General features: G+C 60.1%; 56 protein-coding genes (1 of these 56 only partly in view). 30 read left to right on the top strand and 26 right to left on the bottom strand.

Features of this window, described 5'->3' with window-relative positions; translation table 11 throughout:
- Positions 1 to 223 precede the first annotated feature (223 nt).
- From EM858_RS18690 to EM858_RS18705, 4 genes are all read left to right on the top strand, one after another.
- The gene (locus EM858_RS18690; RefSeq protein WP_020811533.1) at positions 224 to 1,018 is read left to right on the top strand and encodes a class I SAM-dependent methyltransferase; all 795 of its coding nucleotides are present in this window, start codon (positions 224 to 226) and stop codon (positions 1,016 to 1,018) included.
- 123 nt (positions 1,019 to 1,141) lie between these two features.
- Entirely contained in the window at positions 1,142 to 2,215 is a 1,074-nt protein-coding gene (gene purM / locus EM858_RS18695) for a phosphoribosylformylglycinamidine cyclo-ligase (protein ID WP_127757586.1), read from the top strand.
- Positions 2,212 to 2,886 carry a phosphoribosylglycinamide formyltransferase gene (purN, locus tag EM858_RS18700; protein WP_127757587.1) on the top strand — a complete coding sequence of 225 codons (675 nt, stop codon included), beginning with the start codon at positions 2,212 to 2,214 and terminating at the stop codon, positions 2,884 to 2,886. Before purM ends, purN begins: the two co-directional genes overlap by 4 nt.
- Before the next feature lie 132 nt (positions 2,887 to 3,018).
- Positions 3,019 to 3,954 (top strand): omptin family outer membrane protease, encoded by a 936-nt coding sequence (locus tag EM858_RS18705; RefSeq protein WP_127757588.1) that lies wholly within the window; start codon positions 3,019 to 3,021, stop codon positions 3,952 to 3,954.
- A 276-nt stretch (positions 3,955 to 4,230) separates the two neighbouring features.
- Here EM858_RS18705 and EM858_RS18710 read toward each other — a convergent pair whose 3' ends face one another.
- Positions 4,231 to 4,854, bottom strand: a complete 624-nt coding sequence (locus tag EM858_RS18710) for an NUDIX domain-containing protein (RefSeq protein ID WP_127757589.1) — start codon at positions 4,852 to 4,854, stop codon at positions 4,231 to 4,233.
- Positions 4,855 to 4,909: 55 nt separating this feature from the next.
- On the bottom strand, positions 4,910 to 7,132 hold the full coding sequence (locus EM858_RS18715) for a molybdopterin oxidoreductase family protein (RefSeq protein ID WP_164865479.1): 2,223 nt from the start codon (positions 7,130 to 7,132) through the stop codon (positions 4,910 to 4,912).
- 41 nt (positions 7,133 to 7,173) lie between these two features.
- On the opposite strand from EM858_RS18715, the gene EM858_RS18720 reads away from it, so the two are divergent.
- Positions 7,174 to 8,037 carry a 23S rRNA (adenine(2030)-N(6))-methyltransferase RlmJ gene (locus tag EM858_RS18720; RefSeq protein WP_127757590.1) on the top strand — a complete coding sequence of 288 codons (864 nt, stop codon included), beginning with the start codon at positions 7,174 to 7,176 and terminating at the stop codon, positions 8,035 to 8,037.
- 5 nt (positions 8,038 to 8,042) lie between these two features.
- Here the strand turns inward: EM858_RS18720 and EM858_RS18725 are convergent, their stop codons facing one another.
- Positions 8,043 to 8,990 carry a lysylphosphatidylglycerol synthase domain-containing protein gene (locus EM858_RS18725; RefSeq protein WP_003520764.1) on the bottom strand — a complete coding sequence of 316 codons (948 nt, stop codon included), beginning with the start codon at positions 8,988 to 8,990 and terminating at the stop codon, positions 8,043 to 8,045.
- Between the two features lie 208 nt (positions 8,991 to 9,198).
- Here EM858_RS18725 and EM858_RS18730 point away from each other — a divergent pair, with 208 nt between their 5' ends.
- The gene (locus EM858_RS18730; protein ID WP_127757591.1) at positions 9,199 to 9,972 is read left to right on the top strand and encodes a ribonuclease; all 774 of its coding nucleotides are present in this window, start codon (positions 9,199 to 9,201) and stop codon (positions 9,970 to 9,972) included.
- A gap of 112 nt (positions 9,973 to 10,084) precedes the next feature.
- Positions 10,085 to 10,681, top strand: a complete 597-nt coding sequence (locus EM858_RS18735; protein WP_127757592.1) for a glutathione S-transferase — start codon at positions 10,085 to 10,087, stop codon at positions 10,679 to 10,681.
- A gap of 117 nt (positions 10,682 to 10,798) precedes the next feature.
- Here EM858_RS18735 and EM858_RS18740 read toward each other — a convergent pair whose 3' ends face one another.
- The gene (locus EM858_RS18740; RefSeq protein ID WP_035261664.1) at positions 10,799 to 11,455 is read right to left on the bottom strand and encodes an outer membrane protein; all 657 of its coding nucleotides are present in this window, start codon (positions 11,453 to 11,455) and stop codon (positions 10,799 to 10,801) included.
- Positions 11,456 to 11,805: 350 nt separating this feature from the next.
- Between EM858_RS18740 and EM858_RS18745 the strand changes: the two genes are divergently transcribed.
- The 5 genes from EM858_RS18745 (at position 11,806) to EM858_RS18765 (ending at position 16,047) form a co-directional block, all read left to right on the top strand.
- Complete coding sequence (locus EM858_RS18745; RefSeq protein WP_127757593.1) at positions 11,806 to 12,594, top strand: SDR family oxidoreductase; 789 nt, start codon at positions 11,806 to 11,808, stop codon at positions 12,592 to 12,594.
- Entirely contained in the window at positions 12,591 to 14,642 is a 2,052-nt protein-coding gene (gene uvrC, locus EM858_RS18750; protein ID WP_164865480.1) for an excinuclease ABC subunit UvrC, read from the top strand. Before EM858_RS18745 ends, uvrC begins: the two co-directional genes overlap by 4 nt.
- A 103-nt stretch (positions 14,643 to 14,745) precedes the next feature.
- Positions 14,746 to 15,333: a CDP-diacylglycerol--glycerol-3-phosphate 3-phosphatidyltransferase gene (gene pgsA / locus EM858_RS18755; RefSeq protein WP_003520759.1), complete on the top strand. Its 588-nt coding sequence runs from the start codon at positions 14,746 to 14,748 to the stop codon at positions 15,331 to 15,333.
- Entirely contained in the window at positions 15,333 to 15,587 is a 255-nt protein-coding gene (gene moaD, locus EM858_RS18760) for a molybdopterin converting factor subunit 1 (RefSeq protein WP_127757594.1), read from the top strand. The genes pgsA and moaD overlap by 1 nt, the downstream gene beginning before the upstream one ends.
- Positions 15,588 to 15,591: 4 nt before the next feature.
- Positions 15,592 to 16,047, top strand: coding sequence for a molybdenum cofactor biosynthesis protein MoaE (locus EM858_RS18765; RefSeq protein WP_127757595.1), 456 nt, complete (start codon positions 15,592 to 15,594; stop codon positions 16,045 to 16,047).
- A gap of 111 nt (positions 16,048 to 16,158) precedes the next feature.
- On the opposite strand, the gene EM858_RS18770 is transcribed toward EM858_RS18765, so the two are convergent.
- A complete protein-coding gene (locus tag EM858_RS18770; RefSeq protein ID WP_127757596.1) occupies positions 16,159 to 17,055 on the bottom strand; it encodes a branched-chain amino acid ABC transporter permease in 897 nt (298 codons plus the stop codon).
- A gap of 52 nt (positions 17,056 to 17,107) precedes the next feature.
- Here EM858_RS18770 and EM858_RS18775 point away from each other — a divergent pair, with 52 nt between their 5' ends.
- Together EM858_RS18775 and EM858_RS18780 are read left to right on the top strand one after the other, a co-directional pair.
- Positions 17,108 to 17,668, top strand: a complete 561-nt coding sequence (locus EM858_RS18775) for a CGNR zinc finger domain-containing protein (RefSeq protein ID WP_174023839.1) — start codon at positions 17,108 to 17,110, stop codon at positions 17,666 to 17,668.
- Positions 17,665 to 18,177 carry a lipoprotein gene (locus tag EM858_RS18780; RefSeq protein ID WP_127757598.1) on the top strand — a complete coding sequence of 171 codons (513 nt, stop codon included), beginning with the start codon at positions 17,665 to 17,667 and terminating at the stop codon, positions 18,175 to 18,177. Before EM858_RS18775 ends, EM858_RS18780 begins: the two co-directional genes overlap by 4 nt.
- Before the next feature lie 140 nt (positions 18,178 to 18,317).
- On the opposite strand, the gene ndk is transcribed toward EM858_RS18780, so the two are convergent.
- On the bottom strand, positions 18,318 to 18,740 hold the full coding sequence (gene ndk / locus EM858_RS18785; RefSeq protein ID WP_003496769.1) for a nucleoside-diphosphate kinase: 423 nt from the start codon (positions 18,738 to 18,740) through the stop codon (positions 18,318 to 18,320).
- A 103-nt stretch (positions 18,741 to 18,843) separates the two neighbouring features.
- Positions 18,844 to 19,539 (bottom strand): glutathione S-transferase family protein, encoded by a 696-nt coding sequence (locus tag EM858_RS18790; protein ID WP_020813408.1) that lies wholly within the window; start codon positions 19,537 to 19,539, stop codon positions 18,844 to 18,846.
- Positions 19,540 to 19,797: 258 nt separating this feature from the next.
- Here EM858_RS18790 and EM858_RS18795 point away from each other — a divergent pair, with 258 nt between their 5' ends.
- Positions 19,798 to 20,844 carry a GGDEF domain-containing protein gene (locus tag EM858_RS18795; protein ID WP_164865481.1) on the top strand — a complete coding sequence of 349 codons (1,047 nt, stop codon included), beginning with the start codon at positions 19,798 to 19,800 and terminating at the stop codon, positions 20,842 to 20,844.
- A gap of 69 nt (positions 20,845 to 20,913) precedes the next feature.
- The gene (gene abc-f, locus EM858_RS18800) at positions 20,914 to 22,797 is read left to right on the top strand and encodes a ribosomal protection-like ABC-F family protein (RefSeq protein WP_127757599.1); all 1,884 of its coding nucleotides are present in this window, start codon (positions 20,914 to 20,916) and stop codon (positions 22,795 to 22,797) included.
- Positions 22,798 to 22,938: 141 nt separating this feature from the next.
- On the opposite strand, the gene EM858_RS18805 is transcribed toward abc-f, so the two are convergent.
- The 5 genes from EM858_RS18805 to EM858_RS27325 all read right to left on the bottom strand — a co-directional run bounded on the left by EM858_RS18805 (position 22,939) and on the right by EM858_RS27325 (position 28,294).
- Positions 22,939 to 23,421: a heme-binding protein gene (locus EM858_RS18805; protein WP_127757600.1), complete on the bottom strand. Its 483-nt coding sequence runs from the start codon at positions 23,419 to 23,421 to the stop codon at positions 22,939 to 22,941.
- An 89-nt stretch (positions 23,422 to 23,510) separates the two neighbouring features.
- Positions 23,511 to 24,119: a response regulator transcription factor gene (locus EM858_RS18810; RefSeq protein ID WP_127757601.1), complete on the bottom strand. Its 609-nt coding sequence runs from the start codon at positions 24,117 to 24,119 to the stop codon at positions 23,511 to 23,513.
- Positions 24,116 to 25,822 (bottom strand): ATP-binding protein, encoded by a 1,707-nt coding sequence (locus tag EM858_RS18815; RefSeq protein ID WP_127757602.1) that lies wholly within the window; start codon positions 25,820 to 25,822, stop codon positions 24,116 to 24,118. The genes EM858_RS18810 and EM858_RS18815 overlap by 4 nt, the downstream gene beginning before the upstream one ends.
- Before the next feature lie 96 nt (positions 25,823 to 25,918).
- Positions 25,919 to 27,859 (bottom strand): GGDEF domain-containing phosphodiesterase, encoded by a 1,941-nt coding sequence (locus tag EM858_RS18820; RefSeq protein ID WP_127757603.1) that lies wholly within the window; start codon positions 27,857 to 27,859, stop codon positions 25,919 to 25,921.
- Between the two features lie 246 nt (positions 27,860 to 28,105).
- On the bottom strand, positions 28,106 to 28,294 hold the full coding sequence (locus EM858_RS27325; protein WP_127757604.1) for a hypothetical protein: 189 nt from the start codon (positions 28,292 to 28,294) through the stop codon (positions 28,106 to 28,108).
- Positions 28,295 to 28,604: 310 nt separating this feature from the next.
- Between EM858_RS27325 and EM858_RS18830 the strand changes: the two genes are divergently transcribed.
- Positions 28,605 to 29,531 (top strand): Gfo/Idh/MocA family oxidoreductase, encoded by a 927-nt coding sequence (locus tag EM858_RS18830; protein ID WP_080817274.1) that lies wholly within the window; start codon positions 28,605 to 28,607, stop codon positions 29,529 to 29,531.
- A 31-nt stretch (positions 29,532 to 29,562) separates the two neighbouring features.
- Here EM858_RS18830 and EM858_RS18835 read toward each other — a convergent pair whose 3' ends face one another.
- The 3 genes from EM858_RS18835 to EM858_RS18845 form a co-directional block, all read right to left on the bottom strand.
- Entirely contained in the window at positions 29,563 to 30,591 is a 1,029-nt protein-coding gene (locus EM858_RS18835; RefSeq protein ID WP_127757647.1) for a sensor domain-containing diguanylate cyclase, read from the bottom strand.
- 198 nt (positions 30,592 to 30,789) lie between these two features.
- A complete protein-coding gene (locus EM858_RS18840; protein WP_127757605.1) occupies positions 30,790 to 31,239 on the bottom strand; it encodes a DNA polymerase III subunit chi in 450 nt (149 codons plus the stop codon).
- 25 nt (positions 31,240 to 31,264) lie between these two features.
- On the bottom strand, positions 31,265 to 32,758 hold the full coding sequence (locus EM858_RS18845; protein ID WP_127757648.1) for a leucyl aminopeptidase: 1,494 nt from the start codon (positions 32,756 to 32,758) through the stop codon (positions 31,265 to 31,267).
- A 298-nt stretch (positions 32,759 to 33,056) separates the two neighbouring features.
- Here EM858_RS18845 and EM858_RS18850 point away from each other — a divergent pair, with 298 nt between their 5' ends.
- The 8 genes from EM858_RS18850 (at position 33,057) to EM858_RS18885 (ending at position 41,981) form a co-directional block, all read left to right on the top strand.
- Positions 33,057 to 34,226, top strand: coding sequence for an LptF/LptG family permease (locus tag EM858_RS18850; RefSeq protein WP_035263025.1), 1,170 nt, complete (start codon positions 33,057 to 33,059; stop codon positions 34,224 to 34,226).
- The gene (gene lptG / locus EM858_RS18855) at positions 34,223 to 35,311 is read left to right on the top strand and encodes an LPS export ABC transporter permease LptG (protein WP_003520741.1); all 1,089 of its coding nucleotides are present in this window, start codon (positions 34,223 to 34,225) and stop codon (positions 35,309 to 35,311) included. The genes EM858_RS18850 and lptG overlap by 4 nt, the downstream gene beginning before the upstream one ends.
- Positions 35,312 to 37,693, top strand: coding sequence for an LPS-assembly protein LptD (locus EM858_RS18860; RefSeq protein ID WP_127757606.1), 2,382 nt, complete (start codon positions 35,312 to 35,314; stop codon positions 37,691 to 37,693).
- 297 nt (positions 37,694 to 37,990) lie between these two features.
- Positions 37,991 to 38,938 carry a peptidylprolyl isomerase gene (locus EM858_RS18865; protein ID WP_003520739.1) on the top strand — a complete coding sequence of 316 codons (948 nt, stop codon included), beginning with the start codon at positions 37,991 to 37,993 and terminating at the stop codon, positions 38,936 to 38,938.
- A gap of 26 nt (positions 38,939 to 38,964) precedes the next feature.
- Positions 38,965 to 39,987, top strand: a complete 1,023-nt coding sequence (pdxA, locus tag EM858_RS18870; RefSeq protein ID WP_127757607.1) for a 4-hydroxythreonine-4-phosphate dehydrogenase PdxA — start codon at positions 38,965 to 38,967, stop codon at positions 39,985 to 39,987.
- The gene (gene rsmA, locus EM858_RS18875; RefSeq protein ID WP_080852331.1) at positions 39,987 to 40,817 is read left to right on the top strand and encodes a 16S rRNA (adenine(1518)-N(6)/adenine(1519)-N(6))-dimethyltransferase RsmA; all 831 of its coding nucleotides are present in this window, start codon (positions 39,987 to 39,989) and stop codon (positions 40,815 to 40,817) included. The genes pdxA and rsmA overlap by 1 nt, the downstream gene beginning before the upstream one ends.
- Before the next feature lie 350 nt (positions 40,818 to 41,167).
- Positions 41,168 to 41,602 carry a hypothetical protein gene (locus EM858_RS18880; RefSeq protein ID WP_233282920.1) on the top strand — a complete coding sequence of 145 codons (435 nt, stop codon included), beginning with the start codon at positions 41,168 to 41,170 and terminating at the stop codon, positions 41,600 to 41,602.
- Between the two features lie 7 nt (positions 41,603 to 41,609).
- The gene (locus EM858_RS18885) at positions 41,610 to 41,981 is read left to right on the top strand and encodes a hypothetical protein (RefSeq protein ID WP_080817280.1); all 372 of its coding nucleotides are present in this window, start codon (positions 41,610 to 41,612) and stop codon (positions 41,979 to 41,981) included.
- A gap of 112 nt (positions 41,982 to 42,093) precedes the next feature.
- On the opposite strand, the gene gmk is transcribed toward EM858_RS18885, so the two are convergent.
- The 8 genes from gmk to fabD all read right to left on the bottom strand — a co-directional run bounded on the left by gmk (position 42,094) and on the right by fabD (position 49,128).
- Entirely contained in the window at positions 42,094 to 42,756 is a 663-nt protein-coding gene (gmk, locus tag EM858_RS18890; protein ID WP_080817281.1) for a guanylate kinase, read from the bottom strand.
- A gap of 5 nt (positions 42,757 to 42,761) precedes the next feature.
- Positions 42,762 to 43,649 carry a YicC/YloC family endoribonuclease gene (locus EM858_RS18895; RefSeq protein ID WP_031233981.1) on the bottom strand — a complete coding sequence of 296 codons (888 nt, stop codon included), beginning with the start codon at positions 43,647 to 43,649 and terminating at the stop codon, positions 42,762 to 42,764.
- 66 nt (positions 43,650 to 43,715) lie between these two features.
- Entirely contained in the window at positions 43,716 to 44,936 is a 1,221-nt protein-coding gene (mltG, locus tag EM858_RS18900; protein ID WP_020810689.1) for an endolytic transglycosylase MltG, read from the bottom strand.
- A gap of 12 nt (positions 44,937 to 44,948) precedes the next feature.
- Positions 44,949 to 45,224 carry a hypothetical protein gene (locus EM858_RS18905; protein WP_164865482.1) on the bottom strand — a complete coding sequence of 92 codons (276 nt, stop codon included), beginning with the start codon at positions 45,222 to 45,224 and terminating at the stop codon, positions 44,949 to 44,951.
- A 41-nt stretch (positions 45,225 to 45,265) separates the two neighbouring features.
- On the bottom strand, positions 45,266 to 46,528 hold the full coding sequence (fabF, locus tag EM858_RS18910; RefSeq protein ID WP_003520727.1) for a beta-ketoacyl-ACP synthase II: 1,263 nt from the start codon (positions 46,526 to 46,528) through the stop codon (positions 45,266 to 45,268).
- A gap of 248 nt (positions 46,529 to 46,776) precedes the next feature.
- The gene (locus EM858_RS18915) at positions 46,777 to 47,013 is read right to left on the bottom strand and encodes an acyl carrier protein (RefSeq protein WP_003502080.1); all 237 of its coding nucleotides are present in this window, start codon (positions 47,011 to 47,013) and stop codon (positions 46,777 to 46,779) included.
- Positions 47,014 to 47,363: 350 nt separating this feature from the next.
- Positions 47,364 to 48,101 carry a 3-oxoacyl-[acyl-carrier-protein] reductase gene (gene fabG / locus EM858_RS18920; protein WP_127757608.1) on the bottom strand — a complete coding sequence of 246 codons (738 nt, stop codon included), beginning with the start codon at positions 48,099 to 48,101 and terminating at the stop codon, positions 47,364 to 47,366.
- Positions 48,102 to 48,183: 82 nt separating this feature from the next.
- Positions 48,184 to 49,128: an ACP S-malonyltransferase gene (fabD, locus tag EM858_RS18925; RefSeq protein WP_127757609.1), complete on the bottom strand. Its 945-nt coding sequence runs from the start codon at positions 49,126 to 49,128 to the stop codon at positions 48,184 to 48,186.
- Between the two features lie 224 nt (positions 49,129 to 49,352).
- Here fabD and EM858_RS18930 point away from each other — a divergent pair, with 224 nt between their 5' ends.
- The 5 genes from EM858_RS18930 (at position 49,353) to rplI (ending at position 53,168) form a co-directional block, all read left to right on the top strand.
- Positions 49,353 to 50,396, top strand: coding sequence for an aldo/keto reductase (locus EM858_RS18930; RefSeq protein ID WP_127757610.1), 1,044 nt, complete (start codon positions 49,353 to 49,355; stop codon positions 50,394 to 50,396).
- A gap of 293 nt (positions 50,397 to 50,689) precedes the next feature.
- Positions 50,690 to 51,151 carry a 30S ribosomal protein S6 gene (rpsF, locus tag EM858_RS18940; protein WP_003520723.1) on the top strand — a complete coding sequence of 154 codons (462 nt, stop codon included), beginning with the start codon at positions 50,690 to 50,692 and terminating at the stop codon, positions 51,149 to 51,151.
- A 16-nt stretch (positions 51,152 to 51,167) separates the two neighbouring features.
- Positions 51,168 to 51,416 (top strand): 30S ribosomal protein S18, encoded by a 249-nt coding sequence (gene rpsR, locus EM858_RS18945; RefSeq protein WP_003502063.1) that lies wholly within the window; start codon positions 51,168 to 51,170, stop codon positions 51,414 to 51,416.
- A 187-nt stretch (positions 51,417 to 51,603) separates the two neighbouring features.
- Positions 51,604 to 52,578 carry a DUF2232 domain-containing protein gene (locus EM858_RS18950; protein WP_127757611.1) on the top strand — a complete coding sequence of 325 codons (975 nt, stop codon included), beginning with the start codon at positions 51,604 to 51,606 and terminating at the stop codon, positions 52,576 to 52,578.
- 14 nt (positions 52,579 to 52,592) lie between these two features.
- Positions 52,593 to 53,168, top strand: a complete 576-nt coding sequence (rplI, locus tag EM858_RS18955; RefSeq protein ID WP_003520720.1) for a 50S ribosomal protein L9 — start codon at positions 52,593 to 52,595, stop codon at positions 53,166 to 53,168.
- A 268-nt stretch (positions 53,169 to 53,436) separates the two neighbouring features.
- On the opposite strand, the gene EM858_RS18965 is transcribed toward rplI, so the two are convergent.
- The 3 genes in view from EM858_RS18965 to EM858_RS18975 are tightly spaced (at most 19 nt apart) and all read right to left on the bottom strand, a layout consistent with a single transcriptional unit that may run on beyond the window.
- Entirely contained in the window at positions 53,437 to 54,504 is a 1,068-nt protein-coding gene (locus EM858_RS18965) for an HlyD family secretion protein (protein ID WP_127757612.1), read from the bottom strand.
- A gap of 19 nt (positions 54,505 to 54,523) precedes the next feature.
- Positions 54,524 to 56,272, bottom strand: a complete 1,749-nt coding sequence (locus EM858_RS18970; protein ID WP_164865483.1) for an MFS transporter — start codon at positions 56,270 to 56,272, stop codon at positions 54,524 to 54,526.
- Positions 56,269 to 56,702, bottom strand: partial view of a MarR family transcriptional regulator gene (locus EM858_RS18975; RefSeq protein WP_127757613.1) — the 3' portion only. 22 nt of this gene lie beyond the right edge of the window; the window shows 434 of its 456 coding nt (coding positions 23-456); its start codon lies off the right edge, out of view; it ends in the stop codon at positions 56,269 to 56,271. The genes EM858_RS18970 and EM858_RS18975 overlap by 4 nt, the downstream gene beginning before the upstream one ends.

Raw genomic sequence — 56,702 nt, forward strand, 5'->3', positions numbered from 1 at the left:
CACCGTCACCGCCCATGATGGAGATAGGATGCGCATATGCACATGGTCAAGACCGGCGCTTTCGCGCGTGGGCAGAAGGAGACTGCCCGCACAGCGGTAAAATCCCTCATTTCCGGCCAACCCCTCGCAACGGCAGGTTGACCGGCGGCAAATATTAGACAACTATCAAATATTGCCGGGCGGGCCAACGACGCTCCTTCATGTCCGGCGGCCGGGGGGCACGATGCAAAGCACCAGTGAAAATGGCATCGCGGAATATAATGCCGGTCTCTTCGATAATCCCGAAGTTGCCGAATGGTATGACAACCAGCAGCTTTACCCGGCCGAACGCATCATTCTCGACCAGTTCCGCCATGCCTATGCGGGCAAGCGGCTGCTTGACCTCGGCGTCGGCACCGGACGAACGACGAAGCCGCTTCTGCCGCTGGTGGGAGACTATATCGGCATTGACCGTTCGCAGCCGATGCTTGCGCTGGCGCGGCGCAATTTTCCAGCCGCCACGTTTCTCGACATGGATGTGCGGGCGATCGGCCAGTTCGGCGCGGAGCGTTTCGATTGCGTGCTCGGCGCGCTCGCGATTCTAAGCGCCTTCGACCACGAGGACCGGCTTGCCATCATCCATGCCGTGCGAAGCATCCTCGCACCTGGTGGATATTTCATCTTTTCGTTTCACAATCGCCAATGGAAGCGGGCCGGCGGCATGCCGCTGCACCGCCGCTCCTGGCACCCGCGCGAGGTGGTGAATTCGCTGCATCCGCAAAGCTGGATCAACTATCTGCGACTGCAACCTTCGACACGGCGGACACCGGAATATGCCATCCTCGCGGATCAGGCGCACCGCTGGAGCGGCCTGTTTTATTTCATCGACCTTGCCGCCCAGACCCGCCAGCTGGAAGCGGCGGGCTTCGAGATCGCCGCACGTTATGGCGAGAACGGACGGCCGATAGAGGAAAATTCCGATACTTCCAATGACGGCCTGCTCAATCTCGTCTGTCGCGCCGCGCCGCAGCCATCGTGAGCAGCCAATCCGGCAAGCCCCGCCAAAGCCGTTAAAAACCGGAGCTTTTGCCACTCAAACCCTTGCATCAGGCCCCGTCCCGTGCGAATGGCGACGCCAAAGGAACCAGCGGAGACGAGAGCCATGAGCCAGTCGGGCAAGAACGGTCTTACCTATAGTGATGCAGGTGTGGATATCGACGCCGGCAACCTGATGGTCGAAAAGATCAAACCGGCGGTGCGCTCCACGCGGCGTCCCGGCGCGGATGGCGAAATCGGCGGCTTCGGCGGCCTGTTCGATCTGAAAGCCGCGGGCTTCACCGATCCGGTTCTGGTGGCCGCCAATGACGGCGTCGGCACCAAGCTGAAGATCGCCATCGATGCTGACTATCACGACACCGTCGGTATCGATCTCGTCGCCATGTGCGTCAACGATCTCGTCGTCCAGGGCGCAGAACCGCTGTTCTTCCTCGATTATTTCGCCACCGGCAAGCTGGACCCGGACCAGGGTGCAGCCATCGTTTCCGGCATCGCCGCCGGCTGCCGCGAATCCGGCTGTGCGCTGATCGGCGGAGAAACCGCTGAAATGCCCGGCATGTATTCCGATGGCGATTACGATCTCGCGGGCTTTGCCGTGGGTGCGGCCGAACGCGGCCAGCTTCTGCCGGCCGGCGACATTTCCGAAGGCGACGTCATTCTCGGCCTCTCCTCTTCCGGTGTTCACTCCAACGGCTTTTCGCTGGTGCGCAAGATCGTGTCGATCTCCGGTCTCGACTGGAGCGCGCCTGCCCCCTTCGCGGACGGCAAGAAGCTCGGCGAAGCGCTGCTGACGCCGACCCGCATCTATGTGAAGCCGCTTTTGAAAGCGATCCGCGAGACCGGCGCGCTGAAGGCGCTGGCGCATATTACCGGCGGCGGTTTCCCGGAGAATATTCCGCGCGTTCTGCCCAAGCATCTCGCCGCCGAGATCGATCTCGATGCGATCAAGGTTCCCGCCGTCTTCTCGTGGCTGGCGAAAGCCGGCGGCGTTGAAGCGAAAGAAATGCTGCGCACCTTCAATTGCGGCGTCGGCATGATCGTCGTCGTTTCGGCTGAAAATGCCGAAAAGGTCACCGAGGTTCTGACTGCCGAAGGTGAAACCGTCTTCCCGCTCGGCCGCATGGTCGCCCGCGAAGAAGGCGCGCATGGCACCATCTACAAGGGCGCTCTCGGCCTATGATGAGCGCCGCCTTCCCGTCCGGCCGCAAACGCGTCGTCGTTTTCATTTCCGGCAGCGGCTCCAACATGGTGTCGCTGGCCAAGGCCTGTCAGGCGGCGGATTTTCCGGCGGAAATCGTCTGCGTCATCTCGGACAAGGCGTCTGCGGGCGGGCTGGAAAAGGCACGGAGCATGGGCATTCCCACGCTGGTCTTCGAACGCAAGACCTATGCCAGCAAGGCCGAGCATGAGGGCGCCATTCTGGCCGCACTTGGTGAAATCGCGCCCGATATCATTTGTCTTGCCGGCTACATGCGGCTGATATCGGGGGATTTCATTGCTCCCTATGAAGGGCGCATCATCAATATCCACCCTTCCCTGCTGCCGCTTTTCCCCGGCCTCAACACCCATCAGCGCGCCATCGACAGCGGCATGAAGATTTCCGGCTGCACCGTGCATTTCGTCACCGAAGGCATGGATGAAGGTCCGACCATCGCGCAGGGTGCGGTGCCGGTCATTTCCGGTGATACGGCCGAAACTCTGGCGGCGCGGATCCTGACTGTCGAGCATCAGCTCTACCCGCTTACCCTGAAGCGGCTTGCCGAAGGCAAGGTTCGGATGGAAGACGGCAAGGCGGTCTCCACGGATGGCGAAAGTAAAACTGAGTATTCCAACCTCATATCCGCCTTCTGATAAAGCTATAACTAAAGTACAAAATACACTCATAGTGGTATTTTTTGGAAAATAAACCGATCGTTTACCATAATCATCTTTAATGCCCGCAACGGCCCTTATTTCGGGCCCTCCGGTCATTCAGGAGCGATTATGCCATTTTCGAGATTTTCCCTGCCGCTTTCGGTTGTTCTGCTGGCGGGTGCCAGTCTGCCCGTCGCGGCTGAGCAAAGCGGCATTACAGCCTCAGTGGATGCCGGCGTTCTCAATCTTCGAGCGACCGAAACCGTCCATATCGGTGGGCGCAAGCTGAGCGAACTCGAATGGGAAACCAAAAACGCCGTGGCATTGCGCGGCTCGCTCGGGCTTGAACTTGCGCCCGGCTGGCGCGTCAAGGCGGAAGGCCGCGTCGGCTTCGAGGGCGACGGCTACATGACCGACTATGACTGGGTTTGGCCTTTTTCCAGAGATAGCTCCAAGGACAATTGGAGCCACCGTTCCCAGCATGACGATACGCGGCTCGACCATTATTTTTCGGGAAACCTCGAGCTCAATCGCATGTTACTGGACGATCCGCAGCAATATCTCAGCGCCGGCGTCGGTTTTCGTTATACGGATGTTCAATGGTCCGCTTATGGCGGCAACGCCGTTTACAGCGTTTTCTCCCCCCGCGATTTCTCCGGCAAATTCAAGGATGGCCTCAAGGGGATCACCTATCGCCAGCAAATCCCGGTTTTCTACGGCAACCTGACGGGCGGCCAGAGGTTCGGCAACTGGTCACTCAATCTGGGCCTCGAAGGCGGCGCCATGGTCTACGGCAAGGCGACCGACGATCACTGGCTGCGCGACATGCGCTTTACCGACAAATTCGACGTCGCCGGCATGTTCGGGGTGAAGGCCGGCGTCGCCTATGACCTGACCGAGAATGCCTCGATCTATCTCGACGGCGCATATGACTATACCAGCCTCGGGCGCGGAGACACCCACTACAGCGGCGCAGGCGCCGGAAACCTGTCATCGGAAAAGAATGCCGGCGGCGGTGACTTGCAGTCGATTTTCGTGGGGATGGGTGTGAAAGGCAGGTTTTGATTCGGCAGTGCCATTCGTGGTAATAAGCCCAGTGACCAAGCCAACTCCTCTCCTATTCTCGTAAAAATATAGGCGAGGCTGAGCTGCAATTATATCATACTTGGAAAGGAGGTCGCCGTGCGTGTTGTGAAGACAATTCATTCCCAAGCCCGGCGAAGTCTCATCGCCAAGATAAGGAAAGAGCGGGCACAACGAAAACAAGCAACCGCGGATCAGGTCACTAAATGGAAAAATGTAGGGCGCAAGTAACCGCGTCCACTACGAAGGCCTTGACCGTCACTTTCCGAGTCCGGCACGATTTAACATCGCCCATTGCAGCAGAATGATCGTCTTGGCATCGGTGATTTCACCCGATGCGATCATCGCGAAGGCTTCATCCAGCCGGTAGGTCAGAACCTCCAGATCCTCGCCTTCGTCCTCCAGTCCACCGCCGCTGCCGGCCTGCACGTCAAGATCGATGCGGGCGACGAAGAGGCTGACCTTTTCCGTCAGCGTACCGGGGCTGGCATACATATCGAACAGATAGTCGACCTTTTCGACGGCGTAGCCGGATTCTTCCATTGCCTCACGGCGAATGGCGACGGCCGCGTCGTCGTCGTCGAGAAGCCCCGCAGGCACCTCGATCATGAAGCTTTGATCGCCGTTCACGAAGGCGGCGGGGCGGAACTGGCGCACCATCACCACGCTGTCGCGCTTCGGGTCATAAAGGAGAATGGCGGCGGCGCTGCCATGGTCGTGGACTTCCCGGACGATACGGATGGTTTTGCCATCCGGCATGCGCTGGTCGAAAACGAGCTTCTGCATATGCACGAAGCCCTTCCAGACGGTTTCTTTTTCCACCAGCCGGATTCTGCCCGCATCCGTGTCGGCCGGAACGTTTTTCGCCTGCGTCTGTGTCACCGGATATGTCCTTGCCTGTCGTGGAATTTCAGCCTGCCCGTGTTGCGGCGCAATATCAAGCCTCGCGAGTCCCGTCATCGCGGCGGAGCCACACCTTGTTGTCGTGAAAAGCCGCACCGCCATAGGGGGCGACGGCATCGGCGCCGGTCAGCACATTGATGCCTTCGCCATCCAGATGCGCCCTGTTTGGCCACAGCCCTTCGGCGATCAGCACACCCGGTCTTGCACCCTCCACGATTTTCGCATGGAGACGCACTTCGCCGCGGCCATTGCCGATGCGGACGATGTCGCCATCGGCGATGCCGTTGCCGCTCGCATCTTCGGGACAGATCATCAATTCCGGGCGGCCTTCCTTCTGCACGGAGGTCTTGGTTTCCGCGAAGGTGGAGTTCAGGAAGTTGCGTGCCGGCGATGTCGCCAGCCGGAAAGGATGGTCACCGTCCACGGTTTCGATAACGTCGACCTGATCCGGGAATTTCGGAAATTGCGTAACAGGCCCCATCACACCGATATTTTTCGGCGGTTTGTTCGGAGACGGTCCAGTCGCCCATTCGGGGCTGAAGCGGAATTTGCCATCGCCGTAACCGAATCCTTCGAGATAATGCGCCACCTCGAAGGACGGTTGCGCATCGATCCACTTCTCTTCAGCCAGCGTGTCGAAATCGCCCCAGCCGCTGACTTTGAGCATACGATCAACATGATCGCGGGCCGAAAGGCCGAAGCCTGGCATATGGTCGACGCCGAGGCGTTTTGCCAGTTCCTCGATGACGAAGAGATTGGTACGCACCGTTTCCGGCGGCTCCACCAGCTTGGGCCCAAGCAGAATATGGTTCTGTCCGCCGGCGCGGTAGATGTCGTCATGTTCGAGGAACATGGTCGCAGGCAGCACGATATCGGCCACATCGGCTGTCTCCGTCATGAACTGCTCATGCACGGCGACAAAGAGATCGTCGCGCAGGAAGCCCTGTTTCACCAGCCGCTGTTCGGGCGCGACATTGACGGGATTGGTGTTCTGGATGAGCAGCGCCGTCACCGGGCCGCCGTGGCGCAGCGCTTCCGCGTCCCCCGTCAGCACGCGGCCGATCTGCGACTGGTCGAGCTGGCGCACCTCGGGGTCGGCGTAAGAACTGCCCATCAGCTCCGCCTTGTTGAGCCGGAAGATGTCGCCATTGTTGTGGAACGCGCCGCCGCCCTCATATTGCCAGGAGCCGAGAACCGTGGCGATGGAAAGCGCCGCATGCATGGCGACCGCGCCGTTGCGCTGGCGGGCAAAACCATATCCGAGCCGGAAGAAGGTCTTCTTCGTGGCGCCGACCAGCCTTGCGAAATCCTCGATCTCGTCGACGGAGAGGCCGGTGATTTCGGATGCCCATTGCGGCGTCTTCGTCTTCAGATGCGCCTCGAGCCCGGGCGGATCGTCGGCGAAGCGCGCCATATAATCACGGTCGGCGTAACCGTCGCGGAAGGCGATGTGCATGACGGCGCAGGCAAGTGCGGCATCCGTGCCGGGGCGGACGACGAGGCGCATATCCGCCTGCTTCATGGTCGGATTGTCGTAGATATCGACGACGACGATCTTCGCGCCGCGTTCCTTGCGGGCTTTCACCGCATGGGTCATGACATTGACCTGCGTGGCGACCGCATTGGTGCCCCAGATGACCACGACATCGGCCTTGGCGATCTCGCGCGGATCCGGGCCACGCAGCGCGCCGGTGCCCATCACATAACCGGTCCAGGCCATGTTAGTGCAGATCGAACCGAAAAAGCCGGAATATTTTTTGGCGTGGCGCAGCCGCTCAATGGAATCCCGCTGCACCTGTCCCATGGTGCCGGCGTAGAAATACGGCCATATCGCCTCAGCACCATGCCGCGCCTCGGCCTTGACGAAGGCGTCCGCCACCTCGTCCAGAGCCGCTTCCCAAGAAATCTCCTGCCAGTCGCCGGCGCCCTTCGCACCCTTGCGGCGCTTCGGGGTCAGAAGACGGCCGGGATGATAGATGCGTTCGGAGTAACGCGCCACCTTGGCGCAGATCACGCCGGCGGTATAAGTATTGGCATTCGCACCGCGTACGCGGCCGATGCGGCCATCGGCATTGATGTCGACCTCGAGCGCGCAGGCGCTCGGACAGTCATGCGGGCAGACCGTGTGTCCGATACGGACTTCGGACTTCGGGGCGGCTTTTTCAGCGGAAATCGGGGTCGCAACGTTCATGTCTTTTGTATATTGCATCAACGATGCGGCAAAAAGGCCGAAGTGACGTCCATCAAGAATATTCATCCTGATCATTCATCCGGATAAACGGCAAGCGAGACACATCCATGAACTACCGCCACATCTATCACGCCGGCAATTTCGCGGATGTCCTCAAACATGCCGTTCTCGCCCGCCTCGTGCGTTACCTGCAGAACAAGGACAAGGCCTTTCGTGTGCTGGACACCCATGCCGGCATCGGGCTTTACGACCTCACCTCGGAAGAGGCGCAGAAAACCGGCGAATGGCAGACCGGTATCGGCAAGCTGATGGAGGCCGATCTGCCCGCCCCCATCGCCGAACTGCTGGAGCCTTATCTTGACGCCGTGAAGGAACTCAATCCGGAAGGTGGCGTGAAATTCTATCCCGGCTCACCGAAACTCGCACGCATGCTGTTTCGCCCGCAGGACCGGCTTTCGGCCATGGAACTGCACCCGGATGACAGCCGGGCGCTCGCGCGCCTGTTCGAGGGGGACTACCAGGTGCGTGTCACCGAGCTGGATGGCTGGCTGTCGCTCGGCGCGCATCTGCCGCCGAAGGAAAAGCGCGGCCTGATCCTCGTCGATCCGCCTTTCGAGCTTGAGAATGAATATCAGCGTCTGGCCGACGGCTTGAACAAGGCCTATCGGCGTTTTTCCACCGGCACCTATTGCCTGTGGTATCCCCTGAAGAAAGGCGCTCCGATCAAGGACTTTCACGAGCGGCTGCAATCCTTCGACATTCCGAAGATGCTGTGCGCGGAACTTTCCGTCAGAAGCGACCGGCTGGATGGCCTGAGCGGCTCCGGCCTCATCATCGTCAATCCGCCCTATACGCTGAAGGACGAGTTGCATACGCTGCTGCCCTACCTGAAGACAATGCTGGCGCAGGACAGGTTCGCCTCGCAGCGCGCCTTCTGGCTGCGCGGCGAGGAAAAATCGGAAGATAATTGAGGGGGCTATCTCAGCCCTTCCCGCCTCTGCGCCTGCGCAAGCTGTGACCGTTCGAAGAACAGGATCACGAACAGGGCCATGATGAAGGGAATGATGAGGTAGAACAGCCGGAAGACCAGAAGCGCCGCGATGACGTCCGCCGGGTTCATGTCCGGCAGGCCGGTGACGAAGACCAGCTCCAGCACCCCCAGGCCGCCCGGCGCGTGCGAGATGAGCGCCGCCGAGAAGGAAACCAGAAATATGCCGAGAATGACCATATAACCGGGATTTCCGGCTTCCGGCAGCGCGAAATAGATGATGCCCGCCGCCCCGATCAGCTCTATCGGACCGATGACGAGTTGCTGCGCAACAAGCTTTGGCGCGGGGTACGGCAGCACGAAGGAACCGATTTTCAGGGGTTTCAGCCTGAGCAGGCTGCCAAGAATATAAAGGCCGACGAAAAGGAGCAGCAGCACGCCTGTCGTGGTGGAGGCTTCGACGGGCAGAATGCCGGTAAACCGTTCGGTGATGTCAGGCTCGTAAAGCAGCACCAGCCCGATCAGCATGATCGTGCCGATGAGGAAGGTGAAGGAGCAAAGGCCGACAAGCACGCCCACTTCCGCCACACTCAGCCCCTTGGACGTATAGGCCCGATATCGCACCACGGCGCCCGAGAATACCGAGGCCCCAACATTGTGGGACAGCGCATAGGTGGTGAAAGAGGTGAGCGTGATGAAGAACCAGTTCACTTTGCGGCCAAGATGCTGCAACGCGATGCGGTCGTAACCGGCGAGCGCGGCATAGGCCAGCAATGTTGCAAGGCCCGAACACAGCCAGTCCCGCACGCGAATGGCTTTCAGACTGTCCCAGAGATCATCGAGCGACAGGCCGCGCAGTTCGTGAAAGAGCAACCATGCGGAAAAACCGATCGTCGCGAAGCCAACGACGGGCCAGATATATTTCTTGAATTTCATGCGGTCATGCCCGCCTATTTCCTCCAGCCTCACCCCAGCCCTGTTCCGTCTTTTGCGGAAGATTCGTTCGACTTTATTCGTTATGCGGCAAAGCTTTCAACCTTTTCATCAAAGATTGGCGGTTTGCCCCGTTCACAAGTTGATGTAAGACCGGATCGTCGCCCGCCGGCGATGTGAGGTCGTCCACTTTCCGGAGAACGTACACGGAATGAAGCGTTATGCCGGTTTCATCGCCCTGGGCCTTCTGTCGCTCGGCGCATTGTGGTTCGCGCGGGAAAATCCGGCTCCGACCGAACCCGCCGGCAACCGGCAGACACAATCCCAATCGCAGACCGCCGGCAATTCCCGGTTGGATGCTCCAGGGCGCGACGTTTCCCGACAGGAGACGGGCAAAAACCCTGCGCCCCGCGGAAACGGGTTCGATTTTTACGTGCTGTCGCTCTCCTGGTCACCGGCGTTCTGCGCCAGCTCCGAAGGCTCGGGCAACCGCCAGCAATGCGGCAGCGACAGGCGTTACGGTTTCGTGGTGCATGGGCTGTGGCCGCAGAACGAAAACGGCTATCCCGAATTCTGCCAAAGCGGCGAGCCCGACCGTGTTCCGGACGCGATCGGCCGCACCATGTTCGATATCATGCCGTCCATGGGCCTGATTGGCCACCAGTGGCGCAAGCACGGCTCCTGCTCCGGTCTGTCGCAGAGGGACTATTTCTCGGCGACACGGGCCGCCTTCGAAGCCATCCGGCTGCCGGGAAAGATCGCCTCCGGCGCCGAAGCCGCCACTCTCTCCGCCGATGCCATAGAAACCGCCTTCACCGATGCCAATCCCGGCCTGTCGAAACGCGGCATCTCCATCAGCTGCGACGGCAGGCGCCTTGAGGAAGTGCGCATCTGCCTCAACAGGGACATGACATTCCGCGACTGCCCCGAGCTTGACCGCAAGGGCTGCCGCGCCAACGCCACGGAAATCATCCCCATTCGCTAGAGCGCATCGAATGTTCCCTGTTGCGCTCTTCTACACATTTTCCAGACATAAAACCGCTATGCAGCTTTATTGACTAATCCAGTCCCCAGACGACAACCCACAGGACACGACCATGGAACTGCTCTACTCGCCCGCCTCCCCCTACTCCGCCAAGGTATGTATGGCCGCGCGCCATCTCGGCATCGACATTACCTCCGTGCGTGTCGATACCAATGCCGAGCCCGCAACGCTGATGGACAACAATCCGCTCGGCAAGATTCCGGTCCTGCTTCTGGATGAAGGCGGCTCGGTCTATGACAGCGTGGCGATCATGCATTATCTCGACCGTCTTTCGGGCGGCAAGCTCTACCCGAAAAAGAACGGCAAGCGCACGGATGTGGAAATTCTCGAAGCGCTGTGCGACGGCATCATGGATTGCCTGCTGGCCATCGTTTACGAGCGCCGTTACCGCCCGGAAGACAAGATCCACCAGCCATGGATCGACAAGCAGTGGAGCAAGGTGGTCCGCGGGCTTGATTATCTCAACACCAACCTGCCGAAAACCGGCAAGAAGCTGCATGGCGGCCATTTCGCCCTTGCCGCGATGATCGGTTATCTCGACCTGCGTTTCGCCGGCGAATGGGCCGAAGGGCGCGATGCGCTGGCCGCCTGGCCGGAAACCTTCGGCAAGCGTTTCGAAGCCTATGCGGAAATGAAGGCCGCCGCCTGAGGCGAATGCAGACGAATGCCTGGCCGGAAGGCCGGGCATTCATCCCGACACTTAAGACCGAAAAACAAAAAAGCCGGGGCGAAAACCCCGGCTTTTCCAATAGCGATCCTTGAGGGATCAGAACTTGACGCCGATACCGGCCTTGACGGAGTGGTCGTCATAACCACGCGAGAAGGCGTCGTTGCCGAGCGTGTAGTCCTTCTTCTGGTAGTCGCTGTAGCGATATTCCAGACGAGCGGTGATGTTGTCGGTAACCATGGCTTCAACACCGGCACCAACCGTGTAACCGAGAGCCGTGGCGCTGTCCTTGTTGACGCCGTCACGAACCTTGTTGTCGGAAACGGCGAGACCGGCCGTACCATAGAGCAGGAACGGGTTCATGTCGTAACCGACGCGGCCACGCAGCGAGCCGTTGACGCCCTGCTTGCCTTCGACGGCGCGACCTGCGACCGTACCGGCGGAACCGCGCTCGTCGCCGAGGTTGACGTCTGCTTCCGCACCGTAAACCAGCTGGCCGTTCTGCCAGTTGTAACCGCCGTAGAGACCGCCGCCAGCGCCCTTGGCGTCACGACCGTCGTTGCTGGAGCTGAAACGGCCCCAATCGTAATTGACCGTACCACCGAGGTAGGCGCCGGACCAATCCTTGACCGGCGCGGGCTGGTCGTAGGAAACCGGTGCCTGCGGCACTTCATTTACGGCGTCAGCGGCGTGAGCAGCCGAAAAGCCGGCGGCTGCCATGGTCGAAGCCATAAGGGTTGCTACGAAAATACGCATGCTATTCTCCTTTCAGGACCGCTCTGTACTCAAAACTATTGTTCTCAGACGCGGTGTAAACTCGTCGGGTTAATCGCCCCTCTGGAAACTGAATTTGATAGGAGAATGCGGAGATCAAAGAGCCAAAATGTGAATTGTTTGGGGCAGCGACGTGACTAGAATTAGACGTTGCCTAATTGCCACAAGGGGTTTATTAACCCTAATAGAAGCCTAACCAGCAATATATCGCCTTTAAACTTAGTTATATTCAAATTAAACCGAAATTGCATTGCGAATAAAAAATCGCCCAATTCTTTTGGGGCCGATGGACAGCTTGCGATTTGCATTTATATCCAGCAAATAGGACGGATATGAGCAAATGCAGGTCAGCCGTGAAAGAAAATATACAAAAGACAGTCTTGATAACGGGAGCCGCCCGCCGGCTCGGGCGGGCAATCGCCACCGATCTGGCCGCCCATGGCTTCGCCATCGCCGTCCATGCCAACGCATCCATGGCCAGCGCCGAGGAATTCGCTAACGAAATAAGGCAAAAAGGTGGCAAGGCCGTTGCCGTTCAGGCGGATCTGACACAATCCGGGCCTGCTTCGGGGCTCATCGAACAGGCTGCGTCAGTGCTGGGGCCTATCGGCGTCGTTATCAACAATGCGTCGGTTTTTCTCGACGACTCGGCGGACAAGCCCGATCCGGCGATCTTCGACGCGCATTTCGCCGTGCATGTGCGGGCGCCCTCCCTCATCGCCGCCGCCTTTCTCGAGCAACTGCCTGCCGACAAATCCGGGCTGATCGTCAATATCATCGACCAGCGCGTGCTTGCGCTGACGCCGCGTTTTTATTCCTACACGCTTTCCAAATCCGCCCTCTGGACGGCGACGCGAACGATGGCGCAAAGCTTTGCGCCGCGTGTGCGGGTCAACGCCATCGGGCCGGGTCCCACCTTCAAAAGCGAAAGACAGGCGCCCGAGGACTTTCAGGCGCAGATCGACGGCCTTATATTAAAGCGTGGTCCCGCACCGGACGAGTTCGGGCGGACGATTCGCTTTCTTTACGACACGCCGTCGGTCACCGGACAAATGATCGCGCTCGACGGCGGCCAGCATCTTGGCTGGGAAACCCCTGACGTGGCGGAGATAAATGAATGAACGGAAAGAAGCTGCCTGATGGCGGTATTCTCTTCGATGACACCGACGACGAAGATGACGATGCAAGCTTTGCCCCAACGGAAACGGCAGAGGCTTCGCGCGATGTCGTTGGCATGGACTGGAATGCGGGCTGGAAGAACGAATCCGGCCTGAAGGGCATGGACCTCATCGCCGAATTCGTCAAACACCTGCCCAACTCGCCGGGTGTCTATCGCATGTTCAACGAGGCGGGCGACGTGCTTTACGTTGGCAAGGCGCGCTCGCTGAAGAAGCGCGTCGGCAATTATGCCCAGGGCCGCGTGCATTCCAACCGCATTGCCCAGATGGTGCGTTTCACCACCCATATGGAATTCGTCACCACCCGCACGGAGACCGAAGCGCTTCTGCTGGAAGCGAATCTCATCAAGCGCTTGCGGCCGCGCTTTAACGTGCTTTTGCGCGACGACAAATCCTTCCCCTATATTCTCATTACCGCAGACAACCGCGCGCCGGCGATTTTCAAACACCGTGGGGCACGGGCGCGCAAGGGCGATTATTTCGGCCCCTTTGCGTCGGCCGGTGCGGTCGGGCGCACGATCAATTCGCTGCAACGCGCCTTTTTGATCCGCACCTGCACCGACAGCGTGTTTGAAACCCGCACGCGTCCCTGTCTTCTTTACCAGATCAAGCGCTGTTCCGGCCCCTGCACGCATGAGATCAGCGATCAGGGGTATGAAGAACTCGTCAAGGAAGCCAAGGATTTCCTGTCCGGCAAGAGCCAGAGCGTCAAGACCGCGATTGCGCGGCAGATGAACGAGGCGGCCGAGGACCTCGATTTCGAGCGCGCCGCCGTCTATCGCGACCGGCTGGCCGCACTTTCGCATGTCCAGAGCCATCAGGGCATCAATCCCGCCGGCATCGAGGAGGCGGATGTCTTCGCCATCCACCACGAAGGCGGCATTTCCTGCATTCAGGTGTTCTTTTTCCGCACCGGCCAGAACTGGGGCAACCGCGCCTATTTCCCCAAGGCCGACCCATCGCTCGCCGGCTCGGAAATCCTCAACGCATTCCTGGCGCAGTTTTACGACGACAAGCCGGTGCCGAAACAAATCCTGCTTTCCGAAACGGTGGAGGAGCAGGAGCTGCTGGCCGCGGCACTTGGGGAAAAGGCCGGGCACAAGGTTACCATCAGCGTGCCGCAGCGCGGCGAGAAGAAGGACATCACCGACCACGTGCTTGCCAATGCCCGCGAGGCGCATGGCCGCAAGCTGGCGGAAACCTCGTCTCAGGCGCGGCTGCTGAAGGGTTTTGCGGAAACATTCGGTCTTTCTTATGTACCGCGCCGGATCGAGATTTACGATAACTCCCATATCATGGGCACCAATGCCGTGGGCGGCATGGTGGTGGCGGGGCCGGAAGGTTTCGTGAAGAACCAGTACCGCAAGTTCAACATCAAATCGACCGACATCACTCCCGGCGACGACTTCGGCATGATGCGCGAGGTGATGACCCGTCGCTTCTCGCGTCTGTTGAAGGAAGAGGGAAAGCCCGACCGTGGGCAGACGCAGACGCAGACACCGGAAGAAGTGGCCGACATGCCTTTCCCCGCCTGGCCCGACGTGATCCTGATCGATGGCGGACAGGGCCAGATGACGGCGGTACGGGCCATTCTCGACGAACTCGGCATTCGCGACTGCGTGACCGCCATCGGCGTCGCCAAGGGCGTGGACCGCGAGGCGGGCCGCGAGCGCTTCTTTGCGGATGGGCGCAGCGATTTTTCGCTGCCGCCGCGCGATCCGGTGCTCTATTTCATTCAGCGCATGCGCGACGAAGCGCACCGCTTCGCCATCGGCTCGCACCGGGCGCGGCGCAAGAAGGAAATGGTGCGCAATCCGCTCGACGAAATCTCGGGAATCGGTCCGGGCCGCAAGCGCTCCCTGCTGCAGCATTTCGGCACGGCCAAAGCGGTTTCCCGCGCCGGCCTCAACGATCTGATGGCTGTCAGCGGCATTTCGGAGACGGTTGCGCGGCAAATCTACAATCACTTCCACGAGAGCGGCAGCGATTGATGCCGCGCCGTCGTGGCGAACTGCTAAAAAAACATAATCACATGTTGACGCTATGCCCTGGCGGCGGCATCAAGGCAGCTAATCTTAGACTGACAGGTTTCCCATGGCTTCGCGCGCATACAGCATTCCCAACCTACTCACCTATGGCCGCATCCTCGCGGTTCCTGTCATCGTTTTGTGCTTTTACATCGAAGGGAAACTGGAAAGCTCGGATTTCGCGCGCTGGACGGCATTGTGGCTGTTCATCATCGCCTCGCTGACCGATTTCCTCGATGGTTATCTGGCGCGTATCTGGAACCAGACGTCGAATATCGGCCGCATGCTGGACCCGATCGCCGACAAGCTGCTGGTCGCCTCCGTCCTGCTTCTGATGGCGGCGGACGGCACCATTGCCGGCTGGTCGCTCTGGGCGGCCATCACCATTCTCTGCCGTGAAATTCTGGTCTCGGGCCTGCGCGAATATCTGGCGGCGCTGAAGGTCAGCGTTCCCGTCACCCGCATCGCCAAGTGGAAGACCACAATCCAGATGGTCGCCATCGCCTTCCTGCTCGCGGGTCCTGCGGGCGACAAGGTTCTGCCCTACACGACCGAAATGGGCATTACCCTGCTGTGGATCGCGGCGGCGCTGACCATGTATACCGGCTATGATTACTTCAAGGCCGGCCTGAAGCACATCGTGGACGAAGACTGATGACACGGATCGTTTATTTCGCCTGGGTTCGCGAGAAGATCGGCACGGACGAGGAAGAGTTGGACATCCCCTCCTCCATCACCACCGCCGGTCAGCTGATCGCCTGGCTTGCAACGCGCGGCGAGAATTACGAAGCCGCCTTCGAATTCCCCAATGTGATCCGCGTCGCCGTCAATCAGGAACATGTCGAGCATGATGAAAGCATCGTCGGCGCGCGCGAGATCGGCATCTTCCCGCCGATGACGGGGGGATGAGCGGATGCAGCCGACGGTCCGCGTGCAGGCAGAGGATTTCGACGCTGCGGAAGAAACCCGCCGGCTGACGGAAGGTGACAGGAGCATCGGCGCGGTCGTGGCCTTCACCGGGATCTGCCGGGATGATGGCGGCACGCTTGCGGCGCTGGAGCTTGAACACTATCCCGGCATGGCGGAGGCGGAAATAACCCGCATCGCCAAACTTGCCGTGGAGCGTTTCGGCCTTCTCGGCCTCACCGCCATCCACCGCCATGGCAAGATCGCCGCCGGCGAAAACATCGTCCTCGTCATCGCAGCTTCATCGCATCGACAGGCGGCCTTCGATGGCGCGAATTTCGTGATGGACTACTTGAAGACATCCGCCCCGTTCTGGAAAAAGGAACATGGCAAGGATGGCTCGGCGGGCGACTGGGTTGCGGCAAAGACGACCGATGACACGGCGAAGGACAAGTGGCGATAGAGCATTTCCAGGAAAAGTGGAGCCCGGTTTTCCGTCCGGAAATGCGACGAAACAAAGAGTTAGAGCGCTTTCGCGATTAGAAGAAACGCGAAAGCGCTCTAGGGGCCGGACTCAGGGCGCTTCCACCCTGCTGCGCATGACAATCAGCCAGCCGACCAGCATCGCCAGAACCACCGCATCGCGCCAGGCGGCCGGTCCGTAACCGACCCAGAAAGTTTCCGCAAAGCCGACGGCGGCGGCCCCAAGGCCGCAGATGAGCGGACTGGCATAACCGCCCGCCGCCGAAATCAGCACCACCTTCAGCCCAAAGACCAGACCGGCGCCGAAATCCATGGTGCCGTAATAGAATGTGGCCAGCACGCCGGCGATGGCGGCAACGAGGCCCGCCGCACAATACGAAACGAGAAATATCCGACCCGCATTCACCCCGCATAAAGCGGCGGCGAAAGCATCGTCCGAGACGGCCTTCCAGCGCCTGCCGAAAGCGGAACGGCCAAGATAAAGCGACCCTGCGAGAATGAGCAGGCAGAAGGCCGCCGTGTTCAGCATCTGCATCGGTGTCAGGGTCACGGCAAAACCGCCATCGGCCCAGAAGCGCACCGGCTGAGATAAAAGCGGCGGCAGCCATAATTGCCTTGTGTCGGCGGCCAGCCTCGCGCTTTCGGTCAGCGCGATCAGCACGCCGACGGAGGCGACGGTCACGGCATTGGGAGAGGCTTTCGCCAGCGGCCGCATCACCGCCCTGCCGACAAAACCCGCCGCCCACAGCCCGCCTAACAGGCCCGCCCCTGCCCCGAGCGCCAATGTTGCCGGCAGAACCAGCCAAAGCCGGTTCCAGCCGAAATCGGCAAATAACAGGCAGGTCTGGCCGGCAAAGGCGAATATGGCGCCATAAGTGACATCGGGGCGTTTGGTGACCGAAAAGGCGATGGCATAACCAAAGGCCAGAACCGCATAAAGCGAGGCGACCGGCACGGCATTCAGCAATTGTTGCAGGAAATAGGCCAAGCGCGTCCTCCCGCCATGATTATAACTGTTAAAACTGATTTTGACAGTTATAATGTGCGGCATGACCTTTCGCTGGACAGAACATCGTTTCGCAGGCGGTGCATTGGCGCTGGATGTCGCCAATAGCGTGATCCTGCGCTCGGATGCGGCAAAATCAGTCGATCGTTTTGCCGTGCCGGCGCAGATCGCGGCCTTTGCCGAAGCGGCCACAAGGCTCGGTGCGGAACGTGACAGGTTTCCCACGCTCATTGCGCCCGAGGCGGAAAAGCAGGCGGTTTTTCTCGATCTTCGCGAGGCTGTCGACGACTATTTCCGCGCCGCCATTTCCGGCGACGACGATGGCGACGACAGGCTGGCCGGGCTTCTCTTCGCCTGCGGCACGGCGCTGCGGACGTTTCCGCTTGCCGAAAGCCTCGGCAACGCCACCGCCCATTCCGCCCTCTCGCTGCTTGCCGGTGAGACACGGGAACGGCTGCGGATCTGCGGCAATTGCGGCTGGCTTTTCATCGACCGCAGCAAGAACAGGAGCCGTATCTGGTGCGATATGGCTGTGTGCGGCAACCGGCAGAAAGCCAGCCGGCACTATCACCGGAAGAAGGACATGCGATCATGAGAAGAATTGCCCTTCCCTTGCTGGCGATTGCGGCAATGCTCGCTCTTTCCGGCTGCCAGCGGGACGAACCGCGTGAGGTGGCCAAGGTTTCCGGTCGGATGTTCGTTTTCAATTATCGCGTCGCCATCGCCACCTATCTGGTGACGCTTCAGCGCATCGCCCCCGTTCGCGATGGCAGCACGGTGGAAGCGACGTTCGAAAACCCGCGCGGCGGTCCAGACCTCACCAGCCGCGAGAAGATTTTCCCGAAAGACGAAAAGATCACGGTTCAGAGCCCACCGGTGGAATGCGTGAAGCAGGACCGGCCCTACAAGGTCACCATCCGCATCAAGGGGCCGGAAGGCGACATTCTCCAGACCATCGAAACCACGATCCGCTCGGACACCGACCAGTCGCTTCTTCCCGCCAAGCCTCTGGTGGTCGGTCCGCTTTATACGCCCAATCCGGAGGTGTTCAAACCGGATGGCACGACGGATATGCGGCCCGTTCAGGGGTGTCCGGCGTCATAGGGGCTGACGTAGCCTATGCCGTCAAAAGGGAACCGCCCCTCAACAAAAAAAACGGAGCCTTTCGGCTCCGCTTCTTCGAGTCTTTTCAGCAGCTTCGTGCAATCGCCTGCAACGGCGATTCAAGCCGTTGAGATTTTGAATCAGCCGACGATTTCGGTTTCGGCGAACCAGTAGGCGATTTCCTGTGCGGCGGTTTCCGGGGCGTCGGAACCGTGAACGGAGTTTTCGCCGATGGAGAGCGCGAAGGTCTTGCGGATGGTGCCTTCAGCGGCCTGGGCCGGGTTGGTGGCGCCCATGATTTCGCGGTTCTTGAGGATGGCGTTTTCGCCTTCCAGAACCTGAACGATGGTCGGGCCGGAGGTCATGCCTTCAACGAGTTCGCCGAAGAAGGGACGCTCTTTGTGAACGGCGTAGAAGCCTTCGGCTTCGCGCTTGCTCATCCAGACGCGCTTGGAGGCGACGACGCGCAGGCCGTTGTCTTCAAATACCTTGGTGATCGCGCCCGTCAGGTTACGCTTGGTTGCGTCCGGCTTGATCATCGAAAATGTGCGTTCAATCGCCATATGTCCGTTTCCTTTTCCTTCAGAGAAAGTGGGCGGTCTTTACCCGCCCAAAGGCCCGAAAACAAGGGGGATCGACGAGATTGCGACGATCATGCCAGACATTTCACGCCGCTGTCACACTGCGGCCTCTCGCATCGTAAAGATCGAGGCAGCCTTCGAACCAGTCCCGCACGGGGTCGTTATCGGCGAACAAATCCGCCCCGGTGGTGATCCGCGCCCACTGCAGCGCGCCGAACACGATGTAATCCGCAAAGAGCGGCGATGTGCCGCCGATGAAAGGCTGGAAGCTCAGCATACGCCGGATCGGCGCAAGCAATGCCGGAAAGGCTGCGATTTCCGCCTCGCGGTTCGCCACCACATCCTCGAGCGGACGACCGAGCGCTTTCGTGCGGCTGTCGCGGAAATAACGGCGATCCGGCTCGTCCAGCATATTGTGGATATCGAGCACGGCAATACGCACGATGGCGGGGTGAAGCACCGTCTGAGACCAGCTTTCTACGAAACGGGCCATGGCCTTGCCGCCCTCGCCGTTGAACAGCGACGGGCGCTCCGGGTAGGCTTCGTCCAGGTAAAGCGCGATTTCGAAACTGTCGCTCACCAGCTCGTCGCCGTCGCGCAGGATCGGCACGGTCTTCGAAAACCCGTCCTCCACCGTCGGGATCACCGTGAAGGGTAAAGGCCGCTCCTCGAAATCCAGCCCCTTATGCGCCAGCGAAAGCACGGTTTTCCAGCAATGGGGAGAAAATGGCCGGGAAGTATCGCTTCCGCATAGCGAATAGAGCGTTCTGGAAGTCGTCATGGGCTGCCCCTCTTCTGCAACATCGATGGAGCGATATAAAAACGGTCGCCGCCCGAAATCAAATCAGGATTTGTCATATTATCGATCAAGGAACGCCTCGGGCACACCCGCCTTCCACAACGCGGAATTTATGCTTCATGACGGCAAAATTCTTTGTGGATTTATTCTATTTTAAACCGTCGCTTGTAAGAATAACGCCGTTCAACAATCGGTTATCGCCGGTCCATTCATAATAATCCATTGCTATTGGGGCTGTCAGTGACGACATCGGCGGGCGATAAGAAACGCGAACAGGCAAGAAGCGCTCTTGTCGTTACCAAAATCACGCAGTTCATCGCCAAGATGAACATTGCACCTTTGCCGCGCAATTATGAATTGATCTATGAAATATTGTCCGGACACAATCCGGCCATGGGCCGTGACATTCTCGCGCTCGGCAATGCCCCGCAGCAGCATGAAATCGACCTCATCGGCCAGCGGCACAATCTGCCCGGCTTTTCGCGCATCGAAGCCGAACAGATGGCAAGCGAGGCCTTCGATACACTGACGCAGATTTCCGCGCGTCTGGATGCAAGCCTTCAGCGTACCCAGACTTTCCTTGCCAGCCTTGAGCAGGATGAGGATGGCGAGCCGCCCGCAACGGAGCGCTTCGTGGAGTTGCTGGGCGATATCCACGAAGAACAGACGAGCCTTCGGCATTTCATCGCCATGGGGCTGGTGAAAATCCGCGAGGTCGAAAGAAACCGCGCGGAGCTTCAGGCCGCCTCGCTTCGCGATGCGCTGACGGCCCTGCCAAACCGGGCCGCCTTTCTCGAAAAGCTTGGCGCTCTTTTTGCACGGGACCGGGCGGCCTCAGCCACCTCGCTGGTGCTGCTGGATATTGACCATTTCCGCGAAATCAACGGCAAATATGGCTCGTCTGCCGGCAACAAGGCGTTGCGACGTCTCGCCGCCCTGTTTCGCAAGACCATCAAGAAGGACGATTTCGTCGCTCGCATCGGGGGCGATGAGTTTGCCTTTCTGTTTGCAGGCGTGCCGCAAAACACGGCCGAGGCCATTGCCGAGCGGTTGCGGCAGAGCGTGGAGGCATTGCGCTTCGCGACCACTGGCGGCGATGGCGAACATCTGACCGTGTCGATCGGCGTCGCGGAAGTGGATGGAACCGCGACGCCGGCCGAGTTTTTCAGCCATGCCGAACTCGCTCTGCTTTCGGCCCGCTGCGGCACGCGCAACTGCGTCGTCGGTTATTCGCGGGAGGTGGCGCAGCATAGCCGCAGCAGCTATCTGGCGCAGCTCGGCGATTGACAGTTTAATCTCGCCCGATGTGGCGCGGGCGCTCTTGCCTTGGCCAGACAGTTCGGCCAAAACGGCGCCATGATTACGATTACCGATCTTTCCGCCCGCATCGCCGGGCGTCTGCTTCTCGACCATGCCAGCGTGACGCTTCCCGCCGGTGTGAAGGCGGGCCTTGTCGGCCGCAACGGCGCCGGCAAATCCACCCTGTTCCGGGTCATCACCGGCGATTTCTCGGCGGAAAGCGGTTCGGTGACAATTCCGAAACAGGCGCGCATCGGCCAGGTGGCGCAGGAAGCCCCAGGCACCGAAGAATCGCTGATTTCCATCGTACTTTCGGCCGACAAGGAGCGCAGCGCGCTTCTGGCCGAGGCGGAAACCGCGACCGATCCGCACCGTATCGCGGAAATCCAGATGCGGCTTGTCGATATCGACGCCCATTCGGCGGAAGCGCGCGCCTCCAGCATTCTTGCCGGCCTCGGTTTCGATCACGAAGCGCAGCTTCGCCCGGCCTCCTCCTTCTCCGGCGGCTGGCGCATGCGCGTGGCGCTCGCCTCCGTGCTGTTTGCCGAACCCGACCTGCTTCTGCTCGATGAGCCGACCAACTATCTCGACCTCGAAGGCACGCTCTGGCTTGAGGATTATATCCGGCGTTATCCGCACACCGTCATCATCATCAGCCACGACCGCGATCTTCTCAACAATGCCGTCAACTCCATCGTGCATCTGGATCAGAAGAAGCTGACCTTCTATCGCGGCGGTTACGACCAGTTCGAGCGGCAGAAGGCCGAGGCCGACGAATTGCAGATGAAGGCGAAGGCGAAAAACGACGCCGCGCGCAAGCACCTGCAAAGCTTCATCGACCGTTTCCGCGCCAAGGCCACCAAGGCGCGGCAGGCGCAGAGCCGCATCAAGGCGCTGGAGCGCATGGGCACCGTCGCCGCCGTGATCGAGGATCACGTCCAGCCGATCACCTTCCCGGAGCCGGAAAAGCAGCCCGCCTCCCCCATCGTCGCCATCAATGGCGGCGCTGTGGGTTACGAGCCGGGCAAATCGATCCTGAAGCAGCTCAATCTCAGGATCGACAGTGACGACCGCATTGCGCTGCTCGGTTCCAACGGCAACGGCAAATCCACCTTCGCGAAATTCATCTCCGGCCGGCTTGCACCACAGGCGGGCGATCTTCGCGTCGCCCCTGGCCTGAAGATCGGTTTCTTCGCGCAGCACCAGCTCGATGACCTCGTGCCGGATGAAACGCCGGTCGAACATGTGCGCAAACTGATGCCGCTGGCCCCGGAGGCGCAGGTGCGCTCCCGCGTGGCACAGATGGGTCTCGCGACGGAAAAGATGGCGACGGCGGCAAAGGACCTTTCCGGTGGTGAAAAGGCCCGGCTTCTGATGGGACTTGCGGCCTTCCATGCGCCGAACCTGCTCATCCTCGACGAACCGACCAACCATCTCGATATCGACAGCCGCCGTGCGCTGATCGAGGCGCTGAACGACTACAGCGGCGCGGTCATCCTCATCTCGCACGACCGCCATCTCATCGAGGCGACAGTGGACAGGCTGTGGCTGGTGGCTGACGGCACGGTCAAGACCTTCGAAGGCGACATGGAGGAATATCGCGATCTCGTCGTTTCTTCCGGTAAGAAGAAGGAAGACAAGACCGACGCCGCGGCCGATCAGGCCTCAAAGGCGGATCAGCGCAAGGCCAGTGCGGAAAAGCGCGCCCAGCTTGCGCCGCTCAAGAAAAAGATCAACGAAATCGAATCCCTGACGGCAAAGCTTGAGAAACTGATTCAGTCGCTCGACACGGAACTTGCCGACCCTGCCCTATATGAAAAAGCCCCCGCCAAGGCCGCGCAGAAAGTGAAAGAACGCGGCGAGGCCGCCAGCAAACTTTCCGACGCGGAGGAGCAATGGCTGCTGCTTTCCAGCGAGTATGAGGAAGCAATGGCGGGGTGATGCGCGGCGGTGACGTGGTTTTCAGCACCTTGTGAAGGGAAACCCATCTCCGTCATTCCGGCCTTGAGCCGGAATGACGGAGATTGACAACCCAAGGCATACGGCGACCTCCCATGAAGCCGCTGGACCTTATTGACAATCTTACTTCGCGCCGATGGCGTTGAGGCCTTCACGGGCGCATTCGGTGTCGATCGCGCCCGACGGCGCGCCGCCGACGCCGATGCCGCCGACCAGCGCTTCGCCGATCTTGATGGGCAGACCGCCAGCCTGAACGACCAGACGGTCATCCATGGTGCGCAGCCCTTCATTGGCGGGCTTGGAGGCGACGAATTCGGCAATTTCGCCGGTGTCGCGGCCGAGCGATGCGGCAGCAAAGGCCTTGCCGGTTGCGCTGGAGACCGTGTGCGGGCCGGAGCCGTCCGCCTTCAGCACCGTCTTGGTGGCGCCGTCGCGGGCGACGATGGCAACGGTGACGGCGTTGCCCTTGGTCGAGCAGGCCTGAAGCGCAGCCTTGGCCGCCTTTTCCGCCATTTCGAGCGGCAGATAGGGCGCGGTCGGCAGCGTCTGCGCCAATGCGGCCGAAGGAGCGATCAGGGCGGAAGCGATGAGAAGGGTGCGGATCATTGAGAGGTCCTCTTGCTTGATGAGGACTGCAGCTTAAGCGGACGGCGTTCCATCGCGAATCCGTAAGACTTGCCGGCGGCTCGGTAGTTCTACCGATCAGCGCCGGCTTCCAGCCAGAGCCTTGTCATTTCCGCCTGCGAGGTGGTGCCGAGCTTGAGGCCGATGGCGGCGCGATGGCTGTCCACCGTGCGCGGCGAAAGCCCAAGCCCGTCTGCGATCTGGCGCGTGGTAAAACCGAGGGCGATGCGTTCGAGTATCTCCCTCTCCCGCGCGGTCAGCAGCGACAAAAGCGCCGTCGTTTCCGCGTGCAGCGCTTTTGCATCGAGCGTGCGGGCCAATATCCGATGCGCCTTCTGGATCGCGTCGATGAGATCCTGCTCATCTATGGGCTTGGAAAGAAAATCCACCGCGCCATTGTGAAAGGCCCGGCGGCAGGCTTCGATATTGCCGTGACCGGAAATGATGATGACAGGCCAGTCGACCCCTTCTTCCGTCAGCTTTTCCTGCATTTTCAATCCGGTAATGGCCGGCATGCGGATATCGAAGATCAGGCAACCCGGTTCGAGCCCGGATAGCTGGCCGAGAAATACCACCGGATCGGCAAAGCCCTTCGCCTTGATGCCGACGGTGGACAGGAGGAGGATCAGCGCCTTGCGCACGGCGTCATCGTCATCGACGAGATAGACGGGCAGCGTCATGGGTTCTGCGCCTCCGCTGCAATCGGCAGGACAACGCGGAAATGCGCCCCATTCTCACCCTCGATATAGCGGATTTCGCCGCCTGCGCGCTCCACCAGCCTCTGGCTGAGGGCAAGTCCCAGACCCATGCCGTTCGTTTTCGTGGTGGCAAAGGGCGTAAACAGCCGGTCGCGCAGGCCGGGTGCGACACCGGGGCCGTTATCGGCAACTTCGAGAAGGGCGAAATCACCGCTCCGGCTTAATCTGGCGGTAATCGCGCGTCTGCCTTCAATGGCAGTGAGCGCATCGAGCGCGTTGCGCAGCAGATTGAACATGACCTGCTCTATTTCAACGGGATCGACCCGCACCAGGAGCGGAGCATCAGGCATCGCGATGTCGATGCTGGTCTCATGCCGGGCCGCTTCGCCGGCAAGCAGCGCGTCGACGTTGCGCAGAGCGGCACGCAGATCATGCGCCGCCACCGGCTGGCGGTGCGGCAGCGACCAGTTGCGAAACCGGTCGAGCATATTGGCGGCGCATCGTGCCTGATCGATCATATCGTCGAGGGCACCGGAAAGGGCCGCGACATCCTGACGGGCAAGCAGCCGCCGCCCGGCCTGCGCCTGCGCCAATATCGCCGTCAGAGGCTGGGTCAGTTCATGGGCAAGGCCGCTTGCCATCTCTCCGAGGGCATTGACCCGCGAAGCATGGGTGAGCCTCGCCTCCATGCCGCTCAGCTCGGCCCGTCTTTCGGCGGCGCGCATACGCGTCCTCTGTCTTGCCATGACGGTGCCGAGCAGGAAAACGATGCTCGCCCCAGCCATGCCCGCCAACAGGGCCCGGCCCGGCAAGAGATCGCGCCAGGTGATCGAGAGCGCGACCTCAAGCATGAGCGGCTGGGTGGCGCTGCTCAGCTGCCGGACATATTGCGGCGCTTCCGGTAGAGAGGGCGGACCGAACAGGACTGGACCGTCAGGCATTTTGAGGCGGATCACCGCCTGTTTCGCCGACCAGAACGGAGCATCGGACGCCAGAAGCCGCGCGGCATCGACGGCAAGCACCAGTACTTTCGAGGCCGTCTCGCTATTGGGGCTGCGCTTGACGATCATGTAATGGCCGGGCCTGAGATCGCTCGCCACTAGGGCGGGCCGTCCGGTAAAGACCGATGCTGCCTTGCGGATCGCCGCTGCCAACTCGTTTTCCAGCGGCCGGGTGCCGATAACAGGCCCCGCCTCATTGAGGGAAACCAGCTGAACCTCATCGATGCGCGGGTAAAATTGCAGAATGGGTGCCGCGACATCGAGCAGCAGGCCGTAATCCGCCCCCTGCTCCGCCTGCGCCACCGCCGAAAGCGCCGTCACATGGGCATCATGCTGATCGGCCCGGCGGGATGCCTCGGCCTGCAACGCATCGCTCTGCCGCCCCAGCTCGCCGAGCAGGCTGACATATTGATAAGCCGCCAGAGCGCAAATGACGGCCGCCATGAGCAATGCCCAGGCCAGAAACAACCTGAGAAAACTCCATCCTGTCAGCGGCCGCGGATTGTTCGCCGTGCGTCGGCCGCCTGATACGGGATGGGCGGCTGCGCGAAACGAGCGGCCGGCGCTGTCCGCGCCCCTGGCCGCCTCATTCGGCAGGTGCTCGGCCGGCTTTCCGGGCACCTCGTTCCATGCATCGTTGTTTTCCAGCATCGGCTCGCCCGCATGACCTGCAAAAAGGGTCATAACATTCGCTCATCAAAGGCGTTTCTCAGCACAGACCGGGAAAACATTCAATGCAGCGGTCGCCGAATTTGCCCCTGACCGTGCTTGGCCGCCGCGCTAGGCGCACGCCCTGCGGGCCTGCAATCGGTCGAGCGGCACGGCGGGGGAATAAAGATAGCCCTGCCCGAAGCGTATGCCCATCTGCATGAGAAGCCGGCTCTGCTCTTCCGTTTCTATACCTTCCGTTACCAGCTTTGCGCCGTAACGCTCCGCACTCTCGAAGGCGAGCGCGATGGCGTCCCTGAACCGCGACTGGTCGAGCCTCGACGTCATCCAGTGGTCGATCTTGACCTCTTCGAACGGGAACCGCGCAAGCAAAGTGAGGGCCGCATAACCGGTGCCGAAATCATCGAGCGCCAGCCGGATGCCCGCGGCAATCAGCGTATCGAAATTCTGCTGCACGACATCGGTGGTCGGTATCCTGCTCATCTCCGTCACTTCGATCGAGAGGCGATGCGCCGGCACTGCCATTTCGTGCAGCAACACCACGACCCGGTCTGCGAAATGCGCACTCGCAAAAGACGAAGCGGAAATATTCACCGCCAGATGAAAATCCGCGTCGAGGCCGTGCAGGTCGCGAAGATCGCGCACGACGGCTTCGATCGTCGACCATTCGAATTCCACCAGCAGCCGATGGCGTTCGGCGATCTCCAGCACATAATAGGGCGAAAGCGCCTGCCCCCGCGCATCGACCGCGCGCAACAGCGCTTCGGCGCCGATCATGCGGCGGTTGCGCATTTCGTATTTCGGCTGGTAGCAAATGGGCGGCGTGCCGGATTTGATCCAGTTGACCAGCATCTGCCGCACGGCCTCGTCCCGTGTCGCTTTTTCGGCAAAGGAGAAGGGGAAAATCTGCACCGGATGATCGCTTCCCTTCAGCGCGAGGCTGAGGTGCCTGAGGAAGGAGGCGACGTTCTGCCGGGAAAGCCTGTCCAGATTCGCCGCACCGATCTTGAGATGCGGCACCGGCCCCGCCTCCGCCGAGCGGCAAAATGCGCTCAACCCGTCATGCAGATGCATCATGAGTTTCGCGCTTTCGGACTTCTCCAGCGAAATCCCCCGCATGACGACCGCAAGTGTCGTATCGCCGAACATGAAGCTGCAGGGCGTATTGGATCTGCACAATAAGCCGTCTTCCCGGTCGCAGATTTCCCGCGCCAGCCTCGGCCAGAAAAGATCGCTCCAGTCCTCGCCCTCGCAGGCGGCGACATCGGCAATATTGACGATCTCGATCAGAATGAGGGCGTGCGGAACGGCCGGCTCCTGCCGCATCGCCGCTTCGATATGGTCCTTGAGGGCGCGTCTGTTGGGCAGGCCGGTCAATGAATCCGTCCGCGCCGCCACCTCGCGTTTCCGTGTCTCTTCCCGCGCCCGCGCCTCGCTGCGCAGCAGGATGAACAGGCAGACGATCATCGGCAGGCCGACGGCGACCGCGCCCAGGGTTCGGCGGCCTATTGCGCTCAAAAACAGCGTCTGGTCGACCAGCCCGAGCGCGAATGAGACAGAGATCGCAAGCAGCACGGCAATGAACCTGACCGCGAAGACAGTAAGGATATCCCGAATTCCCAGATCGGCGAGGTGGCGGTTGCGCATCCAGCCATACATGATGATGCCGCAGGCCGAAATGACGGCCATGTCCTGCAGGGCCGCAAAAAACAGCACGGGACCGCCGAACACGAAACGCCCGGCCGCCACGAGGGCAAGGCTGATCAGCCCGCCCTGCCAGGATCCCAGCACCCCGGCCAGAAACAGCAGGTCGGAGCGGATATAGGGTTTGGAGGGCAGCTTGATGAATTCGGAAACCAGCAATGTCAGCAGAAAGCCAGTCGCCCCGAACACGATGCCGTAATAGATTTTATAGCGTGGATCCTCGAGGGCGATGTTTCGCCGCAGAAGGATCAGCACAGACACCATGCCAACGACAGCAGCCGCCTGAAGCAGCAGAAACGGAAGTTCGGCAGCCGATGCTGCCGCTTGTGCGGCGATCAATTCCATCATCTGCATTCCCCCTTTATTATCTGTTCTGGCGCCGGCATTGCGGGATATGGCCTTCACAAATCCTGCTTCGTGCAGGACAGAATTTATAACACAATCGCCAGGCCTTCAGTGTCCTATGCCGCCATTGCGGCTTCGACGCTGTAAAGCTTCGCTGCCCCCCGACAATTGGCCCCATATACACGGAGGCCAGCACCGGCCACGGTGCTTCGCCTTCCAAAGCGCCATATCGGCCCGCCTCACCATCCCCTATGTGATTTCCCTGCCGTCATCGGGAACCGGAATGCCGAAGCAGCCCGCGAACCGGGCATAGCGACGGCGAGCATACGGCCAGCTCATGACACCGAAAACCAATGCATGTGCATTGAATGGATGGCTGCTGTCATCGACTTTGCGAACGGAGCCAGACGAACGACCATCTTCAAGTAAAACCGCCATGCACCTGCTCTTAAAAAATCTATTAAAGCGAAATCTAAAATTAATACGAATATTCTGCGAATATACCGGAAAAAATCGACATTAAAACTGCTGATTTACAAAAAACAACACTTTAAAATTCAGAAAAATAGTTGCTATTCTCAAATTCTACCCAACCTACGAATGTACATACCAAAATTTTGTTATGACATTACAGCTTGAAAAAAGACGCGCGGCGTGGAAACGATCACCTTGCTCCTTCGGTCGTTTCTGCTAAAAACTTGTAAAAATCACACTTTATCCCCTGCAGCACTCACACGGGTTCCACTTCATGTCAGCCACCAAGCTTGCCATCGTCGGCGTCGGCAAAATCGTTCGCGACCAGCATCTTCCCGCCATTGCAGGCAATCCGGATTTTGAATTGATCTGCACCGCAAGCCGCCACGGCACTGTGGACGGCGTCGCTTCCTATGGCACCATCGAGGCCATGCTGGAGGCTGTGCCCGATATCGATGCGGTATCGCTGTGCATGCCGCCGCAATATCGTTATGAGGCGGCTTACGCGGCGCTGAATGCCGGCAAGCACGTTTTCCTCGAAAAGCCGCCGGGCGCTACCCTTTCGGAAGTGCAGGATCTCGTCCGGCTGGCGGACAAGAAGGGCCTTTCGCTGTTTGCAAGCTGGCATTCGCGTTATGCGCCGGCGGTCGAGGCTGCGAAGGCGTTCCTCGCCTCCACGAAAATCGACAGCGTGCATGTCATCTGGAAAGAGGACGTGCGCCACTGGCACCCGAACCAGGCCTGGATCTGGCAGGCGGGCGGTCTCGGCGTGTTCGACCCCGGCATCAACGCGCTTTCGATCATCACCCATATCCTGCCGCGCGCTCTGTTCCTGACCAAGGCCACGCTGGAATTCCCGGAAAACCGCGACGCCCCAATCGCCGCCGACCTGCATTTTTCCGATGTGATGAAAACGCCCGTCCACGCCGAATTCGACTGGCGCCAGACCGGCAAGCAGAGCTGGGATATCGTTGCCGAGACGGCGGCGGGACGGATGGTGCTTTCGGAAGGCGGCGCAAAGCTCTCGATCAACGGCGAAGAAAAACTCTCCCAGCCCGAGCGGGAATATCCCGCCCTTTACGAGCGTTTCTCGGAAATCATCAAGGCGGGCCGCTCCGATGTCGATCTCGCGCCGCTGACCCATGTGGCCGACGCCTTCCTGCTCGGCCGCCACAAATTCGTGGATTCCTTCTACGACTGAGAAGCCGAAACGCCTCCTGAAGGACAATGCCTCAAAGGGCGCGGCTGACGAAACGGTCTCGCCCTGATTTTTTGGCCTGATACAGCGCTTCGTCGACACTCCGCAGAAGCGTCGCGCGGTCCGCACCTGCCTGCGGAGCAAGTGCGCCACCTATGCTGAGACGGGCGCTGACCTCCTGCCCGTCGACATCGAAAGGTTTGCGAAAGGCGGCAAGCAGCTGATCCGCCTGTCCGTTCAGCACCTCGGCGGTGCCCGGCCGGGGTATGAAAATAGCGAACTCATCGCCGCCCATGCGCACCACGATATCCTCGCCGCGGACCGCATTGCGGATGCGTCCCGCAGCTTCGGTCAGAACACGGTCACCCGCCGGATGGCCGAAAGTATCGTTGATCGTCTTGAAACCATCCAGATCGAGATAAAGGACACCGAAGGCCTCGTTTGCACGCAGGGCCGCGCCAAGCTGGTTATCGACAATCGCTTCCAGAGCCTTGCGATTATAAAAACCGGTCAACGGATCGGTCATCGCCGCATCCCGCAATTCGCGTTCCGCCAGACTCATGGTGAAATTGGCCTTCTGAAGCCGTAAAAGCGCGGCAGCCAGCAACGCAAAACGCTTTAGGCTGTCGATTTCCGTAACGGAGAATTTTCTCGGCGCCGTATCGACTAGGCAGAAAGCGCCGACGATGAGGCCCGGCTCCAGCTCGATCGGCGCACCGGCATAGGAACGCAGTTCGGGCCCGCCCTTTACATAGGGCATGAAACGGAAATCCGGATGCGCGGTCAGATCGGAGATGACCACCACGTCCTGCCTGGTAATGACCCGGTTGCAGATCGAAAGATCACGCGGGCATTCCGAGAGCTCCATTCCCGCCTGTTCGGCGATGTGAAGCCAGTCCTCGTCAATGATATGGACAGCCGCCCGGGGCACACCGAAAACGCCCTGCCCCAATTGCGACAGCACCTTCAGTTCCGGCATTTCGGCATTCTTGAAAGACATGATCGACCGCACCGCGACCAGACGCTCCATTTCCCCGTCCGGCCGTGAAATCGCCTGCCCCATGCTCATGTCCTTCTGCTGTTTCGTCTGCGGCGCCCGCCTTTGACCGGATCAAACGACCCGCCCCACGAAAGCCCACGCCTGTTTCGGAGCTTTCCTTCGGGCGCATAATGCAAAAACCGGCAATTGACGCCACGTGCGAATTTTTGCCGGTCTGTTTGCGTATGGAACCAATCGTGGGATGCCCAATCGGCGGTGCGATCAGGCCTTCTTCTGCCAGCGGCCCTCAGGCGACTGCTGCCAGTAGGTCAGGGAATGCCCCTCTGTTTTCAGTCTTTTCCAGTGATTCCGCGCCATTTCGAGCTGGTAGGCATCGTATCCGTCGAACATGAACACGATACGTTCATAAGTCTCGACCGCCGGCGGCTCGGCGCCATCGACGAGAAAGCGGACACTCGCCGCATTGGCGTTCTCGTCCGACGCCGTCAGGAGAATCGGCTGGTTTTGCGGTGCGGGCGAAGTATCGGTGGCGTGCGGCAGGAAACTGTCGTCACGAAAGGTCCACAGATGCGTGTCGAGGAAATCACGGCGCTCCTCGCCCACCGTCTGGATCGCGACTTTCCAGCCGCGTTCCAGCGATTTCTCGAGCAAGGGCGGCAGCGCATCCTCCAGCTTCGATTCCGTCAGATGGTAAAACAGAATTTCAGTCATCCGCAGACGTGCCGCTCCGCTCGCTTCAATCTTCGTAATGGGCACGAACGAGTTCGTTCAGCAGCCTGACGCCGTAGCCCGATCCCCATGACTGGTTGATCTCGGTCAGCGGCGAACCCATGGCGGTGCCGGCGATATCGAGATGCGCCCAGGAGGTTTCGCCCACGAAACGCTTGAGGAACTGCGCGGCGGTGACGGAGCCCGCCAGACGGCCCGAGCTGTTCTTCATGTCGGCGAATTTGGAATCGATGATCTTGTCGTAATCCTTGCCGAGCGGCATGCGCCACAGTTTTTCGGCCGTCACATCGCCCGCCTGCGCAAGACGCGCTGCAAGCTCGTCGTCATTGGAGAAAAGGCCGGCCTGCAGATTGCCAAGCGCCACCGTGATCGCGCCCGTCAGCGTGGCGAGGTTCACCATGAATTTCGGGTTGAAGCGATCCTTGGTGTACCAGAGCGCATCGGCCAGAACCAGCCGGCCTTCGGCATCGGTATTGATGATCTCGATGGTCTGGCCGGACATGGAGGTGACGATATCGCCCGGGCGCTGGGCGTTGCCGTCAGGCATGTTTTCCACGAGGCCGATGACGCCGATCACATTCGCCCTGGCCTTGCGGGCGGCGAGCGCATGCATCAGGCCGGTCACGGCGGCGGCCCCGCCCATGTCGCCCTTCATGTCCTCCATATTGAGGCCGGGCTTCAGCGAAATGCCGCCGGTATCGAAAACGACGCCCTTGCCGACGAAGGCAATCGGTTCATCCTTCTTGTTGCCGCCGTTCCACTGCATGACCGCAAGTCTGGGCGGGCGCGCCGACCCCTGCGCCACGCCGAGAAGCGCATTCATTCCGAGCTTCTTCAGCTCCTTCTCGCCGAGGACTTCCACCTCGACGCCGAGCTTGCGCAGCTCCTCCGCCTTCTCTGCAAATTCGACGGGGCCGAGAGCATTCGGCGGCAGGTTGACGAGATCGCGCGCCAGGGTAACACCGCCCGCAACGGCCTCGGAGACGGCAAAAGCCTTTTCCGCTTCCTGATGAGCGGCGGTGACGATGACGATCTCCACCTTCTTCGGCGTCTTCTCTTCGTCGGACTTTTTCTTGGTCTTGTAGGCATCGAAGCTATAGGCGCGCAGCAGCAGGCCAAGCGCGAAATCCGCAGCCGCCTGCGCACCGACCTCTACGCCCGGCGCATCGAGATAGATGACGACCTTGTCCGCCTTCTTGAAACTGGCGGCGGCGGTGCCGCCGGCCCGCAGCCAGTCATGGGCGACCAGCTTCGAGGGCTTGCCCAGGCCGATGACGAGCAGCCGGTCGGCGGCGGAACCCTGCGGCGCGATCACGTCGAGCGTCGTCATGGACTTTGCGGAAAAGCCCGAAATCTTCGCCGCCCTTTCGATCACACCGCCCGGATCGGCCTCTGAGGCACCGGCGACGGCCTGCGCCTCACCCGAAGCCTGCAGCACAACGGCGAGCGCGTTTTCAAGCGCGGCGGAATTGGCGAAAGAAATATCGAATTTGGCGGACATGTTTTCCTGCTCTTCTTCTACGACTTGCACGATGCGCATGATCATGGCCTTTTCGGCCCCGGGCGCAACCCCGCATTCTTTAAAGGCCTACAGCCGTTAAAGGAAAGGCATTTTTGTGGAATGCGAAATCGCGTCATGAAACCGACAGCTTGTTCCACAAAAAGACACAGGCGATGGAAAAATCATCGCGCAAAACATATTTGTGAGCACGCCGGAATAGCCAATTGCAAACGATGCGATTAGATAGGCGGAAATTCGGCGAGCGATCGCACGGAAAAACAATGTCGAACAGGGCCGTATGAAGCTTCTCGAGAACTATATCCTGCGGCGGACAACGCAGATGTTTCTGGTCGCGCTGCTGCCGGTGCTGGCCATCATCTGGACCATCCAGGTTCTCCAGAGAATCAATCTCGTCACCGATACCGGCCAGTCGATGGGTTCCTTCATGGCGCTCGCGACGATGATCCTGCCGACGCTGATCCCGGTCGTCCTGCCTTTCGCGCTGGTGATCGGCATCACGCAGATCTTCACGACGATGAACAACGATTCCGAGCTTGCCATCATCGACGCGGCGGGATCGCCCCGGTCGATCATGTATCGCCCGGTTCTCATTCTGGCCGCCATTCTGAGCGCGTTTTCCTTCACCATCACCAATTTCATCGAGCCGCCCGCCCGCAGCTCCGCCCGGCAGATGGTGGCCGCCGCCTATGCCGACCTTCTGTCCTCGGTGATCGAAGAAAAGACTTTCCGCACCATTCAGGACGGTCTTTACGTGCAGATCGCCCAGCGGCAGGGCCGTATCCTCAAGGGCCTGTTCGTCGCCGACCGCCGCGATCCGAATTTCGACCTCATCTATTATGCCAAGGAAGGCATGATCGATGAAAGCGGCACGTCGCTGACCATGCGCGACGGCGAAGTGCAGCAGAAGACGCCGGACGGCAAGGTTTCGATCGTCAAGTTCCTGTCCTATGCCTTCGACCTTTCGACCATGTCGGAAAAGCAGGATTCCGAGCCGTCGCTCTCTCCGGGCGATGCCAGCCTCGGTTTCCTTCTCTCGCCCGACGAGAACAATGCGAGCTACAAGCGCTCACCGGAAGCCTTCCGCAGCGAGCTGCACAAGCGCCTGTCGGACTGGATGTTCGCCTTCTCCTTCGCGCTGATTTCGCTGGTCATCGCCGCCGATGCCCGTTCTCACCGCGAAGCGCGCCTGCATCCGATGGTGGCCGCACTGGTGACGGCCTTCATGCTGCGGTGGCTTGGTTTTTACGTCACCAATCAGATCAAGCAGAGCGCGGCCTTCATTCCGCTGGTCTATGCCGTTCCGGGCCTCAGCGGCGGCGCCGCCGCCTTCATTCTGCTGACCGGCCGCAAGCCGAAAATGCCGAAAATCATCGCCGATGCGATGGGTCGTCTGCGCCGTCTCTTCTCCAGCCGGATGGCGAAAAGCTCTGGGAGCGGCAACGCATGATTTTCAACACGCTCTCCCGGTATTTCCTGAAGCGATATCTGATCACCGCCATCTGGTTCGTGCTCGGCGTATCCTCGATCATTTACCTTGCCGACTTCAGCGAAACGGCACGGCGCATGTCAGGCCTGCCCGGCTATTCCGTTCCGGCCGCCCTTGGCCTGACGGCGCTTCGCCTGCCGCTGATCCTGCAACAGACCGTGCCCTTCATTGCGCTTTTCGTCGGCATGACGACGCTGATCTCGCTCAATCGGCGTTACGAACTGGTGGTGACGCGCGCCGCCGGCATTTCCGCCTGGCAGTTCATCCTTCCCTTCGTGCTCGGCGCGGTGTTCATCGGCATCCTTTCGGTCACCATCCTCAACCCCATCGCGGCATGGGGTCAGAACAAGTCGCTGGCGATGGAAGCCGGCCTGCGCAACGAAGCAGGCGGCGGCCGCCAGCAGGAGATCGTTCCGTGGATGCGCCAATCAAGCGGCGGCCAGGATACGATCATCGGCGCCAAGAGCTTCGAGGACAATGGAACGCTGCTTCTCGACGTGGTTCTGATCGACATCGACAAGGACGGAAACATCGTCTCGCGGAAGGATGCGAAGTCGGCTAAATTGGAAGATGGTTACTGGCTTCTTAACGGCGTTTCGGAAACGCGCGCCGGGCATGTGCCAGTTCGGCAAGAAAGCACGCGGATCAGTACCAATCTGAGACGGGAATTCGTTCAGGAGCGCATGACGCAGACGGAAACCGTTGCTTTCTTTGACCTTTCTCACAAGATCGAAGTTGCAAAGTCCTTTGGACTATCTTCGAAGGCGCTTGAGACGCAGTATCATTTCCTGCTATCGACGCCCCTGCTTCTGGTTGCGATGACCTTGATCGCCGCGACCGTTTCATTAAAGTTCAGCCGCTTCGCCCAATCGCGCTCCGTGATTCTGGGTGGAATCGTTTCCGGCTTCGTGCTTTATGTAGTAACCGTGCTCGTAAGGGCATTCGGGAGTGGTGGTGTTGTCCCTCCCACCGTCGCGGTCTGGGTTCCAGTCATCGTGGCGTTGGCTTTGGGGGCAACCATTCTGCTTCATCAGGAGGACGGCTAAGTGGCGGTAATTGACCGCGGGAATATCAGGCGGCTTTGGACGGCCCTTCTGACAGGTGCCGCTGTGTGCGCGTATTTGGCATCCAGCCCGGTCGCTTTCGGCCAGGATGGTTTGCTTGCGTCGGCAAGCCAAGACGATTCGAAACTCCTGCTTACAGCAAATGAACTGACCTATAATCGCGATTCCCAGCGCGTGATCGCGAAGGGCGTGGTTCGCATGAAATATTCGGGCTACCGCATGGTGGCCCAGCAAGTGGAATATAACCAGCAGTCCGGTCGCGTGATCGCCCATGGCAACATCGAGCTGATCGAGCCGGGCGGCAACAAGATCTATGCCGACGAGATGGACGTGACCGACGATTTCGGTCAGGGCTTCGTCAATGCGCTGCGCGTCGAGACCACGGACAATACCCGTATCGCCGGTGAAAGCGCCGAGCGCCTCGAAGGCGACCTGATGGTGCTCAACAACGGCGTCTACACCGCGTGTCTGCCCTGCGCCCAGCGGCCCGAAAAGGCGCCTTTGTGGCAGGTCAAGGCCGAGCGCGTCGTTCAGGACGGCAAGACCCATACGGTGCGGCTGGAAAAGGCCCGCCTGCAGCTTTTCGGCCATTCGATCGCCTATCTGCCGTTCCTTACGGTTCCGGACAATACGGTGAAGCGTAAATCCGGCTTCCTGTTCCCGCAGATGAGCATTACCGACAATCTCGGTTTCGGTATCGGTGTCCCCTATTTCCACGTCCTGTCCGACACTTCGGACGTGACCGTCACGCCGACCTATTACACGACGCAGGGTTTGCTGCTGCAGGCGGAATTGCGCCAGCGCTTCGAAACCGGCATGCACACGGTCACCATCGCGGGCATCAGCCAGCAGAAGTCCGAAACCTTCACGGCCGGCACCAGCGACGCCCTCAACGACAATCGCGGCATGATCGCAAGCAAGGGTGATTTCTCGATCAACCCGCGCTGGGCGTTCGGCTGGGATGCCATGGTGCAGACCGACAATAACTTTTCGCGCACCTATGGGCTGAAGGGTTATAAAAACGACGTTCAGACCAACCAGATCTATCTGAGCGGTGCGAGTGAGCGTAACAGCTTCGAAGCCCGCGGTTATTATTTCAACGTTCAGGATACGGACAATACCGAATCCAAGGAACGCAAGCAGGCGATCGTCCATCCGGTCGTCGACTACCGTTATTTCGTGCCGGATCCGGTTTATGGCGGCGAACTTTCGCTGACCACCAACCTGACGAGCATCACGCGCCTGAAACAGGATGCTTACGCGCTCGGCGGTTATCCGCGTTTCAGCGGGCTTGAGGGCGACTATACGCGCCTTTCCACCGAAGCCGAGTGGAAGCGCACCTTCACGATGGATAGCGGCCTGCAGATCACGCCGATATTCGCCGCGCGCGGCGACGCGCTCTGGACGGACATGTCTCCTGCGGCCTTCACCTCAGGCGGGACCTCCTATGCCTATGAGGGCATGATGCATGACGGCGCGGCTTTCCGCGGCATGGTCACCGGTGGCCTGGAAGTGCGTTATCCCTGGCTGTTCACGGCGCTCAACAGCAGCCACGTGATCGAGCCCATTGCACAGATTTTCGTGCGTCCGAACGAACAATATGCCGGCCGCCTTCCGAACGAAGACGCACAGGCATTCGTCTTCGACGCGACCAATCTGTTCGAACGCGACAAATTCTCCGGTTACGACCGGATCGAAGGCGGCACGCGCGCCAATATCGGCTTCCGCTATAACGGTACGTTCGACAACGGCTACGGCGTTCGCGCCATTGCCGGCCAGTCCTTCCATCTCGCAGGCGACAATTCCTTCGCCTCCTACGATCTCGTCAATGCAGGCGCCAATTCGGGCCTCGAATCCGACCGTTCGGATTACGTCGCCATGGCCGCTTTCGATGCGCCGATCGGACTTTCGCTGTCGTCGAGCCTGCGTCTCGACAAGGACGATTTCGACATCAACCGCTCGGAGACGGGCATCAGCTATTCGGACCGTCGCCTTACCGGCAAGCTCAGCTATACGCAGGTCAAGGCACAGCCGAAATACGGCTATAACGAAGACCGCGATATCATCCAGGCGTCCGGTTCGCTGCGCATGGACGACAATTGGTCGCTGTTCGGTTCGATCAATTACGATCTGAACGGGAAGTTTGCCGCCGAACGCCGCATCGGCATTGCCTATCAGGATGAATGCACGATCCTGACGGTCAGCTATTCCGACGAAGGCAATATCAATTCCAGCCGCCAGGCCGCCAATGACTGGTCGATCAATGCCCGTCTGGCCTTCCGTACGCTCGGCGATGTCAGTGTCGGCTCAGCCAATGAGGACTGGAGCGACATGGATATCGGCTGGAAGCCAAACAACTACTGAGTTTAGAGGCAGGTTACGCAGCATCGTGACCTGCCTTTTTACCATTTGGCCAGTAAAGCCACGGTTTCGCCGCAACAACACGCCAATGTCGGCCGCGCATGGAACCTATCGGGTTTTCTTTCAACAAACCGACACATTGCCGTCTTGCGGATCGCGATGATATATACGTGGCAAATTCGCGGTGCGGATGCACAGTTGCAGGTCTGAAAAGCGGGAGAGTTCAATATTCCCCTCATCAGGCAGAACAGATTGGCGGGACAGGGCAACAGGACCCTGCCCGACGAAAGGGAGAAGGATATGATGAATTTCGGAAAGACGGCTTTGCGTGGCGCTGCTTTCGCCTTTGCGATATTCGCCGTTCCCATGGCCGTTGTGCCCTATGCCGGCCAGGCCTTCGCCGATAGCACCGTCAAGATCGTCGTCAACAAGACCCCCATCACCAATGACGATATTGCCAAGCGCGTCGCCTTCCTAAAGCTGCAGCGCCAGTCCGGTAATCTCAATGAAAAGGCGCGCGAGCAGCTTGTCGACGAAGCGCTGAAGCGCGAGGAAATCGGCCGCGTCAAGATGTCGGTCAGCACCGACGATGTCGATGCGGCCTTCGCACGCTTTGCCGGCAACAACAAGATGACCCCGCAGCAATTGACGAAGGTGCTTGCGCAGGCGGGTGTCGGAGCCGATCATTTCAAGGCCTTCATCGCCGTTCAGATGAGCTGGCCGCGCCTTGTCAACGCCCGTTATGGCGCACGCGGCAAGATGTCGACGCAGGATCTCGTTACCCGCCTGAAGGAACGCGGCGACAAGCCCGTCACCACGGAATATTTCCTGCAGCAGGTCATCTTCGTTATCCCGGAATCGAAACGCAACGCCATTACCGGCAAGCGCAAGGCCGAGGCTGAGGCCTCGCGCAAGCGTTACCCCGGCTGCGACCAGGCCATGAGCTTCGCCGCGACCATGCGTGATGTGGCGATCAAGGACCTTGGCCGCATTCTGGCGCCGGAGCTGCCGGAAGACTGGAAAGCGCTGGTGGAGAAGACCAAGGAAGGCGGCACCACCGGCACCCGCGTCACCGAAAAGGGCGTCGAATATCTGGCCATCTGCAAGCAGCGCCAGGTTTCCGACGACTATGCGGCGGAAATGGTGTTCAAGTCCGAAGACCTGATGAAGGCCAAGGACGGCGAAAACCCGAACGAAAAGAAATATATGGATGAGCTGCGCAAGAAGGCGCAGATCGTCAACACCTGATATTGATACGAGAGCCGGGTCTTTCCGTGACATATGCATCCCTGCCGCTTGCCCTGACACAGGGAGATCCAGCCGGTATCGGCCCCGACATCGCCATCACCGCCTGGGCTAAGCGCCGGGAGAACGGCGTGCCGCCCTTCATCTTCATCGGCGACCCCGATGTGGTGGCGAGCCGTGCGGCGCTGATCGGCGTGCCGGTCAATATCGAGACCTGCGATGCGGAAAGCGCCGTCGGCCTGTTCGAACAGGCTTTCCCCATCCTCTCCCTTCCTGTCGGCTTCGAAGTGCAGGCGGGTCAGCCGCATGTCGGCGCGGCGCACGCGACGATCAAGGCCATCGAGGCCGCCGTTTCCCTCACGGTCGAGGGCAAGGCTGCGGCCGTCGTCACCAATCCGATCGCGAAATCGGTGCTTTACGAGGCGGGTTTCGGTTTTCCCGGTCATACGGAATTTCTCGCCGATCTCGCCCTGCGCCAGACCGGCGAGCAAGTCATCCCGGTGATGATGATTGCCGGCCCCAAGGTCCGTGTCGTTCCGGTGACGATCCATATCCCCGTGAAAGACGTGCCGGCCGCTCTCACGGAAGAGCTGATCGTTACGACCTGCCGGATCATCGATGCCGATCTCCGGCAGAAATTCGGCATCGAGGCGCCGCGTCTGGCGGTTGCCGGCCTCAACCCGCATGCGGGTGAAGATGGCGCACTCGGCACCGAGGATCGCGATATCGTTCACCCTGCGACCATGCGGTTGCGGAAGGATGGGATCGATGCCTTCGGCCCCCTGCCCGCCGACACCATGTTCCACGATGCCGCCCGCAAGCGTTATGATGTGGCGGTGTGCATGTATCACGATCAGGCGCTCATTCCGGCCAAGGCGCTCGGCTTCGACGATTCCGTCAATGTCACGCTCGGCCTGCCCTTCATCCGCACCTCGCCCGACCATGGCACCGCCTTCGGCATTGCCGGCCAGGGCATAGCCAATGAGGCGAGCCTTGTGGCGGCGCTGAGGATGGCGGCGGACATTTCCCTCCGCAGCCGGGCCAACGCATAATGGCGGCCATCGACGGACTGCCGCCGCTGCGCGATGTCATCCAGCGCCACGGGCTCGACGCGAAGAAATCGCTCGGCCAGAACTTCCTGTTCGACCTCAACCTCACCCAGAAGATCGCAAGGACGGCAGGGCCGCTAGACGGCGTGACGGTGATAGAGGTCGGCCCCGGTCCCGGCGGCCTCACCCGCGCCATTCTTTCGCTCGGGGCAAAAAAGGTCATCGCCGTCGAACGCGACAGCCGCTGCCTGCCGGCGCTGGCGGAAATCGAAGCGCATTATCCCGGACGGCTCGAAGTCATCGAAGGCGACGCCCTCAAGACCGATTTCGAGGCTCTGGTTCCTGCCGGCGAACCGGTGCGGATCATCGCCAACCTGCCCTATAATGTCGGCACGCAATTGCTGGTCAACTGGCTGCTGCCGAAACAGTGGCCGCCCTTCTGGCTCTCGATGACGCTGATGTTCCAGAAGGAAGTCGGCCAGCGCATCGTGGCCGAAGAAGGCGACAACCATTATGGCCGGCTGGGCGTTCTCGCCGGCTGGCGCACGGTTGCCGAAATGGCCTTCGACGTTCCGCCACAGGCCTTCAGCCCGCCGCCGAAGGTAACCTCCACGGTCGTGCACCTGCTGCCGAAGGACAAACCGCTGCCCTGCGATGTCGCCAAGCTTGAAAAGGTGACGGAAGCCGCCTTCGGCCAGCGTCGCAAAATGCTGCGCCAGAGTGTGAAAAGCCTTGGCGGCGAAACGCTGCTGGAAAAAGCGGGCATCGATCCCACACGGCGAGCGGAAACGCTGTCGGTGGAGGAATTCGTCACTTTGGCGAACTGCCTCTAAGGCTGGACCAGGCACGAAAGCTTAACGACACGGATACCTTCAGGTCCGCGGCAGACCCTGATCTGCGGCGCGGTCCATAAATTTCCGATGATGAATTTTCGACGATCACGCGCCACGGGAAATCGGTGGCACAGCCACCTCTGTTAACATGGCTGGCTCGCAAGAAACTTTATGAAAAGCACTGCCTATTTGGGAAATTTTCCGCTTTTCACCTTGAGTGACATGATCCAGACCGCAATCACCAAGCCTGACCACAACCAATGCTTGACTCCAAACACACAACTGTAAATTATATATCCATTCCTATTGCACATTTTCCACTTCACAGTTTCAAATATCAGGGGGATCGCGTGAAGATAAGTTATGTTTTGGCCATCTCGCTATTCACGCTTTCCTCATGTGTTAGCGTGACACCTACTTTTGATGAAGCGCTGATGAAGCACATTGAGGCGCTAAACAACGATATCGATAAGATTGATGCCGCAGTATCTGCTGTTTACGAAGATAAAACGCCGTTCTCCAAGGTCGAAGGCATATACGTCGACGCGGTATCAAATGTACGTTCGGCAATTTATATTGCCGAAGGTCGCGCAACTTACCTTCGCAACCGCGTTTCCGGTAGACCCGCCCAGATTATTCACAAAGCACTGCTGATCTGCCAGGAAGCGCTGATGACACAGTTGGCTGCTCATCGAAAAGCACCCTTTAACGTTGAGACCGCGTCCACATTCGCCACGAAGGAAGCCTGTAGCGTTCCGAAGTTGTTTGAAGCCCGGTTGAAGTGAGGTTCACATGGCAAAGGCACTAGATCTGGATAAATTTGAACCGAAAGATGCGTCGGAACTCTATAAAGGCATTTTGCAGCAGGTTTCAGCGGTTCTCATTTCGCACTTCAACGAAGTCAAAAATGAAATTGCCGTTCATATTAAGTCGATTGCACAAAAGGCATGGCTAACGCAGACAGGCCTCAAGAACGGCACGATTTCCCGAGAGCACGCGGATATGGCCATGCATACACAGGAGCTGGCCCTCAGCAGCGTGCTGCTTTATTCTGAGTTCCTCGTTTACGATACCGTCCAGACAGTTCTGAACGCGGTTTTTGGTGTGATCGGTGCCGCAATCAGAAACCTGACTGGCTTCGATCTTGCTTTTGGGCGCAGCTAACTAAAACAGGTCAAACAAATTATCCCATACGGCCCGGGCGATGGATTCTTCCCATCCCAGCGGATGGGAGGGATTTAGCTCTCGGAATCCAGCCTTAGCCTACCGGAAGCGCTTAAAGCTTCGGCTCTTCCTCGAGCAACGCCCGCACGAAATCGAACATGCCGTGGCGGCGGTCGCGGCGGACGCGTTCGGCCTTCACGATGGCTTCGACGGCCTCGAAGGCGGCCTGCAGGTCGTCATTGAGGATGACATAGTCATAGTCGCGCCAGTGTTCGATCTCGGCACGGGAATTGAGAAGCCGGGTCTTGATGACCTCTTCGGTGTCCTCGGCGCGGCGGTGCAGGCGCGATTGAAGTTCGGTCATGGTCGGCGGCAGGATGAAGATCGAAACGACGTCCGCCTTCATCTTGTCCTGAAGCTGCTCGGCGCCCTGCCAGTCGATATCGAACAGCATGTCGCGACCGGCAGCCATGGCGTCTTCCACCGGCCCACGCGGGGTGCCGTAAAAATTGCCGTGAACCTCCGCCCATTCCAGCAGCGCATCGCTATCGCGCAGGCGCTCGAATTCACGCGTGGAAATGAAATGGTAGTGAATGCCGTCAATCTCGCTCTGGCGGCGCGGGCGCGTCGTGACGCTGACGGACAGACCGATATTCTTGTCCTTGTCGAGCAGGTTGCGCGCAATCGTGGATTTGCCCGCGCCCGATGGCGAAGAAATCACCAGCATCAACCCTCTGCGGGCAATCGTGACGGGAGAATTATTCACCGGGACCATGGGGTCTACTCCAGATTTTGGACCTGCTCGCGGAACTGGTCGATCACCACTTTCAGCTCTATGCCTGCTGCGGTTACCGCACTGGCGTTCGATTTGGAACAGATAGTATTCGACTCGCGGTTAAATTCCTGTGCAAGAAAATCGAGCTTGCGCCCTACCGGCCCGCCATTGGCCAAAAGCTCCCGCGACGCCTGAACATGGGCGTGCAGCCGGTCGATCTCTTCGCGCAGATCTGCCTTGGTCGCGAGCAGCGCCGCCTCGGCATGCAGCCGGTCACGGTCGAGACCATGCAAGCCGTCGCCGATGAGGGCGATCTGCTGGGCGAGCCGTGCCGCGATCTGTTCCGGCTGGCGGGAAGGATCGTTTTCAATAATGTCCGCGAGCTGCTCGATCCGGTTGACATGACCGGACAGGATGGCAAACAGCGACGCCCCTTCCCGTTCGCGCATATCCTTCAGCTTCTCGACGGCGGCAGCGAAGCCGGCAAGCACATCGCCGTTGCGTGCGGCCTGCGCCTCCGCGTCATCTTCCGCCTCGCGAAAATCGACGAGCCCGCGCAGCGTGAGCAGCGTGTCGAAACTCAGCGGCTTGTCTTCCACCACATCGCCAAGCTCCTTCTTCAGCGCCAGAACCGCCGCCAGAGCATCGCGGTTGATCACCGCCTCCAGCCGGTTTTCCGCAATCGCCAGCGTCAGACCCGCCTGGATATTGCCGCGGGAAAGATGCTCGCCTGCGATTTCGCGCAGGGCCGTTTCCAGCGCTTCAAGACCGGTCGGCAGACGCAGGCGCACATCGAGCCCCTTGCCGTTCACCGAGCGCAATTCCCACGCCCAGCGGTAACGGCCGGAGGTTCCTTCGCTGCGTGCGAAGCCGGTCATCGATTGCAATGTCATATCTGGAAGCCCCCCGTCATGCCGTGCAAACCGGGCCATGCGGATCGCAGGGCCCGGTCAGGATTATCAATTGTTGGCCGGCTTTTCCGCCTCGGCCCCGCCCGGCTGACCATCCACGACAACATCGGGATTGGCGCCGGAGGCCGCCTTTTCGGCCTCTATCTTGCGCCAGCGGCGCACATTGGCGTTATGCTCTTCAAGCGTCTTCGCAAACACATGGCCGCCGGTGCCATCGGCTACGAAATAAAGGTCATCCGTGCGCCATGGATTGGCCACGGCCTCAAGCGCCGCCCGACCCGGATTGGCGATGGGCGACGGCGGCAGGCCCTTGATGACATAGGTGTTGAACGGCGTCTGCTTCTGCAGGTCCGACTGGTAGATCGGGCGGTCCGACGGTTTACCGTCGCCACCGAACAGGCCGTAGATGATCGTCGGGTCGGATTGCAGGCGCATGCCCTTCTTCAGACGATTGTAGAACACGGAAGCGACATGGGCGCGCTCGTCATCCTTGCCGGTTTCCTTCTCGACGATAGAGGCAAGCGTCACGAATTCCTCGACGGTCTTGATTGGCAGGTCGGGATCGCGCCGTTCCCAGATCATGTCGATCAGCTTGTCCTGCGCAGCACTCATCTGGTTGATGATTTCTTCGCGCTTGGTGCCGCGGGTGAAGCGGTAGGTATCGGGGCGCAGGCTGCCTTCCGGCGGCAGGGCGGAGGGCAGTTCGCCATCCAGCACTTCATCCGCTCCAAGGCGCGCGAACATCTGCTTCACGGTCAGGCCTTCCGGCAACGAGACGGAATAAAGGATAGACTTGCCGGACTCCAGCAGCATCATGATGTCCTTCATCGATGCGCCGGCCTTGATCTCATATTCGCCGGCCTTCAGCGTCTGGTCCTTCTGCAGGTAGCTGCCGGTCATCAGGCGGAAGACGCGGGCGTTGGAGATGACCTCGTTACGCTCGAGATTATTGGCGATCTCGATAATGCCGGCGCCGTTGCGCACCGTGAAATGCGTGTTCGTCTGAAGCGGACCGGGCTCCTGGAACGCATCGATCATGTAATAGAAAGCGGCAATCGCCAGCACACAGACGGCAACCGCGAGCGTCATCAGAAAATTCAGAAAGATCACAAGCTGGCCATGGGCCTTGCGGGAGCGCTTGGGCGGAGCCGGCACTTTCTCCGGCCGCAGTGCTTCCGTCGGGGATTTCGGAATGATCGGGCCGCGATTGCCTTCGCCCGCGCCGTTTTGTCCGTATGGTCCCTGGCTGTTCTGGTTCGTGTCGCTCACCGTCGGTCCTTTTCAGTTCGGCGTTGTCAGCGCTTTTTGCGCAGGTAATGCGGCAAAAACAGGTTCGGAATGTCTTCCTGCACCACATAGAGATATCGTGAAGCCTTGCTGTTCCGCTTCACGAACATCGTTTCGGACAAAGCCGATGGAGGAAGCAGCCTGCGGCCGGAAATCACCCCGAACCGGCAAACGCTTCCCATAAACGACTACAATATCGGCGCGAAAACCGGAATGGCTTTCGCAAGCCGCAATGCGTTCTTCAAAGGAAAGAACGTCCTTTGTCAGCACCCGGTGGGAGGGCGCCAGCGGCGGCAGAACCGCCGCCGCAATTATGCTTCGTAGCGACGCAGCACGAGGGAGGCGTTGGTGCCGCCGAAGCCGAAGGAGTTCGAGAGCGCCACATCGACCTGCCGCTTGCGCGCCTTGTGCGGCACGAGATCGATCTTCGTCTCCACATCGGGATTGTCGAGGTTCAGCGTCGGCGGAACGATGTTGTCGCGGATCGCAAGCGTCGCGAAGATTGCCTCGATAGCGCCCGCCGCACCGAGAAGATGGCCGGTGGCCGACTTGGTGGAAGACATGGAAATCTTCGAGGCCGATTCGCCGACAAGCCGCTCGACCGCGCCAAGCTCGATGGTATCGGCCATGGTCGAGGTGCCGTGAGCGTTGATGTAGTCGATATCGTCAGGCGTGAGACCCGCGCGCTTCAGCGCCATCGACATGCAGCGATAGGCGCCTTCGCCGTCCTCTGACGGTGCGGTGATGTGATAGGCATCGCCCGAAAGGCCATAACCGACGACTTCCGCATAAATCTTCGCGCCGCGCGCCTTGGCATGTTCCAGTTCTTCCAGAACGACGATGCCCGCACCCTCGCCCATGACGAAACCATCGCGGTCGCGGTCATAGGGGCGCGAGGCCTTTTCCGGATTGTCGTTATGCTGGGTGGAGAGCGCCTTGCAAGCGGCGAAGCCGGCAAGCGCGATGCGGCAGACCGGCGATTCGGCGCCACCGGCGACCATGACGTCGGCATCGCCGAGCGCGATCAGACGGGCGGCGTCGCCAATGGCGTGCGCGCCGGTCGAGCAGGCCGTCACCACGGCATGGTTCGGTCCGCGCAGCTTGTGGCGGATGGAAACCTGGCCGGATACGAGGTTGATCAGGCGGCCGGGAATGAAGAATGGAGAAATGCGCCGCGGGCCCTTGTCGCGCAGCGTATAGCCCGCCTCGACAATGCCTTCCAGGCCGCCGATACCGGAGCCGATCAGAACGCCGGTGGCGATCTGGTCCTCGTCCGTTTCCGGATGCCAGTCCGCGTCGGCAAGCGCCATGTCGGCGGCAGCCATGCCGTACAGGATGAAAGGATCGATCTTGCGCTGTTCCTTGGGTTCCATCCAGTCATCGGCATTGAAGGTGCCGTTGGAACCATCGCCCACGGGAATACGGCAGGCGATCTTTGCCGGAAGGTCTTCGACTTCGAATTCAGTCACGAGACGGGCGCCGTTCTGGCCGGCCAGCAGCCGCTCCCAGGTCACTTCCGTCCCACATCCAAGAGGAGATACCATGCCGGTACCGGTGATAACGACACGCCTCATCGCCAATGCTCCGCCCTTATCCAAATCATCGGTCTTCATGCAACGCCGGACATCAGGAGATGTTCATCGGATGCTGCAGTATTTCAAATCTCAGCATGACGGTTGTGGGCGCCGTCTCCGGCCCGTGACCCCATGCATTGCCCGGAACACACACCGTCAGGAGCATGTTACCGTCTGCCTATAAAACATTGGCCCGGACGAGCCGGGCCAAGGACGGGAGGATATTGCACCTCCCCCATCAAGGTCGATCAGGCCTGGGCCTTCTCGATGAACTTTACGGCGTCGCCGACGGTCAGGATCGAGTCAGCTGCGTCGTCGGGGATTTCAACGCCGAATTCTTCTTCGAAAGCCATGACCAGTTCAACGGTGTCGAGCGAATCAGCGCCCAGATCGTCAATGAAGCTGGCGCCTTCGACAACCTTGTCGGCGTCAACGCCAAGATGATCAATTACAATTTTCTTTACGCGTTCTGCGATATCGCTCATGTCGGTTTCCTCGACCTTTATTTTGAAGGGAATGCCTTGCGGCACCCTGCCCTGTTAGAAGCCCTCATGCGCCGTTCAAATCCGGCACTGCTGGCAAACCCGTTCAACCCGGTCCAAGCTAGACATCGTCACGCAAAATCGCAACGGCTTCCTGTCTCTCCGGGACGACTGTTCACAGTCTTGGCCCGCTTAACATGGTTTCAATCGGTCGAAAAGCCTGAAAACGCGCTAAGCACAGCGTATGACAGGCAATTTCGCCGAAAACCAGTCGGCGGGGCCTTGCGGCGCCAGCTACCCAAGAAGGTGCTTAAACAGCGCCGCAATCCTTTTCATGACGGCCTCAGGCGCCGTCAGATCATCGCCATGCCGCCGTTGACGTGCAGGGTCTGGCCGGTCATGTAGCCCGCCTCGTTGGAGGCGAGGTAAAGAACAGCCGATGCGACCTCAGCACCGGTTCCCATGCGCTTCATGGGAATGGCGCCCATGATGGCGTCTTTCTGCTTGTCGTTCAGCTTGCCGGTCATCGCGCTTTCGATGAAGCCCGGCGCCACGCAGTTGACGGTGACGTTGCGGGTGGCGATTTCCTGGGCCAGCGACTTCGAAAAACCGATCATGCCGGCCTTGGAGGCGCAGTAGTTGGCCTGGCCGGGATTGCCGGTAACGCCGACGATGGAGGTGATGTTGATGATGCGGCCGAAACGGCGGCGCATCATCGGATGCGTCAGCTCGCGCGTCAGGCGGAACATCGCCGTCAGGTTCACTTCGATGACGTTGTCCCAGTCCTCGTCGCTCATGCGCACGAAGAGGCCGTCCTTGGTGATCCCGGCATTGTTGACGAGGATATCGACGCCTTCCAGCTCGGCTTCGGCCTTTTCGCCGAGCGCCTTGACCTCGGCGCGGTCGGCGAGGTTAGCCGGGAAAATCCTGACGCGTTCGCCAAGTTCCGCTGCCAGCGCTTCGAGCTTTTCAACGCGGGTGCCGTGCAGGCCGACGGTTGCGCCCTGGCTGTGCAGAAGGCGGGCGATTTCTTCGCCGATGCCGCCGGTCGCGCCGGTTACGAGAGCCTTGCGGCCTGTCAGATCAAACATGTCCTATTCCTTCTTTAGAGCTTCGGACTGAAAATGTTCAGCGCTGTTGCGCCCGATGAATGCGGCAGCCGGAATGTCCGTCTCAGCCGATGAGGGTGGCAAGAAGCTGGTCGATATCGGCAGCGCCGTTGACGGCAACGCCGTTCACCGTCTTGTCGATGCGGCGGGCAAGGCCCGTCAGCACCTTGCCGGAGCCGATCTCGTAAAGCTGCGTGACATTGTTGGCGGCAAACCATTCCACCGTCTCGCGCCAGCGCACCTGACCCGTCACCTGCTCGACCAGCAAAGCGGCGATTTCATTGGCATCGGAAACGGGTGTGGCGAGCACATTGGCGATAACCGGCACGACCGGGTTGTGCTTTTCGACGGCCGCCAACGCCTCGCGCATGGCTTCCGCCGCCGGCGCCATCAGCGCGGAGTGGAAGGGTGCGGAAACCGGCAGCATGATGGCGCGCTTGGCGCCCTTTTCGGAAGCGATCGCCGCCGCCTTCTCGACGGCGGCCTTGCCGCCGGAGATAACGAGCTGACCGCCGCCATTGTCGTTGGCGATCTGGCAGACGCCGAGAATGGCCGCCTCTTCGCAGATGGCGGAAACGGCGTCATGCTCAAGCCCGATGATCGCCGCCATGGCGCCCTCGCCCACTGGCACGGCGGCCTGCATGGCGTTGCCGCGGATGCGCAGAAGACGGGCGGTATCGGCAACCGAGAAGGTGCCGGCGGCACAGAGCGCCGAATATTCACCGAGCGAGTGGCCCGCGACATAAGAAACCGTATCGGACAGTTTGAAACCGCGCGCTTCGAGAACCCGCATGACCGCCATGGACACCGCCATGAGGGCCGGCTGGGCGTTGGCGGTCAGCGTCAGCGTCTCTTCCGGGCCGTTCCACATGATATCGGAAAGCTTCTGGTCGAGCGCCTCGTCGACTTCCTGAAACACGGCGCGCGCTTCCGGATAGGTATCCGCCAGCTCCTTGCCCATGCCGACGGCCTGGCTTCCCTGTCCGGGAAATGTGAATGCAATACCCATGGGATGTCGTCCTTCTTGTCTGGCCTTGCCTTTATTCTTTCGGACTTCCATTCACATTCCCGCCAGCGAAGTCAAGGCTTGAAGCCCCATGGCAGGCCCATGTCAGGGGTTTTGCCGTCCTGTTTTCCCCTTTCTTTTCATCATATTTTTTCTTGCACTGCGGCAATTCCCCATTACTTTCACACCACCTTCCAAACTATCTGGCCAAGCACCGGGACATTTCCATGAAACAGAGACTATTGGGCCGCACGGATATTTCCGTGTCTGAAATCTGCCTCGGCACGATGACGTGGGGCACACAGAACACCGAAGCCGACGCGCATGCGCAGATGGATTACGCCGTTGAAAACGGCGTCAATTTCTTCGATACGGCAGAACTTTACCCCACCACCCCCGTTTCCGCCGAGACCCAGGGCCGAACGGAAGATTATATCGGCACATGGTTCGAAAAGACCGGCAAGCGCGATCAGGTCGTGCTCGCCACCAAGGTCGCCGGTTCGGGACGCGATTATATTCGCGGCGGTCGCGATATCGACGCTGCCGCCATCCGCGAGGCGGTGGATACCAGCCTCAAGCGCCTGAAGACGGACTACATCGACCTCTACCAGATTCACTGGCCAAATCGTGGCACCTATCATTTCCGCGGCGTCTGGAGCTTCGATGCTTTCGGCCAGGAAAAGCAGCGCACGCTCGCCGAAATCACCGAAAAGCTCGAAACGCTCGGCGAACTGGTGAAGGCCGGCAAGATCCGCGCCATCGGCCTTTCCAACGAGAGCGCCTGGGGCACGCAGAAATATATCGACATCGCCGAGGCCAACGGCCTGCCGCGCGTCGCCACGATCCAGAACGAATATAACCTGCTCTACCGCAGCTTCGATCTCGACATGGCGGAAGTCGCCCATCACGAGGATGTCGGCCTGCTCGCCTATTCGCCGCTGGCGGCAGGTCTTCTGACCGGCAAATACCAGAACGGCGCGCGCCCGGCGGGATCGCGCGGCACCATCAACAGGGACCTCGGCGGCCGCCTGCAGCCGCTTCAGGAAGCGCCGGTCAAGGCCTATCTGGAGCTTGCCGCCCAGCATGGAATCGATCCGGCAAAGCTCGCCATCGCCTTCTGCCTGACACGTCCCTTCATGGCCTCGGCCATCATCGGCGCAACGACGATCGAACAGTTGAAGGTGGATATTGCGGCTGCGGATGTGACGTTGTCTGAAGAGGTACTAAAAGGGATTGCGGCGATCCATCGGCAATATCCGATGGCGATCTGATGGCTCTACGGCGCGCTTTTTCACCGCTTGCCCTTGCATTCCGGGCAAAATTGCGTATAAGCGCGCTGTTCACAACACCCGGTCCAATTGGCTGGTGGCTGAACGGAGGGCTGGTTCCGGTAACGGAACAGCAGGAACCATAAGGTTTTTCCGGCCTCCCGTGTCTCCGCTCTCGACCGTCTCGAACAACGCTTTTCTTGCTTCAAGGCTTTACCCGCCTCACCCAAGAGCAGTCGTTGAGGCTTAGCGCCGTTGCCGGGTGAAGGACGAAACGCAAGAAAGGCAAAGCTTAAATGGCTCTTTACGAACACATCTTCCTTGCCCGGCAGGATATTTCTGCCCAGCAGGTCGACGCACTTGTCGAGCAGTACAAGGGCGTTATCGAATCGTTCGGCGGCAAAGTCGGACGCATCGAGAACTGGGGTCTGAAGTCCCTCACCTACCGCATCAAGAAGAACCGCAAGGCTCACTACGCTCTCATGGACATCGACGCTCCGGCGGCCGCCATCCATGAAGTCGAGCGCCAGATGCGCATCAACGAAGACGTTCTTCGCTACATGACCATCGCCGTCGAAGCCCACGAAGAAGGCCCGTCCGCGATGATGCAGAAGCGCGACCGTGACGACCGTCCGCGCCGCGATGGCGACCGTCCGGACCGTGGCCCGCGTGAAGATCGTGGCCCGCGCGCACCGCGCGAAGGTGGCTTCGGCGACCGCGAAGACCGTCCGCGCCGTCCGCGCGAAGACCGTGCATAAGAAGGAGTTTTGACCAATGGCTGACGCATCCTCTTCCCAGGCACGCCGCCCGTTCCACCGCCGTCGCAAGACGTGCCCCTTCTCCGGCGCAAACGCTCCGAAGATCGACTACAAGGACGTTCGTCTCCTGCAGCGCTACATTTCCGAGCGCGGCAAGATCGTTCCGTCCCGCATCACGGCCGTTTCCCAGAAGAAGCAGCGCGAACTCGCCCAGGCGATCAAGCGCGCCCGCTTCCTCGGCCTGCTGCCCTACGTCGTAGCGTAATGAATTGAAGCGAGGCCGCGTCTCGGCGCGGCCTCGTTTTCTCCTTTGAAGCAACTGACTTTTAATCAGTAGGTTGCGAGTTCAAATCCTTCCGCGTTGGGCGCGGATCGATACCGTAAAACCCATGTTGGGGATGAGGCTCCATGGAGCGATCCTCTAACTGCTTTCGTTTCAGCAGGACAGCGAAGTGCAAAAGTTGAACCAGACAGTGCTGATCACCGGCGTTCTCGCCGGCATATGCGCCGCGTTTTTGACGCTTGGCGCAACGGCACAGTCGTCCTTTTCCTTCCTGCTCTATGCCGGTTCCGCCATGCCGATCCTGATCGCCGGCATGGGCTGGGGCAATCGCGCCGCCATCGTCGCGATCATCACCACGGCCATCATCGGCGCTCTCGTCATGTCGCCGCTGTTTGCGCTGACCATCGCGATCTTCACGCTGATCCCGGCGGGCTGGCTTTCGCATCTTTCCAATCTGGCGCGCCCGGCTTCCGAACTCGGCGGCCCGGACGATCTGCTCGCCTGGTATCCGCTCTCCGGCATCGTCCTGCACCTGTGCATTCTGGTCTCCATCGCCGTTGTCATTCTCGGCTGGATGATCGGTTACGGTCCCGATCTGGTCGCCCGCATGGTCGATATCATGATGACCTCGGTGCAGAACCGCGAGCCGCTGTTCGAACCCAATGCCGAGGCGCTCGCCCAGACGAAATCGCTGCTGGTGCTGATGCTGCCGATCGTGCAGGGCGGCCTGTGGGTCATCCTGCTGTTTGCGGCCTATTATTTCGCGACCCGGCTGGTCGGCTCTTTCGGCAAGGGCCTTCGCCCGCGTGAGGATATCGCTTCCGCGCTGCGCATGCACCGCAACGCCATCTTCATTTTTCTGGCCGGCATCGTCGCCATGTTCCTCGGCGGTGTCGCGGCCATGGTCGGCGCGGTCATCTGCGGCACCTTCGGCGCGGGCTTTCTGATGGCGGGTTACGCCTCGCTGCACAAGCGCGCGCGCGGCAAGGACTGGCGGCTGCCGGTTCTCATTCTCGCATATCTCTCGGCGGTCTTTGTCTTTCCGCTGTTCATCATTCTCGTGTTCGGCCTGAGCGACGTGCGCAGCACTATCTCTCTTACTCCGACGCGGAAAACCGACAATACGAACGAAACCAAACCATAGAAAGGATCAAGAAGATGGACGTCATTCTTCTCGAACGCATCAACAAGCTCGGCCAGATGGGCGAAACCGTAAAGGTTCGCGACGGCTACGCCCGTAATTTCCTGCTGCCGCAGGGCAAGGCGCTGCGCGCCAACGCCGCCAACAAGGCACGTTTCGAAACCGAGCGCGCAACGCTCGAAGCCCGTAACCTCGAGCGCAAGTCGGAAGCCCAGAAGGTTGCCGAGGCTCTGGAAGGCAAGTCCTTCATCGTCGTCCGTTCGGCTGGCGAAACCGGCCAGCTCTACGGCTCTGTCGCCGCTCGCGACGTCGTCGAAATCCTCGGCGCAGAAGGCTTCAACATCGGCCGTAACCAGGTTGAACTGAACACGCCGATCAAGACCATCGGCCTGCACAACGTTACCCTTCACCTGCATGCCGAAGTCGAGCTGCAGGTTGAGCTGAACGTTGCCCGTTCGGCTGAAGAAGCTGAGCGTCAGGCCAAGGGCGAAAGCCTCACCTCCGCTGACGCCATCTACGGCGTTGACGAAGACGCGCTGCGTCCGGAAGACTTCTTCGATCCGGAAGCCGATCGCGACGGCGACGACGAATAAGATTTGGCTTAACGGTCAAAAAGGAAAACCCCGGATGGAGACATCCGGGGTTTTTGTTTGCGCGCTGAGAGTTTGCAGGGAAGTTTACCCCCCTCTGCCCTGCCGGGCATCTCCCCCTCAAGGGGGGAGATCGATATGCGGCGAGATCTCTTCCATCTCAACGTTTGCGAATGAAGTAGTGGCAGTGCCTCTTGCCGATCTCCCCCCTTGAGGGGGAGATGTCCGGCAGGACAGAGGGGGGTGAAGCCGCAGCCACCAAACTTTCCTACTACCTCGCCGCCGTCTCCGCCCCCTCGGGTGCCACGCTCTTATCCACATGCACCACCACCGACATGCCCGGCGACAGATCCGCGGCGAGCGGCTGATCGGCATCGATGGCGATACGCACGCCGAGGCGCTGGGCTATCTTTACGAAATTGCCCGTCGCATTATCCGGCTTGATGACGGCGAATTCCGAGCCGGTGGCGGGAGAGAACCGTTCCACATGGCCGGTAAGCTTGCGGCGATGCAGCGCATCCACGGAGATCGTCACCGGCTGGCCGACCTGCATGCCCGCAAGCTGGGTTTCCTTGAAATTGGCGATGACCCAGACATCATGCGGCACGACAGCCATCAGTTGCGTTCCGGCGGTGACATATTGGCCGGTGCGGACGCCGACTTCGCCGAGCTTGCCATCCACGGGCGCGTGGATTTCGGTATTGGCAAGGTCGATCCGGGCAAGTTCGACCGCCGCTTCAGCATTGGCGACGGCCGCCTGCAGCGAGCTGCGGTTGACGATGATGGTTTGCAGATCCTGCCGCGAAACCTCAAGCGCCGCCTTGGCCTGCGAGAGCGACGCCCGCGCCTTTTCGAGCGCGGCATGGGCCTCTTCCTGGAGGCTGGAGGTTCCCACACCGCTCTTGATGAGATTATCCTGACGGTCGGATGCGAGCTGCGCCTGTTTCAGCGAGGCCTGGGCGCTGTCGACCGCCGCCTGGCTGGAAAGAATATTGGCATTGGCCGCATTTTCCTGCTGGCGGGAATTATCGAGTGCCGCCTTCTGCGTATCGAGCGTTGCTTCCGCCTGCGCCTGCTTCTGGCGGTAGATGCGGTCATCGATCTTCGCCAGCAGCGCACCCTGCTTGACCTCCTGATAGTCCTTCACCGGCACGTCCACCACATAGCCGCTCACCTGCGGGCTCATCGTCGTGACATAACCACGCACGAAGGCGTTGTCGGTCATTTCGACGGTGGAAAGGAACGGCGGCAACCGCCAAGCGTAAAGCACCAGCGCCACGCCGGCGAGACCGCCGAGCAGCACGAGAATGGAAACGGGGGTAAAAAACTTCTTCAGCATTTTGTCACTCTTGGAATGTTCAAGACTGTGGTGCCGGTGCGGCATCGATTTCTTCCCGGAAAAGGAAAGGGCGGATGCGCAGCCATGCAAGGTGGATCAAAAGCGTGGCCAGCGCCAGCGCAGAGACGACGGAGATCAGCAGGAACGTGTCATTATAGGCAAGCACATAGGCCTCCCTGCTGACCTGCTGGCCAAGCAGCGACAGCCCCTCGGCCTTCAGCAATGCCGGATCGGTGATGACATGGCTGTAAGCGCCGGAAAGCTGCGAGACGCGCTGGGCGACCACGGGATTGGTGAGCAGGATATTTTCCACCAGAATATTGGAGTGGAATTTCTCCCGCAGCGTCACGAAACTGCCGAGCAGGCCGGTCATCAGCATCGAACCGGTGATCTGGGTGAACAGGAAGATGGTGATGAAATTCACCAGATAGGGCGCACCCCGGGCCAGTGCGGCGGCAAAACCCTTGGCCATGACGGGCGGCAGGAACATGGCCGCGCCAAAGGCAATCATCATCTGGCTGAGATACATCTCACCGGGCCGCGTCAGATTGTTGGACTGGCTATCCATGAACGAACCGGCAGCGATCAGCGCCAGCGCAATCACGTGGGCGGTATCGACGTATTTCGTGAGCATCAGCCACGCACAGGCCGCACCGCCGAGAACGGTCGCCAACAGCACAAGTGCATAAAGTGTCGTCGTCTGTTCGTTCAGCAGGCCAAGTTGCTGGTAAAAGCTGACCGCCGTTGAAGATTGCTCGGAGGAAACCGCACGGTAGACGAGCAGGACCGCAATAATGTGCAGGTTGGTTTTCGAGAAAATCCAGCGCAGGTCGAGCAGCGGGTTCTTGCGCGGCAATTCGATGAAAGCCATGAGGGTCAGAAGTGCGATCGACGTCGCCAGAAGGACGCCCAGCCACCAGGTTTCGAACCACCAGTAGAACCGGCCGAGCGTGAGCATGACCGCCAGACAGCCGAGACCGCCTGCAAACAGAAGATAGCTCAGAATATCCATGCGCTCGATAACTTTCGCGCGCGGCGGCGGGGTGACTTTCAGCACATAGATCATGGCGAAAGCGATCAGCGCGAATCCTACTTCCATGGAATAGAGCGCATTCCAGCCGTCGATTTCCAAGAGGGATGGCGAGACGATGCGCGCGAGCGGCGCCGACAGCAACGTACCAGTCAGCGCTATGCTGAAACCGAGCGAGAATTTCCGCGCAGGCGGAAAGGCCTCCAGAATATAGAGAAAGCCGAGCGACGAGATCGGTGCGGCTGCCATGCCACTGACAAAACGGATAACGATTGCCGAATGCAGGTCTGTCACGAACAGGTTGAGACAGGAAGCGACGACAAACACGATAATCGAAACTTCGGCAAAGGGCCGCAGGCCATATTGCGCCCGGACCTTGAACAGCGCGATGGAAAACGTGGCATAGGGCGCCATATAGGCGGCGGAGAGCCAGGCGACCTCGGCCACGGTGGCGGAAAACTCGCCCTGCAACTGGTAGATATTGGCCATGACGAGGTTCATGCCGAGGCCTTGCGTGATGAAGAACGACAGGCCAGCGAAGATGAAACACAGCCGCAGCCAGAGCGGCCGCTCAACGGGCTGAGGTGCGGCGGCGGCGGCAGGTTCCGACACGGCTTCGCCCGTGCCGGAAGCACTCATCGGCGTCGCTGCCTCTTCCGGAAGGTCGGCGGGTTTGGCGGTCCCTTCGGCATCCTGGGAAACGGCCTTGTCAGCGGTTTGCGGTATGAGGGTGCTCACGATTGCGCCCTCCCCGCCGCCAGATTTTGCAGATTGGCCGAAAGCCGGCGCATGACATCGAGCGCCAGGGCCAGTTCCTGCGAGGAAATATCGGCGGCAATCTCGGAGCGCAGTGATTTCGCCATCGCCTGCACCGTCTCGGAGGTTTTTTCCCCTTCCGCCGTCATGTGGATGCGTTTGGCGCGGCGGTCGTTCTCATCGGAACGGCGTTCGATGAGGTTCTGTTTCTCCATGCCATCGAGCACCCGAACCAGCGTCGGCGTTTCGATTTCCATTTCCTCGGCAAGCTCGGTCTGCGTCAGCGGTCCACGACGCGAGAGCGCAAAAAGAGCGCGCGCCCGTGCAAGCGTCAGCCCGCTCTCCCCCACCCGCGCATCGAAAAACGCGCGCAGTTTGCGGGTGAAAGCGGAGACTTCATCCAGAAGCTGTT

It is taken from the genome of Agrobacterium sp. CNPSo 2736, from assembly GCF_004005385.1.
GTDB lineage: Bacteria > Pseudomonadota > Alphaproteobacteria > Rhizobiales > Rhizobiaceae > Agrobacterium > Agrobacterium leguminum.

Coding starts and splice junctions, on each gene's coding strand:
- EM858_RS18745 (WP_127757593.1), top strand. CDS start 11,806: ATGAGCAAATGCAGGTCAGCCGTGAAAGAAAATATACAAAAGACAGTC.
- EM858_RS18930 (WP_127757610.1), top strand. CDS start 49,353: ATGAAACAGAGACTATTGGGCCGCACGGATATTTCCGTGTCTGAAATC.
- EM858_RS18895 (WP_031233981.1), bottom strand. CDS start 43,649: ATGACATTGCAATCGATGACCGGCTTCGCACGCAGCGAAGGAACCTCC.
- abc-f (WP_127757599.1), top strand. CDS start 20,914: ATGATTACGATTACCGATCTTTCCGCCCGCATCGCCGGGCGTCTGCTT.
- gmk (WP_080817281.1), bottom strand. CDS start 42,756: ATGGTCCCGGTGAATAATTCTCCCGTCACGATTGCCCGCAGAGGGTTG.
- EM858_RS18765 (WP_127757595.1), top strand. CDS start 15,592: ATGCAGCCGACGGTCCGCGTGCAGGCAGAGGATTTCGACGCTGCGGAA.
- EM858_RS18915 (WP_003502080.1), bottom strand. CDS start 47,013: ATGAGCGATATCGCAGAACGCGTAAAGAAAATTGTAATTGATCATCTT.
- EM858_RS18850 (WP_035263025.1), top strand. CDS start 33,057: ATGAAGCTTCTCGAGAACTATATCCTGCGGCGGACAACGCAGATGTTT.
- EM858_RS27325 (WP_127757604.1), bottom strand. CDS start 28,294: ATGGCGGTTTTACTTGAAGATGGTCGTTCGTCTGGCTCCGTTCGCAAA.
- EM858_RS18845 (WP_127757648.1), bottom strand. CDS start 32,758: ATGTCCGCCAAATTCGATATTTCTTTCGCCAATTCCGCCGCGCTTGAA.
- rplI (WP_003520720.1), top strand. CDS start 52,593: ATGGACGTCATTCTTCTCGAACGCATCAACAAGCTCGGCCAGATGGGC.
- EM858_RS18805 (WP_127757600.1), bottom strand. CDS start 23,421: ATGATCCGCACCCTTCTCATCGCTTCCGCCCTGATCGCTCCTTCGGCC.
- EM858_RS18830 (WP_080817274.1), top strand. CDS start 28,605: ATGTCAGCCACCAAGCTTGCCATCGTCGGCGTCGGCAAAATCGTTCGC.
- EM858_RS18865 (WP_003520739.1), top strand. CDS start 37,991: ATGATGAATTTCGGAAAGACGGCTTTGCGTGGCGCTGCTTTCGCCTTT.
- EM858_RS18780 (WP_127757598.1), top strand. CDS start 17,665: ATGAGAAGAATTGCCCTTCCCTTGCTGGCGATTGCGGCAATGCTCGCT.
- EM858_RS18740 (WP_035261664.1), bottom strand. CDS start 11,455: ATGCGTATTTTCGTAGCAACCCTTATGGCTTCGACCATGGCAGCCGCC.
- rpsR (WP_003502063.1), top strand. CDS start 51,168: ATGGCTGACGCATCCTCTTCCCAGGCACGCCGCCCGTTCCACCGCCGT.
- pgsA (WP_003520759.1), top strand. CDS start 14,746: ATGGCTTCGCGCGCATACAGCATTCCCAACCTACTCACCTATGGCCGC.
- EM858_RS18705 (WP_127757588.1), top strand. CDS start 3,019: ATGCCATTTTCGAGATTTTCCCTGCCGCTTTCGGTTGTTCTGCTGGCG.
- EM858_RS18730 (WP_127757591.1), top strand. CDS start 9,199: ATGAAGCGTTATGCCGGTTTCATCGCCCTGGGCCTTCTGTCGCTCGGC.
- EM858_RS18965 (WP_127757612.1), bottom strand. CDS start 54,504: ATGCTGAAGAAGTTTTTTACCCCCGTTTCCATTCTCGTGCTGCTCGGC.
- EM858_RS18725 (WP_003520764.1), bottom strand. CDS start 8,990: ATGAAATTCAAGAAATATATCTGGCCCGTCGTTGGCTTCGCGACGATC.
- EM858_RS18840 (WP_127757605.1), bottom strand. CDS start 31,239: ATGACTGAAATTCTGTTTTACCATCTGACGGAATCGAAGCTGGAGGAT.
- EM858_RS18790 (WP_020813408.1), bottom strand. CDS start 19,539: ATGACGACTTCCAGAACGCTCTATTCGCTATGCGGAAGCGATACTTCC.
- uvrC (WP_164865480.1), top strand. CDS start 12,591: ATGAACGGAAAGAAGCTGCCTGATGGCGGTATTCTCTTCGATGACACC.
- EM858_RS18820 (WP_127757603.1), bottom strand. CDS start 27,859: ATGATGGAATTGATCGCCGCACAAGCGGCAGCATCGGCTGCCGAACTT.
- moaD (WP_127757594.1), top strand. CDS start 15,333: ATGACACGGATCGTTTATTTCGCCTGGGTTCGCGAGAAGATCGGCACG.
- EM858_RS18810 (WP_127757601.1), bottom strand. CDS start 24,119: ATGACGCTGCCCGTCTATCTCGTCGATGACGATGACGCCGTGCGCAAG.
- fabF (WP_003520727.1), bottom strand. CDS start 46,528: ATGAGGCGTGTCGTTATCACCGGTACCGGCATGGTATCTCCTCTTGGA.
- lptG (WP_003520741.1), top strand. CDS start 34,223: ATGATTTTCAACACGCTCTCCCGGTATTTCCTGAAGCGATATCTGATC.
- EM858_RS18815 (WP_127757602.1), bottom strand. CDS start 25,822: ATGACCCTTTTTGCAGGTCATGCGGGCGAGCCGATGCTGGAAAACAAC.
- rpsF (WP_003520723.1), top strand. CDS start 50,690: ATGGCTCTTTACGAACACATCTTCCTTGCCCGGCAGGATATTTCTGCC.
- purM (WP_127757586.1), top strand. CDS start 1,142: ATGAGCCAGTCGGGCAAGAACGGTCTTACCTATAGTGATGCAGGTGTG.
- purN (WP_127757587.1), top strand. CDS start 2,212: ATGATGAGCGCCGCCTTCCCGTCCGGCCGCAAACGCGTCGTCGTTTTC.
- EM858_RS18715 (WP_164865479.1), bottom strand. CDS start 7,132: ATGAATATTCTTGATGGACGTCACTTCGGCCTTTTTGCCGCATCGTTG.
- rsmA (WP_080852331.1), top strand. CDS start 39,987: ATGGCGGCCATCGACGGACTGCCGCCGCTGCGCGATGTCATCCAGCGC.
- EM858_RS18835 (WP_127757647.1), bottom strand. CDS start 30,591: ATGGGGCAGGCGATTTCACGGCCGGACGGGGAAATGGAGCGTCTGGTC.
- ndk (WP_003496769.1), bottom strand. CDS start 18,740: ATGGCGATTGAACGCACATTTTCGATGATCAAGCCGGACGCAACCAAG.
- EM858_RS18775 (WP_174023839.1), top strand. CDS start 17,108: ATGTGCGGCATGACCTTTCGCTGGACAGAACATCGTTTCGCAGGCGGT.
- EM858_RS18690 (WP_020811533.1), top strand. CDS start 224: ATGCAAAGCACCAGTGAAAATGGCATCGCGGAATATAATGCCGGTCTC.
- EM858_RS18720 (WP_127757590.1), top strand. CDS start 7,174: ATGAACTACCGCCACATCTATCACGCCGGCAATTTCGCGGATGTCCTC.
- fabG (WP_127757608.1), bottom strand. CDS start 48,101: ATGTTTGATCTGACAGGCCGCAAGGCTCTCGTAACCGGCGCGACCGGC.
- EM858_RS18735 (WP_127757592.1), top strand. CDS start 10,085: ATGGAACTGCTCTACTCGCCCGCCTCCCCCTACTCCGCCAAGGTATGT.
- EM858_RS18885 (WP_080817280.1), top strand. CDS start 41,610: ATGGCAAAGGCACTAGATCTGGATAAATTTGAACCGAAAGATGCGTCG.
- fabD (WP_127757609.1), bottom strand. CDS start 49,128: ATGGGTATTGCATTCACATTTCCCGGACAGGGAAGCCAGGCCGTCGGC.